The 57,671-nt window shown below is 68.2% G+C and carries 18 protein-coding genes (1 of these 18 running past the window's edge); 11 read left to right on the top strand and 7 right to left on the bottom strand.

Annotated elements, in window-relative coordinates; translation table 11 throughout:
* Window positions 1-47 carry the final stretch of a glycerate kinase gene (locus tag HU735_RS13880; RefSeq protein WP_186713953.1) on the top strand. Its footprint begins 1,093 nt before the window's first position, so 47 of the gene's 1,140 nt are visible here — the last part of the coding sequence; its start codon lies beyond the left edge, outside the window; it ends in the stop codon at window positions 45-47.
* Window positions 48-130: 83 nt separating this feature from the next.
* On the opposite strand, the gene HU735_RS13875 is transcribed toward HU735_RS13880, so the two are convergent.
* Together HU735_RS13875 and HU735_RS13870 are read right to left on the bottom strand one after the other, a co-directional pair.
* Window positions 131-1,021, bottom strand: coding sequence for a dihydrodipicolinate synthase family protein (locus HU735_RS13875; protein WP_186713952.1), 891 nt, complete (start codon window positions 1,019-1,021; stop codon window positions 131-133).
* Window positions 1,022-1,054: 33 nt separating this feature from the next.
* A complete protein-coding gene (locus tag HU735_RS13870) occupies window positions 1,055-1,837 on the bottom strand; it encodes an aldolase (RefSeq protein ID WP_186713951.1) in 783 nt (260 codons plus the stop codon).
* Window positions 1,838-1,991: 154 nt separating this feature from the next.
* On the opposite strand from HU735_RS13870, the gene HU735_RS13865 reads away from it, so the two are divergent.
* Together HU735_RS13865 and HU735_RS13860 are read left to right on the top strand one after the other, a co-directional pair.
* Window positions 1,992-2,534 (top strand): XRE family transcriptional regulator, encoded by a 543-nt coding sequence (locus HU735_RS13865; RefSeq protein ID WP_186713950.1) that lies wholly within the window; start codon window positions 1,992-1,994, stop codon window positions 2,532-2,534.
* A 10-nt stretch (window positions 2,535-2,544) separates the two neighbouring features.
* Complete coding sequence (locus tag HU735_RS13860; RefSeq protein WP_186713949.1) at window positions 2,545-3,321, top strand: AraC family transcriptional regulator; 777 nt, start codon at window positions 2,545-2,547, stop codon at window positions 3,319-3,321.
* A gap of 9 nt (window positions 3,322-3,330) precedes the next feature.
* Here the strand turns inward: HU735_RS13860 and HU735_RS13855 are convergent, their stop codons facing one another.
* A complete protein-coding gene (locus tag HU735_RS13855) occupies window positions 3,331-3,912 on the bottom strand; it encodes a LysE family translocator (RefSeq protein ID WP_186713948.1) in 582 nt (193 codons plus the stop codon).
* Window positions 3,913-4,172: 260 nt separating this feature from the next.
* Here HU735_RS13855 and HU735_RS13850 point away from each other — a divergent pair, with 260 nt between their 5' ends.
* Window positions 4,173-5,744 (top strand): TerC family protein, encoded by a 1,572-nt coding sequence (locus HU735_RS13850; RefSeq protein WP_186713947.1) that lies wholly within the window; start codon window positions 4,173-4,175, stop codon window positions 5,742-5,744.
* On the opposite strand, the gene rarD is transcribed toward HU735_RS13850, so the two are convergent.
* Together rarD and HU735_RS13840 are read right to left on the bottom strand one after the other, a co-directional pair.
* The gene (rarD, locus tag HU735_RS13845) at window positions 5,707-6,594 is read right to left on the bottom strand and encodes an EamA family transporter RarD (RefSeq protein ID WP_186713946.1); all 888 of its coding nucleotides are present in this window, start codon (window positions 6,592-6,594) and stop codon (window positions 5,707-5,709) included. The genes HU735_RS13850 and rarD overlap by 38 nt on opposite strands.
* 34 nt (window positions 6,595-6,628) lie before the next feature.
* The gene (locus HU735_RS13840) at window positions 6,629-8,224 is read right to left on the bottom strand and encodes an EAL domain-containing protein (RefSeq protein WP_186713945.1); all 1,596 of its coding nucleotides are present in this window, start codon (window positions 8,222-8,224) and stop codon (window positions 6,629-6,631) included.
* Between the two features lie 314 nt (window positions 8,225-8,538).
* Here HU735_RS13840 and hppD point away from each other — a divergent pair, with 314 nt between their 5' ends.
* The gene (gene hppD / locus HU735_RS13835) at window positions 8,539-9,615 is read left to right on the top strand and encodes a 4-hydroxyphenylpyruvate dioxygenase (RefSeq protein WP_050705816.1); all 1,077 of its coding nucleotides are present in this window, start codon (window positions 8,539-8,541) and stop codon (window positions 9,613-9,615) included.
* 94 nt (window positions 9,616-9,709) lie between these two features.
* Here the strand turns inward: hppD and HU735_RS13830 are convergent, their stop codons facing one another.
* The gene (locus HU735_RS13830) at window positions 9,710-10,396 is read right to left on the bottom strand and encodes a type 1 glutamine amidotransferase domain-containing protein (RefSeq protein ID WP_186713944.1); all 687 of its coding nucleotides are present in this window, start codon (window positions 10,394-10,396) and stop codon (window positions 9,710-9,712) included.
* 146 nt (window positions 10,397-10,542) lie between these two features.
* Between HU735_RS13830 and HU735_RS13825 the strand changes: the two genes are divergently transcribed.
* Both HU735_RS13825 and HU735_RS13820 read left to right on the top strand, forming a co-directional pair.
* Window positions 10,543-10,992 (top strand): nucleoside deaminase, encoded by a 450-nt coding sequence (locus HU735_RS13825; protein WP_186713943.1) that lies wholly within the window; start codon window positions 10,543-10,545, stop codon window positions 10,990-10,992.
* Window positions 10,982-13,045, top strand: coding sequence for an ATP-binding protein (locus HU735_RS13820; RefSeq protein WP_238349814.1), 2,064 nt, complete (start codon window positions 10,982-10,984; stop codon window positions 13,043-13,045). The genes HU735_RS13825 and HU735_RS13820 overlap by 11 nt, the downstream gene beginning before the upstream one ends.
* 9 nt (window positions 13,046-13,054) lie before the next feature.
* Here HU735_RS13820 and HU735_RS13815 read toward each other — a convergent pair whose 3' ends face one another.
* Complete coding sequence (locus tag HU735_RS13815; RefSeq protein ID WP_186713942.1) at window positions 13,055-14,110, bottom strand: HEAT repeat domain-containing protein; 1,056 nt, start codon at window positions 14,108-14,110, stop codon at window positions 13,055-13,057.
* 200 nt (window positions 14,111-14,310) lie between these two features.
* Here HU735_RS13815 and HU735_RS13810 point away from each other — a divergent pair, with 200 nt between their 5' ends.
* The 4 genes from HU735_RS13810 to HU735_RS13795 all read left to right on the top strand — a co-directional run bounded on the left by HU735_RS13810 (window position 14,311) and on the right by HU735_RS13795 (window position 57,523).
* Entirely contained in the window at window positions 14,311-39,762 is a 25,452-nt protein-coding gene (locus HU735_RS13810) for a non-ribosomal peptide synthase/polyketide synthase (RefSeq protein ID WP_186713941.1), read from the top strand.
* Window positions 39,759-54,284: a non-ribosomal peptide synthetase gene (locus HU735_RS13805; protein ID WP_186713940.1), complete on the top strand. Its 14,526-nt coding sequence runs from the start codon at window positions 39,759-39,761 to the stop codon at window positions 54,282-54,284. The genes HU735_RS13810 and HU735_RS13805 overlap by 4 nt, the downstream gene beginning before the upstream one ends.
* A gap of 78 nt (window positions 54,285-54,362) precedes the next feature.
* Entirely contained in the window at window positions 54,363-55,517 is a 1,155-nt protein-coding gene (gene macA / locus HU735_RS13800) for a macrolide transporter subunit MacA (protein ID WP_186713939.1), read from the top strand.
* A 2-nt stretch (window positions 55,518-55,519) separates the two neighbouring features.
* Window positions 55,520-57,523 carry a MacB family efflux pump subunit gene (locus tag HU735_RS13795; protein ID WP_186713938.1) on the top strand — a complete coding sequence of 668 codons (2,004 nt, stop codon included), beginning with the start codon at window positions 55,520-55,522 and terminating at the stop codon, window positions 57,521-57,523.
* Window positions 57,524-57,671: the final 148 nt, after the last annotated feature.

The raw sequence follows: 57,671 nt of genomic DNA, 5'->3' as shown, positions 1-57,671 counted from the left end.
GGGCAGGGGATGTGGCGCGGTTGTGGCAGGTGGCGCGCCAGCGCTGATCAGGACACCGTCCGGATCAGGCGGTGTTCTCAAGTGTGTAGATGACCTGTGGGAGTGGCCCCCCACAGGTCTGGTGACGATGTCAGCCCTGACGCAAGGCGTCGAGCAGCGCCTTCAGTTGGTCGCGGCCCTGGGCATCCAGCCCGAACACCGGCCGACGCGGTTCACCTACCGGTAACCCGGTCATCTCCAGGCCCGCCTTGATGGTCGCTGGCAAGCCCCCCTTGAGGATGAAGTCGAGCAACGGCAGCTGGCGGTAGAACAGCGCTTTGGCCTGCTCCAGTTCACCGTTCTGCACCGCCTGGTACAGCCGCAGGTTCAGTTCGGGAATCAGGTTGGGCGCCGCCGTGCACCAGCCCGCGGCACCCGCCACGAAGGCCTCCAGCGCCAGCGGGTTGCAGCCGTTGTAGAACGGCACCTGGCCCTCGCCGAGCAAGTGCAGCTTGTGCATGCGCTGGATGTCGCCGGTGCTCTCCTTGACCATGGTCACGTTGTCGACTTCGCGCACGATGCGCAGGATCAGCTCCACCGGCATGTCGGTGCCGCTGGTGGCCGGGTTGTTGTAGAGCATGATCGGCAGATCGATGGCCGCGCCGATGGCGCGGTAGTGCTGGACGATCTCGGCCTCGCTGAGCTTCCAGTAGGCCGCCGGCAGCACCATCACCGCGTCGGCGCCGTGTTGCTGGGCGAAGCGGGCGCGGCGCACGGCGCCGGCGGTGGTCAGGTCGGAGACGCTGACGATGCTCGGCACGCGTTTGCCAATGCGCTCCAGGCTGTACTGGGCGACCTGCTGCCATTCGCCGTCGCTCAGGTAGGCGCCTTCGCCGGTGCTGCCCAGCGGCGCGATGGCGTGGACGTCGCCGTCGATCAGGCGGTCGATGGAGCGGCCCAGGGCCGGCAGGTCAAGCTGTTCACCGTCCTGGGTGAACGGGGTGATGGTGTAGCCGATGATGCCGTGGAATCGAGTGGTCATGGTGTGTGGCTCCGCAAGCAAGGCAAGGTAGGGTCAGGCGAGGCAATCGGTGTGCTGGCGCAGGGCCTGCCGGGCGTAATAGTTGAAGGCGGCGCCGTGGCGCTTGGGCCGGTCGATCCAGTCGTGGGCGTCGCGGCCGAGCTCCGGGGCGATCGGCTTGATGGTGCCGGCGGCCATCGCCAGCAGTTGCAGGCGCGCGGCGCGCTCGATCAGTTGGGCGTAGACGCAGGCCTGCTCGATGCTGGTGCCGGTGGACAGCTGGCCGTGGTGCGAGAGCAGGATGGCGCGCTTGTCGCCCAGGGCGGCGCTGATGATCTCGCCTTCCTCGTTGCCCACCGGCACGCCCGGCCAGGCTTCGAGGAACGCGCAGTCCTCGTACAGCGGGCACAGGTCCATGTGCGAGACCTGCAGCGGCATTTCGAGCATCGACAGCGCGGCGACATGGGTGGGGTGGGTGTGGATGATGCAGTTGACGTCGGGGCGGGCGCGGTACACCCAGCTGTGGAAGCGGTTGGCGGGGTTGGGCATGCCCTGGCCTTCGAGCACTTCGAGGTCTTCGTTGACCAGCAGCAGGTTGCCGGCGGTGATTTCGTCGAAGCCCAGGCCCAGTTGCTGGGTGTAGAAGGTGCCCGGCTGCGGGCCGCGGGCGCTGATCTGCCCGGCCAGGCCCGAGTCGTGGCCGTGGTCGAAGAGAATTCGGCAGGTCAGGGCCAGCTTTTCGCGCACAGTCCACGTATTATCGGCAAGCGAGCCTTGCATCTGTGTCAGTGCCTTTTGCACCAGCTGGTCTTTGCTGAGGTTAAGGGTATTGGCCATGGGGAGCTTTCCTCTGTGGCGTGATGACGGATGTCAGGGCTGGCTCGCCCCCGAGCTTTGGACGGTGAGGGGGCGAGCCATCAGATGACACAAATAATCCTATATGACACAAAGTGTCATAAGCAAGTGCGTTTGTTCGGGAAACCCGCGTCACATGTCTATCCGACTGAAACTGCTGAGAAAGAAACTGGGCATCACCCTTGAGCAGCTGGCTGAGAAGTCCGGCATGACCAAGAGCTACCTGTCCAAGGTCGAGCGCGGCCTCAACACGCCGTCGATCGCCGCCGCGCTGAAGCTGGCACGGGCGCTGAACGTCAATGTCGAGGAGCTGTTCGACGGCGAGCACGACGGCCAGGCGCGCTACAGCCTGGTGCGTCGCGGCGAGCGCCAGGCGTTGGTAGGCGGCGGCGAGGGGCCGGGGTATGCGGTGCTGACCTCCCAGGTTGGCCAGCGCAGCCTGTTGCCGTTCCTGATCCAACCGCCGACCGCGTTCAGCGACCCGACTTTCAAGGAACACGAAGGCGAGGAGTTTTTGTTCGTCCACGAGGGGCAGGTGGAGGTGGACTTCATGAGCGAGCGGGTGCTGCTGGAGGCGGGTGACGCCCTGCATTTCAATGCCCAGACTCCGCACCGCCTGCGTTCGGTCGGCGAGCGCCAGGCGCAGTTACTGGTGGTGGTGCAGGGCGGCGAGGGGTGAGGGCGGGGCGATGATCGAGGTCTCGCGGTTCTGGCGTGATCCGGCATTGCCCTTCGTCGAGGCCCGGCGCGTGGGAGACGGCCGCCAGGTGTGCTACGCCGCCCATTCCCACGAGAGCTTCTCCATTGGCGTGATCACCGGCGGGCGCAGCACCTATCTGACCGGCAACGCCCGGCACGAGGTGGCGGCGGGAACCACGGTGTTGATGAACCCGGGCGTGGTGCACACCTGCAATCCGATCCAGGGCGAGCCCTGGTCGTACCTGATGCTGTTCGTCGACATGCCCTGGCTGCTGGCGCGTGGCTTCGCGCTGCCCTCGGCGACCTTGAGCTCATCGACGGTGCTGTACGGGCAGTTGCTGGCGCTGTTTGCCGGGCTGTTCGAGCCTGGCAACGAAGGTCGGGAGGCGCAGTTGGAGGCGTTCTTCAGGGGCTTGCCGCAGGTGCTGGAGGCCGACGCGAGCGACCAGCCCGCACGCCACCCACGCCTTGAGCTGGCCGCCGCGTTCATCCGCGCCCATCGCCTCGACCCGCTGACACTGGAGGACATCTGCGCCGCAGCGGGGCTGTCACGGGCCTACCTGATCCGCGCGTTCGGCAAGCGCTTCGGCCTGACGCCCCATGGCTACCTGCTCGACCAGCGGGTGCAGCACGCCCGGGCGCAACTGCGGGGCGGCAGGCCGATCGCCGAGGTGGCGCTGGAGGCGGGATTCGCCGACCAGGCGCACCTGCAGCGGGCCTTCAAGCGCCACCTGGCGACCACGCCGGGGCATTACCGCAATGGCTGAAAGGCAGGATCACACCATCAGGTACAATGCGCTCGCCACCAGCAACCCCGCCAGCACCCGATTCAACAGGCGCATACGCCACGGCTCACCCAGGTACTGACGGATCACGCTGCCAGCCCAGGCCCAGCTGGCCACGGAAAGGAAGCAGATCGGCCCGTAGATCCAGGTGAACTGCCACAGCAACTGCTGCTCGCCGCCGGTGTAGGCACCGATCCCGGCCACCGCCGCCAGCCAGGCCTTGGGGCTCAGCCACTGCATGGCCGCGCCGTGCCAGGCGCTGGGCGCTCGCCGGGTATCGTCGGCGCCCAGTCCGCCATCATCACTGGCCAGCTTCCAGGCCATGTACAGCAGAAACAGCACGCCACCCCCGTGCAGCAGCCGCCCCAGCAAGGGCCAGCGCAGCAATAGTTCATGCACGCCCAGTCCCACCAGCACCAGCAGCAGGCAGAAACCCAGGGTGGCGCCAGCCGCATGCCCGATGCTGGCCCGCAAGCCATGGCGTGCGCCGCTACCGAGGGCAACGATGTTGACCGGTCCGGGGGAGATGGAGGCGGCCAGGGCAAAGGCCGCCATGGACAATGTCAGGCTCATCGGAGGTTTCCATGTTGGAGGAGGGTGTGGCTATCCTGGCTAAAACCGTGACGGGCGTATTGAACAAAAATGCCCTGCCGCACCTGTTACAGCTTTTGTAATAGTTTTGCGCTATCAGAGAAATCTGCTTCGATTGTAGGATCGACATCCCTATTTTCAATCAAGGTCTATATGAGCACCTTCGCGGAGCCCCCCAGTCCCTGGCCGTCCCGGCCTTCCTTCCCCCGTCCTCGTGACGCCGCCCTCGTGAGTACCCGCTAATGGAATGGCTAGCCGACCCCACGGCCTGGCTGGGCCTGTTGACGCTTATCGTCCTCGAGCTGGTGCTGGGTATCGACAACCTGGTGTTCATCGCCATCCTCGCCGACAAGCTGCCCCCGCACCAGCGCGACCGCGCCCGGGTGATCGGCCTGTCGCTGGCGCTGATCATGCGCCTGGGCCTGTTGGCCAGTATCTCGTGGATGGTGACCCTGACCGCGCCGCTGATCGAGGTGTTCGGCAAGACCTTCTCCGGCCGTGACCTGATCATGCTGTTCGGTGGTGTGTTCCTGTTGTTCAAGGCCACCATGGAACTGCACGAACGCCTCGAGGGCCATGTCGCCCAGAGCGGCGGGGTGACCCGTCACGCGGCGTTCTGGCCGATCGTCGCGCAGATCGTGGTGCTCGACGCGGTGTTCTCGCTGGACGCGGTGATCACCGCCGTGGGCATGGTCGAGCAGCTGTCGGTGATGATGATCGCGGTGATCTTCTCCATCGGCATCATGATCGTCGCCAGCAAGCCGCTGACCCGCTTCGTCAACGCCCATCCGACGGTGATCATGCTGTGCCTGGGCTTCCTGATGATGATCGGCTTCAGCCTCACCGCCGAAGGCCTGGGTTTCCATATTCCCAAGGGCTACCTGTACGCGGCCATCGGCTTCTCGCTGCTGATCGAGCTGTTCAACCAGCTGGCCCGCGCTCGCCGCAAGCGCAGCCTGCATCAGCACAGGCCGCTGCGTGAGCGCACGGCCCACGCGGTGCTGCGCCTGATGGGCGGGCGCCGGGTCGAGGCCGACGAGGTGGGCGAGGAGATCGCCGACCTGGTGGCCGGTGGTGACGAGCAGGTGGTGTTCGACCGCCGCGAGCGGGTGATGATCAGTGGCGTGCTCAACCTGGCCGAGCGGCCGATCCGCACGGTGATGACGGTGCGGGCCAAGGTCGATGCCATCGACCTGTCGCAGCCGGCCGAGGCGATCACCCAGATGCTGGTCAACTCGTCGTACTCGCGCCTGCCGCTGATCCGCGACGGGCGCATCGAGGAACCGTTGGGCTACGTGCACAAGAAGGAGCTGCTCAAGGAGCTGCTGGGCGGCAACCAGCCGGCGTTGGAACATCTGGCGCGGGCGCCGTTGAACCTGCTGGAGAGCTTCAGCATCCTCAACGCCCTGGAGCAGATGCGCGCCCAGTCCACCCACATCGCCTTCGTGGTCAACGAGTTCGGTGACTTCACCGGGGTGTTGACCATGACCGACATCCTCGAGTCGATTGCCGGCGAGCTGCCGGACGCGAGCGAGGTGGAAGGGCCGGGCGTGGTAGAGGAGGCGGGCGGCTTCGTGGTCAGTGGCGCCCTGAACCTGGCCCAGGTCCAGGCGCGTACCGGCTTCGCCGCCCGTGCCACCGAGGACTACCAGACCCTGGCGGGCCTGGTGATGAGCCTGCTGGACCGCCTGCCGGTGGTAGGTGATCACCTGGCCTGGAACGGCTGGACCATGACCGTGGTGGCGGTGGAGGAGCGTCGGGTGCGCCAGGTGCGCCTTACACCGAACGTCGACGCTGACGCAGCAGGTGCTTGAAGCCTTCGAGCACCAGCACCAGCACGGCGGCCCAGATCGGCAGGTAGGTCAGCCACTGGTCGGGGCCGATGGTCTCGCCCAGCAGCAGGGCCACGCCGACCAGCAGCACCGGCTCGACGTAGCTGAGCAGGCCGAACAGGCTGAACGGCAACAGGCGGCTGGCCAGCACGTAGGCGATCAGGGCGCAGGCGCTGATCGCCCCGAGCAGCGGGATCAGCCCGTACAGGCCCGGGTGCTCGGCCAGGTCCGCCGCCGACAGCGGGCCCTGGATCACGAAGTACAGGGCCCACGGCAGCAGCAGGCACATGTCGCACCACAGGCCGCCCAGGTGGTCGGTGCGGCAACGCTTTCTGAGGACGAAGTAGATCGGGTAGCCGATCATCACCAGCAGGGTTTCCCAGGCGAAGCTGCCGTGCTGGTACAGCTCGTGGCCAACTCCGAGCACGGCGAAGCTCACCGCGACCTTCTGCAGGCGTGACAGGCGTTCGCCGTACACCAGCCGCCCGGTCAGCACCATGGCCAGCGGCAGCAGGAAGTAGCCCATCGACACTTCCAGGCTGCGCCCGTGCAGGGGCGCCCAGAGGAACAGCCACAACTGCACGCCCATCAGCCACGAGGTGCCGACCATGCCGAGCAGCAGCAACGGCGTGCGGCGTACCCGCCCGAGCAGCTCGCCGACCCGTTTCCAGTCCTTCGAGACCAGCATGAACAGCGTCAGGCAGGGCAGGGTCAGCAGGGTGCGCCAGCCGAAGATCTCCTCGCCGTCCAGGGGCTTGAGGAAGGAGGTATAGAAGTACATCACGGCGAACAGACAGGACGCCATGACCGACGAAAGAATGCCTTTTGACACGAATGCCTCGGAAAACGGGAAGTGAGCGGGCGGATCAGCCGCGCATGATCTCAGGGCCATTGCCCGGCGGCAACTGCGGGCTACCTGGCTGGGCGGCCAGGGCCAGCAGCAGTTCGTCGGCGGGCATCGGCCGGGCGAACAGGTAGCCCTGCTGGAAGTCCACTTCGTGGCGTGCCAGGTAGTCGCGCTGCACCTCGGTCTCCACGCCTTCGGCGACGATGCCCAGGCCCAGCTTGGCCGAGAGTTCGATGATGGTGTCGAGGATATGCTGGGACAGGGCGTCGCCGCCGATCATGGCGACGAAGCTCTGGTCGATCTTCAGGTAGTCGACCTGGAACTGGCGCAGGTAGTTGAGGCTGGACTGGCCGGTGCCGAAGTCGTCCAGGGCGATCATCACGCCCATGGCGTGCAGCTTTTCGAACAGTTCCAGGGTCACCGGGGTCGGCTCGATCAGCTTGCGCTCGGTCAGCTCCAGGGTCAGTACCACGCGCCCGGGCGGAAAGTGCTGGAGGAAGGTCTGGCAGTCGTCGAGCAGGCCCAGGTCGCGGCAGTGGTCGGCGGTGATGTTGATGCCGATATGGAAGCCATCCTCCAGCAGCGCGGCATGCGGGGCCAGGGCCTGTGCGGTATGCAGCATAAGGGCCCGGGTCATGGCGACGATCTGACCGCTGTGCTCGGCATAGGGAATGAACAGGTCCGGGCGCACCAACCCTTCGCGGGGATGCTGCCAGCGCATCAGCACTTCGACACCGGCCCAGCGGTAATCGCCCTTGCGTACCACCGGCTGGAAGTACGGCAGGAACTCGTCGGCATCCAGGGCCCGGTCCAGCTCGCCCCGCGATGAGCTGGCGCGGCGGATCTGCCAGCGGCAGGCGGCGCCGGCCGCCACGCCCAGTATCAGCAGCAGGCTCAGCAGGGCGGGGTAGCGCGAGCGCATCAATGCGGCCTGCCTGCCATCTTCGTAGCCGGCATGCACATCGAACGGATAACGGGTGGAGGCATACTGCGTGGCGGCGGTGGCCGCGAGCGGCGGCTTGCCGTCGTGAACCTGGCCATCGCTGCCCATCCAGTGATGGCCGACATGCACCCTCACCAGGTTGTCGGCGCCGATCAGGTGCAGCGCGGTGAGCAGGTGGCGGCCATCCACGGTGGTGATCGCACCCCGGTCGCCGCGGCCCTCCTGGCTGACCCGGTAGACCAGCAGGGCCTGTCCCGGGGTGACCGAGTTGCCGTTCATCAGCCACAGTTGGCCATTGGTGTAGTCCTTGGCATCCACTGGCTCGTCGAAGTCGCCGAACAGCGAGGTGCAGTACAGTCGGTCGTGGTCGAACAAGTTGGTCGAACGCACGAAGGCGTTGCGCGTCACCTCGATGCGCAGGGCCAGCTGCACCTCGTCGCAGGGCAACCCGGCCTTGGGCAGCAGGTGATGGGCGGCGCTGGACAGGCTGTCGAGGATCGCTTCGACATGGGCGCCCACTTCGCGGGCCGTGGCCTGGCTGCTGGCCTGCAGTTCCTGTTCGGTCTGCCAGCGCATCACCGCCAGCCCGCACAGCAGCGGCAGCACGCCGACACCCCAGGGCAGCAGGGCGCGCCAGCTCCAGCGGGCGGGGCGTTTGGCGGTCAGGGGCATGTGCGGGTGGACCTTCTGCGAGGCGACGGGATGCTGCTGAGAATAGCCGTTTGTCGGAACAACCTGCGAACTAAAGCGCGACAAACAAATTTACGCACTGTAGAATCTGGTTACGAATACAACAATAAGGTTCTCCGCCTCCCGGGGAATCAAGCCCGCCGAGAATGGGTCCATATGACATACCATGGGTTCAAGCTGATCATTGGTGACTTCCTGGCCCGCAGCGTGCGCGGGATCCCCTGCTCACCACCACGCCATCTCCACATCCAAAGCCTGTAATAAACCGTTTTTCGCTTATAGATGAGGACACCCACATGGCAGATATCTTCGACAACCCGATGGGCCTGGAAGGCTTCGAATTCATCGAGCTCGCCTCGCCGACCCCTGGCGTGCTGGAGCCGGTATTCCAGATTCTCGGTTTCACCAAGGTGGCCAGCCACCGCTCCAAGGATGTGCACCTGTATCGCCAGGGCGGCATCAACCTGATCCTCAACAACGAGCCCAAGAGCATCGCCTCGTACTTCGCCGCCGAGCACGGCCCGTCGGTGTGCGGCATGGCCTTCCGCGTGCGCAACGCCCATGAAGCCTACGCCCGCGCCCTGGAACTGGGCGCCCAGCCGGTGGAGATCGAAACCGGCCCTATGGAGCTGCGCCTGCCGGCGATCAAGGGTATCGGTGGCGCGCCGCTGTACCTGATCGACCGCTACGAAGAAGGCAGCTCGATCTACGATATCGACTTCAAGTTCATCGAAGGCGTGGACCGCAACCCGGTCGGAGCGGGCCTGAAGATCATCGATCACCTGACCCATAACGTCTATCGCGGACGCATGGCCTACTGGGCCAACTTCTATGAAAAACTATTTAACTTCCGCGAAATCCGTTATTTCGACATCAAGGGCGAGTACACCGGCCTGACCTCCAAGGCGATGACCGCGCCGGACGGCATGATCCGCATTCCGCTCAACGAGGAGTCGTCGAAAGGGGCCGGGCAGATCGAAGAATTCCTGATGCAGTTCAACGGCGAAGGCATCCAGCACGTGGCCTTCCTCACCGACGACCTGCTCAAGACCTGGGACGCGCTCAAGGGCCTGGGCATGCGCTTCATGACCCCGCCGCCGCAGACCTACTACGAGATGCTCGAGGAGCGCCTGCCAGGGCACGGCGAGCCGGTCGACCAGCTGCAGGCCCGCGGCATCCTGCTCGATGGCGCCTCGGCGCCGGGCGACAAGCGCTTGCTGCTGCAGATCTTCTCGGAAACCCTGCTGGGGCCGGTGTTCTTCGAGTTCATCCAGCGCAAAGGTGACGACGGCTTCGGCGAAGGCAACTTCAAGGCGCTGTTCGAGTCGATCGAGCGTGACCAGGTGCGTCGTGGCGTGCTGAACGTCGAGTAATACGACTTACCTGCAAGACCTATCGCGGGGCCAGCCCGCTCCCACGCCATGATGGGCGTGGGAGCGGGCTGGCCCCGCGATGCTTTTGTGGGAGCTACCGGTTGCGCAAGTAGCGAATCACCGCCTCGGCCACTCCGGCGGTGGAGGCCGGATTCTGCCCGGTGATCAGGCTGCCATCCTCCACCACGTAAGGCGCCCAGGGATCGTCCGCCTTGCTGTACTCGCCGCCGCGGGCGCCCAGCTCGTTTTCGGTCAGGAACGGCACCACTTCGTCCAGTTCCGCCAGTTTCTCCTCGGTGTTGGAGAACCCGGTCACCCTGCGTCCCTTGAGCAGCAGGCTGTTGTCGCTGAGCTTGATATTGAGCAGGCCCACCACGCCATGGCACACCGCGGCGACAGCGCCGCCGCGCTCATGGATGCGCCGCGCGAGTTCTTGCAGCGGCTGGTTGTCGGGGAAGTCCCACATCACGCCATGTCCGCCGGTGTAGTAGATCGCGCTGTACTGCTCGGCCTTGACCTGGCCGGGGCTCAAGGTGGCGCCCAGGCGGTTCATGAACGTCTTGTCGTCGTACCACTGCCAGTCCAGCTCCGGCGCCATGCGCAGGCTGTGCGGGTCGATGGGCACGTAGCCGCCCGCCGGGCTGACGTAATCGACGGCAAAGCCTGCCTGCTGCACCTTGTCGATGAAGTGCACGGCCTCACCCAGCCACAGTCCTGTGGCGCGCGAGATGGTGGGGTACTTGGCGGTATTGGTCAGCACGACCAGGAGCTTCTTGTTCATGTGTGCATGCCCGTCGAATCCATGGGAAAACGGTTGGCCAGCAGGAGCGAAAGCCTTATCAGCATAGCCCTCGCCACGCAATGCGCCACGGGCGGCGAACGCTGTGCTAGGCTGCTGCAAATTCGATGCATTACCGGGGAGAAACCATGGACAAGGGCACTTCCACTTTCCTGCAGGCCGCCATCGACGAGGCTCGCAAGGGGCTCGAGGAGGGCGGCATCCCGATCGGCTCGGTGCTGGTGCACGACGGCAAGATCATCGGCCGCGGCCATAATCGCCGGGTGCAGAACGGCAGCGCCATCCTGCATGGCGAGATGGACGCCCTGGAAAATGCCGGTAGACAGCCTGCCCGGGTGTACCAGGAATCCACTCTCTATACCACCTTGTCGCCTTGTGCCATGTGCAGCGGGGCTATCCTGCTGTATGGCATCAAGCATGTGGTCATTGGTGAGAACACCACGTTCCTGGGAGAGGAAAAACTGCTCGGCAGCCGGGGTGTACGCCTGGACGTACACGACGATGAGGCCTGCAAGGTGCTGATGCGCCGGTTCATCGAGGAAAAGCCCGAGCTGTGGGACGAAGATATTGGCCGCTGACCTGCATGCCGGCGAGGGCGAGATCCAGGTCATTCACCTGGCACCGCCTTCCTCCCCGCTGGCCACCATGGGCAAGCCCATCGCCGACTTCGACTGGTTCACGACCCCGCTGGGGCCGCTGACGTCCTGGCCGCCCGCCCTGCGTATCGCCGCCGACATGGTATTGCTGTCTCCGTTTCCCTGTGCGCTGGTCTGGGGCCCGGCGCTGACCGTGATTCACAACCAACCCTACCAGGCCCTGCTGGGCGGTGAGGGTGGCCATCAGGGGCAGTCCTTCGATGCACTCTGGGCGCAGAACTGGGAGGGCATGGGCGCGGCGGTGTTCAAGGTGCTGAAGGGGCAGGGCAGCCTGATCGAGGACGCGCCGTTGCCTGTCAATCGAGAGGGCTTCGCGGCGACGGCCTGGGTGACGGGTTGCTATTCACCTATCCGTAACGACCAGGGTGAGGTTGCCGGCTTCCTGCATGCCCTGATCGAGACCACCGCCAGTTTCGAGACCGGGCGTGAGTGGCGTGAACTGGCGCTGTCCTTCGAGGCGCGCCTGGAGCAGTACCTGAGCGATCCGCAACATACCTGGCAGCTGTCGCCCGACGTGATGCTGATGCTCGATGCCAACCTGCACGTGCGCTCGGCCAATCCTGCCTGGCATCGCTCGCTGGGCTGGGGCGAGGCGTCGCATCTGCAGGTGAAGTTGCCTGAACTGTTTCACCCCGCCGATCGCACCGAAGCCCAGCTTGCATTGAAGTCGCTGCTGCAGGGGCAGGGCATGACGGCATTCGATGCTCGGGTCAGGCACAACGAAGGGCACTATTGCTGGTTCCGCTGGACCGGGGTTGCCGATCCGGCATTGCCCGCGCTGGTGGGACGGGACATCACCGCTGACCGCCAGGCGGTCCAGCGCCTGGCCGAGGCGGCGGTGCGGGACGGCCAGCGCATGGAATCCGTGGTGAAGGTTGCGGGTGGCCTGGCGCATGAAATGAACAACGTGCTGTCCGGTGTCGGCAGTAGCCTAGAACTGCTCGAGCGGCGCCTGGCCCAGGGGCGGATGGAGCGTGTCGAGGAATATGTGCAGATGGCCCGCGAATGTGCCCAGCGCGCCATTGGCCTGACCCAGAACCTGCTGGCCTTCGCCCGTAGCCAGCCGCTGTCGCCCAACCCACTGAACATCAATCGCCTGCTGCAGGAGATGGAGCCGATGTTGCGCCAGACCCTCGGCGCCGAAATGCACCTGGATTGGCAACTGGATGTCGCGCCCTGGCTGTTGCAGGTCGACGCCGATCAGTTGCGCAACGCCCTCCTGCATCTTTGCAGCAATGCCCGGGATGCCTGTCTTGGCCAGGGCACCCTGACGATCAGGACCTCCAACGAGCGCTTGGCGTTGGCCAGCGAGGGGCCGGCCAGTCTACCGGCGGGCGACTACGTCACGTTGCAGATCGAGGACGATGGCCACGGCATGTCCCGGGAGGATGTGGCGAGGGCCTTCGAGCCGTTCTTCACCACCAAGCCGTTGGGACAGGGGGCGGGCCTGGGGCTGCCCATGGTGCATGGTTTCGTGCGCCAGTCGGGTGGGCAGGTGTGGATCGAATCGACCTTGGATCAAGGGACGCGGGTAGTACTGATGTTCCCGCGCCATTCGGGTGTGCTGCCCGAGAGCATCGCCCTGCAAGCGTTGCCGGTTCAGGCCCGGGGCGAGCGGCTGCTGTTGGTCGATGACGAAGTCAATCTGCGCGGCCTCATGAAAGAGGCGCTGGTCGAATGCGGCTTCGAGGTGTGCGATGTGGCCGATGCCAATGGCGCACTGGGCGAGTTCCGGCATCGCGGCCCGTTCGACCTGGTGATCACCGATATCGGTTTGCCGGGAGGCTTCAGTGGGCGCCAGGTGGCCAAGGCGCTGCGGCTGATGAAGCCGGAGCAGAAAATCCTGTTCATTACCGGCTTCACCAGCGACCCGGTCGAGCAGGCGTTGCTCGACGAGCCGGGCACGGCGTTGATGTTCAAGCCGTTCTCGTTGCAGACGCTGGTGGTCAAGATCCAGCGTATGTTGCAGGCCTGAAAGAAGGGCTCAGAGCCCCTGCTGCAGGTAGGGGTCGTCCGGGTTCTGCCGTTCCAGTTCGGCCAGCAGGACCTGGACATTCTGCAGTTGGCCGGTTTCCTTCCAGTACTCGATCAGCAACACCCGCGCCCGGCGGTTGGCGGGCTGGCGGTTGAGCACGGTTTCCAGCTGCTTCTGCGCGGCATCTATTTGCTCAAGCTGGTGCAGGGTGCCAGCCAGGGTGTAGCGATAATCGTTGTTTTCCGGCTCCAGTTCGACCGCGCGGGCCAGCGCCAGCAGGGCGTATTCCTGTTGCTCGTGACGGGTCAGCCACAGCCCCAGCTCGTATTGCAGGAACGCCGAGTCGGGGCGTAGCGCCAGGGCCTTGGCCAGCACTTCACGGGAGGCGTCGTGACGGCCTTGCTGCTCCAGCAGGCGCACCTGGGTGGCCAGGGCGTCCAGCCCCTCGGGCGCCACCGTCAGGCTGCGTTGCAGGGCCCTGGTGGCAGCGTCGTAGGCTTGCTCATGCATGTACAGCCGGGCCAGGTGCACCTGGGCCGCGGCGTCATCGGGCTGTTGCTCCAGGGTCTGCTCGTATTGCTCCAGGGCATCCTGCAAGGGGCCAAAGTACAGACCGATGGCGTCAGGGTCGAGGCCTAGCAGCGCGTCTACCGCGGCGAAACGCACGCTTTGCTCGTCATCCTCCAGCAGCGGGCCCAGCACCAGGCTGCGCTGGGCGGCCGGCAGCAGGCGGCGGATGCTGGCGATGGCGGCGCGGCGGACCAGCGGGTCGACGTGCTCCAGGTCTTGCTGGGCCAGCTTCAGTGCCTGTGGCGATGGGTAGTTGGGTAGCTCGACGTAGAGCGCGGCACGGCGGATCGGAGGCAGGTCGTCGCGTTGCAGCTGCTGGTAGAGCACCCGGGCGGCGCCCGGCAGGCCGTCGTGGGCCTGGCGCAGGGCCTTGGCGTAGCTGTGCGGCGGCAGGCTGGGCGCCGCGGGCTGCTGGTCACGCCACAGGTAGCCGATCGCGATGGGCAGTACCAGTACAAGCAGCAGGGCGATCAGGATCAGGTGGCGTCGTTGCATCTGGCGGTCCGGGGTGGCGGTACCGCAGAGCTTGGGGCAGGCGGGGGGCAATTGCAATGATGGGGGCTGACGGGGTGGCTCCCGGGCAGCGCAACGCCCCTGTCGAACACCTGTTGTCCCCCCTTCCCATGTCAGCCCACCCCCCCTCGATCCATTAGCGTTCCGAGCATTTCCGACTGGCTAAAGCAGGATGCTTACCAATGCTCTTCAGCGAACTCATGGCAGCGCTCTCCACCCGTGCGATCCGACTCCAGCGCGAGGAGGCCGACCTGATCGTCGAAGGCGATGAAGACACCCTCGATGACGCCCTGTGGGATGCATTGGCGGCCCACAAGCCGGCACTGCTGGAGATGCTCGCCGGCCTGGATCACGGCTGGTTGAGCCCGGCGTTGCGCATCACCCCCGACATGCTGCCCCTGGCCGGCCTCGACCAGGCGGCCATCGACCGCATTGTCGCCACGGTGCCCGGCGGCGCGGCCAACCTGCAGGACATCTACCCGCTGGCACCGCTGCAAGAGGGCATGCTCTACCACCACCTCACGGCGGCCGAGGGTGATCCCTACGTGCTGCAGGCGCAGTTGCGCTTTGCCGGCCCCGCGCGCCTGCAGGCGTTCGCCGAGGCGCTCGACTGGGTGATCCAACGCCACGACATCCTGCGCACCGCGCTGGCCTGGGAATACCTCGACCAGCCGCTGCAGGTGGTGTGGCGCAAGGCACCGCTGGTCTGCGAGGCCGTCGAACTGAACGACGACGGGGATGTGCTGGGCCGGTTGCGCGAATGCTTCGACACGCATCACTACCGCATGGACCTGGGCCAGGCGCCGCTGCTGCGCCTGGTACATGCCCAGTCCCGCGATGGCGAGGTTCTGGCCTTGCTGCTGTTCCATCACACCGTCATGGATCACACCGGGCTGGATATCGTACGCCGCGAGATCCAGGCCTACCTGGCGGGTGAGGGCGAGCGACTGCCGGCCCCGGTGCCGTTCCGCGACCTGCTGGCCAGAAGTCGGCAGGCCCAGGATGAACAGGCCCATGAGACCTTCTTCGGCGCCATGCTCGCCGATATCGACGAGCCGACCCTGGCCTTCGGCGTCCAGGAGGTGGCCGGCCAGGCCATGGAGGAAGCCAGGCTGACCCTGGCTCCGAGCCTCAGCCAGCGCCTGCGAGCCCAGGCCCGGCTGCTCGGCGTGAGCCCGGCGAGCATCATGCACTTGGGCCTGGCGCGCCTGCTGGGGGCGCTGTCCGGGCGGGAGTCGGTGGTGTTCGGCAGTGTGCTGCTAGGGCGCATGGCGGCGGGCGAGGGTGGCGAACAGGCCCTGGGGATGTTCATCAATACCTTGCCGCTGCGTGTCGACCTGCGCGGGCAGGGCGTGCGTGAGGCGCTGTTGGTCACCCATCGACAACTGACGGCGTTGCTCGGCCATGAGCAGGCGCCCCTGGCCCTGGCCCAGCGCTGCAGCGGCGTGCTGGCGCCGACGCCGCTGTTCAACAGCATGCTCAACTACCGCCACAGTGCGGCGGGCGATGCGGCCGAGGTGATCGCGGTGGCGCCGGGCATCGATGTGGTGGGGGCCGAGGAACGCACCAACTACCCGTTGAGCCTGGCCGTCGACGATCTGGGCGAGGACCTGCGCCTGTCGGTCCAGGCTCTTGCCGAGTGGGGCGCAGAGCGCTTGTGTGGGCAGTTGCGGCAAGTTTTTGAAGGGGTGGTGGAGGCACTCGAGCAGCAGCCCGAGCGGCCATTGCTGGACCTGCCGGTGCTGACGCTGGAGGAACGCCATCACCTGCTGGTGGACTGCAATGACACGGCGGTCGACCATGACCTGGACCTGCCGCTGCACGCCCTGTTCGAACACCAGGCGCAGCTGCGCCCCGAAGCCGTTGCGCTGGAGGCCGACAGCGAGCGACTGAGCTATCGCCAACTCGACGAGCAGGCCAACCGCCTGGCCCATCACCTGATCGAACTTGGGGTAAGACCCGACGACCGGGTGGCGATCTGTATCGAGCGGGGCGTGTCGATGGTGGTCGGCCTGCTGGCCATCCTCAAGGCGGGTGGCGCCTACGTGCCACTCGATCCGGGTTATCCTGCCGGGCGCATTCGTCATATGCTCGACGACAGCGCGCCACTGGCGGTGCTGGTCCACAGCGCTACTCGCGAGGTACTGGGCGAGGTGGCGGTACCGCAGGTCGACCTCGACCAGCCGACCTGGGAAGCCTTGCCGGCCACCCGCCCACGGGTGGCCGGGCTCACCCCACGGCACCTGGCCTATGTGATCTACACCTCTGGCTCCACCGGCACGCCCAAGGGGGTGATGGTCGAGCACCGCAGCGTGGTCAACCTGGTGCGCTGGGCCGCCGGGCTGTGCCCGACCCGCGCTGACGGCGCGCTGCTGCACAAGACGCCGATCAGTTTCGACGCCTCGGTGTGGGAGCTGTTCTGGCCGCTGGGCAGCGGCTTGCGCCTGGTGCTGGCGCGAGCGGACGGCCAGCGCGACGCGGATTATGTCGCGCGCAAGATCATCGAACGGCAGGTCAGCGTGGTGCAGTTCGTGCCAGCGCTGTTGCAGCAGTTCGTCGAGCAGTTGCGCAGTGCGCAGTGCACCAGCCTGACCGATATCGTCTGTGGCGGCGGCGAGCTGACCGAATCCCTGGCGCGCCAGGTGCGCGAGCGCTTGCCGCAGGTGCGCCTGCACAACGTCTACGGACCCACCGAAACCACGGTCGACTGCACTGTCTTCACCCTGGAGCCAGGACAACCTGTGCCCCACGGCGCGCTGCCGATCGGCCGGCCCATCGACAATACCCGCCTGTACGTCCTGGACGACGCCGACCAGCCACTGCCGTGGGGCGTGGCCGGGCACCTGCACATCGGTGGCGCAGGGGTGGCGCGGGGCTATCTGGGGCTGGCCGGGCAGCAGGCCGAGCGCTTTATCGACAGTCCGTTCGTCAAGGGTGAGCGCCTGTACCGCAGCGGGGATCTGGTGCGTCAGCACGCGGACGGGAACCTGGCGTTCCTTGGCCGCAACGACCACCAGGTCAAGCTGCGCGGCCTGCGTATCGAGCCGGGCGAGATTGAGGCCTGCCTGAACCGGCTGCCCGGCGTGCGCGAGGCGCTGGTGCTGGTTCACCAGCACCCGCACAGTGGCCCACGCCTGGTGGCCTACCACACTGGCCAGGCCCAGGTCGCGCAAGACCTGCGCGAGCATCTGCTGGGGCAACTGCCCGAGTATATGGTGCCGGCACTGTTCATCCACCTCGAGGCGATGCCGTTGACACCAAACGGCAAGGTCGACCGCAAGGCCCTGCCGGCGCCCGAAGCGCCGACGCGGCAGTACCAGGCACCCGAGGGGCCGGTCGAGACCGCCTTGGCGGCGATCTGGACGGATCTGCTGGGTGTCGAGGCGGTGGGGCGTGAGGACAACTTCTTCGAACTGGGCGGCCATTCGCTACTGGCGGTGCGTCTGGTCGAGCGCATGCGCCAGCAGGCGCTGCGAGCCGATGTGCGGGTGCTGTTCAGCCAGCCTACCCTGGCAGCGTTGGCCGCATCGGTGGGCGGGCATGCGGCCGTCGCCGTGCCGGCCAACCGCATCCCCGCCGGTTGCACGCGGATTACCCCCGACATGCTGCCTCTGGCCACCCTTGACCAGGACGCCATTGATGCGCTGGTACGGCAGATTCCCGGTGGCTTGGCCAATGTCCAGGACATCTACGGCCTGGCGCCGTTGCAGCAGGGCATTCTCTACCATCACCTGGCCAGCGAAGGCGCCGACCCCTACGTGGTGCAGGCGCGTTTCGCCTTTGCCGGTCAGGCCGAGCTGGACGCGTTCGTTGCGGCGCTGAACCAGGTCATCGCCCGCCACGACATCCTGCGCACCAGCCTGCACTGGCAGGGCCTGGTCGAGGCGGTACAGGTGGTGTGGCGCGAGGCGCCGCTGGTACCGAGCCCGGCGCTGGAGACACTGCGGCTCGACCTGGGGCAGGCGCCACTGTTGCGCCTGAGCAGCCAGGTCCAGGCCGGGCGCCTGGAGGCGAGCCTGCTGCTGCACCATATCCTCCTCGACCACACTGCCGTGGAGCAGCTGGTGGCCGAGATCGGTGCCTTGCTGCAAGGGCAGACGGCGCTGCCGGACAGCGTGCCGTACCGCAACTACGTGGCCCAGGCGCGATTGGGCGCCGACCCGCAGGCCGACGAGGCGCTGTTCCGCGAGCTGCTGGGCGATATCGATGAACCGACCGAGGTGTTCGGTTTGCGCGAAGCCCAGGTTGATACGGGCCTGGTCAGTGAAAGCCGCCAGCCGTTGGAGCCTGACCTGGGCGCACGCCTGCGTGGCCAGGCCAGGACGCTGGGCGTCAGCGTCGCCAGCCTGGTGCACCAGGCCTGGGGGCAGGTGCTGGCGCAGTTGTCCGGCCGCGAGGACGTGGTGTTCGGCACCGTGCTGCTCGGTCGCCTGCAGGGCGGCGAGGGCGCCGAACGGGCGCTGGGCATGTTCATCAACACCTTGCCGCTGAGGGTCAGCGTGGGGGCTGCGGGCGCAGCCGATGGCGTACGCCTGACCCACCAGCGCCTGGCGCGCCTGCTGGCCCACGAGCAGGCGTCCCTGGCCCTGGCCCAGCGTTGCAGTGGCGTGCCGGCGTCCCAGGCGTTGTTCACCAGCTTGTTGAACTATCGCCACAGTGCCGGTCAACCCGAACACGGTCCAGCCTGGGCGGGGATCGAGCTGCTGACCGCCCAAGAGCGCAGCAACTATCCGCTGGTGGTCAGCGTCGATGACTACGGTAATGAGTTCAGGCTGACGGTGCAGGCCGTGTCACCCGTGGACGGTGGCCGGGTCTGCCAGCTGCTGCGCATGGCGCTGTTGCAACTGGTCACGGCGTTGGAGCAGACGCCGATGAGCGCGCTGAACAGCCTCCATCGCCTGCCGGAAGCGGAGCGCGAGCGCGTGCTGCGGCAGTTCAACGCCACGGCGCGGGAGTATCCGCGTGAACTGGCCGTGCATCGGTTGTTCGAGGCCCAGGCCGTGAATTCGCCGGATGCGCTGGCGGTGGTCCAGGGTCAGCGTCGATGGACCTTCGCCGAGCTCGAGGCCCAGGCCAATCGCCTGGCCTATTTCCTGCTCGAACAGGGCGTGCGGGCTGGCGATCGCGTGGTCTTGCTGCTGCCACGTTCGTTCGATCTGCTGGCGGCCCAGCTGGCCGTCAGCAAATGCGCGGCAGTGTTCGTGCCGTTGGACGGCAACGCCCCGGCCGAGCGCCAGGAGTTCATGGTGGCCGACAGCCAGGCGCGGCTGGTGCTGACCCACAGCGACCAGCCGCAAGTGGAGGGCGCGCGTCGGGTCGAACTCGACCGCCTCGACCTGAGTGGCTACGCGGATGCGCCGCTGGGCCTGGCGGTGGACGCCGGCAGCACGGCGTACATCATGTACACCTCCGGCTCCACCGGTACACCGAAGGGCGTGCAGGTGCCGCACCGGGCCATCGTGCGGTTGGTGATCAACAACGGTTTCGCCGATTTCAATAGCCAGGACCGCGTGGCCTTTGCTTCCAACCCGGCGTTCGACGCCAGCACCCTGGAAGTCTGGGCGCCGTTGCTCAATGGCGGCGCAGTGGTGGTGATCGACCAGGACACGGTGCTGTCGCGCCAGGGCCTGCGCGAAGTGCTGCTGGAGCAGAGTGTCACCGTGCTGTGGCTGACCGCTGGCCTGTTCCATCAGTTCGCCGATGACCTGCTGCCGGCGTTCCGAGCGCTTCGCTACCTGATGGTCGGTGGCGATGTGCTGGACCCGGCGGTAATCGCCCGGGTACTGCGCGATGGCGCGCCGCAACACCTGCTCAATGGCTACGGCCCGACCGAGGCCACCACCTTCAGCACCACCCACGAAATCACCGAGGTGGGCGAGGGCAGCATCCCGATTGGCAAACCGATCGGCAACAGCCGCTGCTACGTGCTCGATGCCCGCCAGCAACTGCTGCCGGTAGGGGCGGTGGGCGAGTTGTACATCGCCGGTGACGGCGTGGCCCTGGGGTATCTGGGGCAGCCGGAGCTGACGGCTGAGCGCTTCCTGCCGGATCCGTTCAACGGCGGCACGATGTACCGCAGCGGCGACCTGGTGAGCTGGCAGGCCGACGGCACCCTGCGTTACCTGGGCCGTGCCGACCAGCAGATCAAGCTGCGTGGCTTCCGTATCGAGCTGGGCGAGATCGAGGCGCGCCTGGGCGAGTGCCCGGGTGTGCGCGATGCCGCCGTGATCGTGCGTGAGGATGTGCCGGGCGATAAGCGCTTGGTGGCCTATTTCACGGGCTATCAGGCGATCGCCGAGTTGCACCGGCAGCTGCAAGGCCACCTGCCGGACTACATGTTGCCGTCGGCCTATGTGCAACTGGACGCGCTGCCGCTGACCGCCAACGGCAAGCTCGACCGTCGCGCCTTGCCGCAGCCGGGCAGCGACGCGTTGGTCAGCCGTGCCTTCGAGGCGCCGCAAGGTGAAATCGAAACCGCGCTGGCCGCGATCTGGGCCGAGGTGCTCAAGGTCGAGCAGGTCGGTCGCCATGACCACTTCTTTGAACTGGGCGGCCACTCGCTGCTGGCGGTGAGCCTGATCGAGCGCATGCGCAAAGCCGGCCTGGATGCCGACGTGCGTGTACTGTTCGCCCAGCCGACCCTGGCCGCGCTGGCGGCGGCGGTGGGGTCCGGGCGTGAAGTGGCAGTGCCCGAGAACCGTGTGCCGCAAGGCGCGACGCAGATCACGCCAGACATGCTCAGCCTGATCGACCTGGACCAGGCCAGCATCGACCGTATCGTCGCCAGCGTGCCGGGTGGTGCCGCCAACGTGCAGGAAATCTACCCGCTGGCGCCGCTTCAGGAAGGCATTCTCTACCATCACCTCAGTGCCGAGCAGGGCGACCCATACCTGCTGCAGTCGCGCCTGGCCTTTGACAGCATCGGGCGTTTGCGTGCCTGGGCTGCGGCCTTGCAACAGGTCATCGACCGCCACGACATCCTGCGTACCTCGGTGGTCTGGGAGGGACTGGACGAGCCGGTGCAGGTGGTCTGGCGCCAGGCTCGCCTGGCGGTCAGCGAAGTCACCGGCCTGGGCGAAGAGGCGGTGATCGAGCAACTGCAGGCCCGTTTCGATGCCCGTCAGCAGCGTCTGGACCTGACCCGGGCGCCCTTGCTGCGCCTGGTCTATGCCGAGGATCCGCGCCAGGGCGAGTGGGTAGCCCTGTTGCAGTTCCACCACCTGACCCTCGACCACGCCGCCATGGCCGTGGTCGGCGAGGAGATGCAGGCGCTGCTGGACGGGCGTGGCGCCACGCTGCCCGCCGCGGTGCCGTATCGCAACTATGTCGCCCAGGTTTGCCTGGGCGACGATCAGGCCGGCCACGAGGCGTTCTTCCGCGCGCAACTGGGCGATATCGACGAGCCGACCCTACCGTATGGCCTGGCCGATGTGCAGGGTGATGGTGGGCGGGTCGAACATGCCGCGCTGATGCTACCGGCCACCCTGGCCCATGGCTTGCGTGAGCAAGCGCGGCAGCGCGGCGTCAGCGCCGCCAGCCTGGTGCACCTGGCCTGGGCTCGCGTGGTGGGTGTGCTGGCGGGGCGTCGCGACGTGGTATTCGGTACCGTGCTGATGGGCCGTCTGCAAGCGGGCGAGGGTGCCGACCGGGCCTTGGGCATGTTCATCAACACCCTGCCATTGCGGGTGGACACCGCGTTGCCGGTTGACCAGGCGCTGCGTGTCACCCACCAGCGGCTGTCGGCCCTGCTCGGACACGAGCACGCGCCCCTGGCGCTGGCCCAGCGTTGCAGCGGCGTGGCCTCTTCGGCGCCATTGTTCAGTGCCTTGCTCAACTACCGTCACAGTAGCGAGGGCGTCGCTCGCGACGGCGAGGGCATCTGGCAGGGCGTGCGCCTGCTGGGTGGCGAGGAGCGCAGCAACTACCCGCTGACCCTGAGCGTCGATGACCTGGGCGAAGGCTTCAGCCTGAGCGTGCTGACCGCTGAAGGGCTGCCGGCTTCGCAGATCGGCGGCTGGATGGTCAACACTCTCGGCCAGCTGTTGCAGGCTCTGGAACAGCGCCCCGGGCAAATGTTGGATGACCTGCCGATGTTGGATGACGAGGCTTCGCGCCAGGTGCTGGAGGACTTCAACGCCACAGCCGAGGCCTATCCGCAAGGTCAGACCGTGCACGTGCTGGTCGAGGCTCAAGCGCCCGAAGCATTGGCCGTTGTACAGGGTGAGCTGAACCTGAGCTACGGCGAGCTCAACCAGCGTGCCAACCGCCTGGCTCATCACCTGATCAAACGTGGCGTGATCCTGGGCGACCGCGTGGCACTGTGCCTGGAACGTGGCCCGCAACGGATGGTGGCGATGCTGGCCGTGCTCAAGGCCGGCGCGGCGTATGTGCCGGTCGATCCGGGTTATCCGGCGGAGCGGATTGCCTATCTGCTCAGCGACAGTGCGCCGGCGTTGGTGCTGGTCGAGTCGGCCACCGAAGCGTTGGTCGGTGATGCAGCCAAAGTCAGGCTGGATGGCGATGACTGGCTCGACCACGCGGCCAGCAATCCTGTGGTTGCAGGGCTGGACGAAAATCAGCTGGCCTATGTGATCTACACCTCCGGCTCCACCGGCCAGCCCAAGGGTGTAATGGTCGAACACCGCACCGTGGCCAACCTGATTCACTGGCATTGCCAGACTTTCGAGTTGGGCGAGGGCAGTCACACCTCCAGCGTCGCGGGCTTTGGCTTCGACGCCATGGCCTGGGAAGCCTGGCCGGCGCTGTGCACCGGAGCGGTGCTGCACCTGCCGTCGGCGTCTATCGGCGGCGAGCATGTCGATGAACTGCTCGACTGGTGGCTGGAGCAGCCGCTGCAAGTGAGCTTCCTGCCGACACCGGTCGCCGAGCAGGCGCTGCGCCGTGAACGCCAGCACCCGACCCTGCGCACGCTGCTGGTCGGCGGCGATCGCCTGCGCCAATTCGACCGCGATCCGGGCTTTGCGCTGGTCAACAACTATGGCCCGACCGAGACCACCGTGGTGGCGACGTCGGGGCAACTGCAACCGGGCGGCGCGCTGCACATCGGCAAGCCGACCGCCAACACCCGCGTCTATGTACTGGACGAGCAACGCCAGCCCGTGCCGGTGGGGGTAACCGGTGAGCTGTACATCGGTGGCGCCCAGGTCGCCCGAGGCTACTTCAACCGTCCTGAGCTGACTGCCGAACGCTTTGTCGACGATCCGTTCAACGGTGGCCGGATGTACCGTACCGGTGATCTGGTGCGTTGGAACGCCGACGGCACGCTGGATTACCAGGGCCGCAACGACGACCAGGTGAAGATCCGTGGCGTGCGGGTCGAGCTGGGCGAGATCGAGGCCGCGCTGAAGGCCCAGCCGGGCATTGCGGATGCCGTGGTGCTGGTGCGTGACGAGCGTCTGCTGGCCTGGTTCACCGAAATCGCCATGGTCGATCTCGACACCCTGCGCCAAGGCCTGCAAGCCAGCCTTCCGGGCCATTTGATACCGCAAGCCTTCGTCCGCCTGGACGAGCTGCCACTGACCAGCCACGGCAAGCTGGACCGCAAGGCCTTGCCGGAACCGGCCATACTCACTGGTCAGGCCTACGCGAGGCCGGAAGGCGCCGTGGAAACCACTATCGCGGCACTCTGGGCCGAGGTGCTGGGCGTTGCGCAGGTCGGTCGCCACGACAACTTCTTCGAACTCGGCGGCCACTCGTTGCTGGCGGTGAGCCTCACCGCGCGCCTGCGCCAGGCCGGCCTGCAGGCCGACGTGCGCACCCTGTTCGGCCAGCCGACCGTGGCGGCGTTGGCGGCGACCCTGGGCCATGGCCGCCAGGTCGAGGTCCCGGCCAACCGGATTCCGGCCGGCTGCACCCAGATCACCCCGGACATGCTGCCACTGGTGGAGCTTGAACCAGCCACCATCGAGCGCATCGTCGCCACGGTGCCGGGCGGCGCGGCCAACGTGCAGGACATCTACCCGCTGGCGCCGTTGCAGGAAGGCATTCTCTACCACCACCTCAGCTCGCCGGAGCATGATCCCTATGTGCTGCAGTCGCGCATGGCGTTCGACAGCCCGGCACGCCTGGAGGCGTTCGCCAGGGCCTTGCGCCAGGCCATCAGCCGTCATGACGTGCTGCGAACCGCCGTGCTCTGGGAAGGCCTGGCGCAACCGCTGCAGGTGGTCTGGCGCGAGGCGCCGCTGCTGGTCGCGCCGCTGGATGGGCAAGACCTGCAACGCCTCGACCTGGCCCAGGCGCCGCTGATCCGCCTGCTGTATAGCAGCGTTATCGGCAGTGAGCGCATCGAGGGGCTATTGCAGTTCCACCATATCGTTCTCGATCACACCGCCCTGGAGATCATCGGCGCTGAGCTGCTGGGCTACTTGCAGGGCAGTGCCGTGCCGGTACAGGCCCCGGTGCCTTACCGCAACTACGTGGCCCAGGCGCGGCTGGGCGTCAGCCAGGCCGAGCACGAGGCGTTCTTCCGTGCGCAGCTGGGCGATATCGACGAGCCGACGCTGCCCTACGGCCTGAGCGATGTGCAGGGCGACGGCCAGGCCATCGAGGAAGCCCAGCTGTGGCTGGACGAAACCCTGGCCGCGCGGCTGCGGCAACAGGCCCGGCAGCTGGGCATCAGCCCCGCCAGCCTGTTCCACCTGGCCTTTGCCCGCCTGCTGGCGGCCGTCAGCGGCACCGACCGTGTGGTGTTCGGCACCGTGCTGCTGGGCCGCCTGGAGGCCGGCGAGGGCGCCGAGCGGGCCCTGGGCATGTTCATCAACACCTTGCCGCTGCGCCTCGACCTTGCAGGCCTCGACCTGCAGGACGCCGTACGCCTGACCCAGCAGCGCCTGAGCGCCTTGCTGGTGCACGAGCATGCGTCGCTGGCCCTGGCCCAGCGTTGCAGTGGCGTGCCGGCCCCGGCGCCGCTGTTCAGCGCCATGCTCAACTACCGCCATGGCCAGGCGGCGAGCGCAGACCGGCGCCTGGAGTGGCAGGGCATCGAGTTCATCGATGGCCAGGAGCGCAGCAACTACCCGCTGAGCTTGAGCGTGGACGACATGGGGGAAGGCTTCCGTCTGGTGGCGATGACCCCGGCGAGCGTCGGTGCCCAGCGGATCTGCGGGCAATTACGGTATGTGCTGCTGGGCATGGTCGAAGGTCTGGAGGCTAAGCCACGGCAAGCGCTGCTGGCGCTGCCGGTATTGCCGGACGATGAGCGTGAGCATCTGTTGCAGACCTGCAATACCACGGCCCAGGCCGTCGATCTCGAACAGCCCGTCCAGGCGTTGTTCGAGCAGCAGGTGGCGCGCGATCCCGAGGCGGTTGCGGTGCAGTCGGACGACGGACAACTGAGCTATCGCCAGCTCAACGCCGAGGCCAACCGCCTGGCCCACCACCTGATCGCGCTGGGCGTGCAGCCCGACGACCGGGTGGCGATCTGTGTCGAGCGTGGCCTATCGCTGGTGGTCGGCCTGCTGGCCATCCTCAAGGCCGGCGGCGCCTATGTGCCGCTGGACCCGGATTACCCGGCAGAACGTATCGGCCATATGCTCGCCGACAGCCAGCCGCGAGCGCTGCTGGTGCAACGAGGCACGCGGACGCTGGTCGGCGAGACGGCGGTGCCGCAGGTCGATCTCGATCAACCGAGCTGGGGCGGGCAGCCGGACAGCGACCCACGGGTGCCTGGGCTGAACGGCGCGCACCTGGCCTATGTGATCTACACCTCCGGTTCCACCGGCCTGCCGAAGGGGGTGATGGTCGAGCACCGCAACCTGGCCAACCTGGTGCACTGGAGTGCCCGCCGGTTCCCGGCCGGTGGCGCGGTGTTGCACAAGACCCCGGTGAGCTTCGACGCCTCGGTGTGGGAGCTGTTCTGGCCGCTGTGCAGCGGCGTGCGACTGGTGTTGGCGCGCCCGGACGGTCAGCGCGACCCGCAGTACCTGGCCGGGCTGATCCGCCAGCAGCAGGTCGGCGTGGTGCAATTCGTGCCCGCGCTGTTGCAGCAGTTCCTCGACCAGGACGACAGTGCCGCCTGCGCCAGCCTCAGCGATATCGTCTGCGGCGGTGGCGAGCTGACCGAGGCCCTGGCCCGGCAGGTTCGCCAGCGCTTGCCGCAGGTGCGCCTGCATAACGTCTACGGCCCCACCGAGACCACGGTCGACTGCAGCGCCTGGACCCTGGAACCCGGACAGCTGATTCCATCCGGCACGTTGCCGATCGGCCAACCCATCGACAACACCCGCCTGTACGTCCTCGATGCCCACGACCAACCGGTACCCTGGGGCGTCGCCGGCCAGCTGCATATCGGCGGTGCCGGGGTGGCGCGTGGCTACCTGGGGTTGCCGGAGCAACAGGCCGAACGCTTCATCGCCAGTCCGTTCGTCGAAGGTGAGCGGCTGTACCGCAGCGGCGATCGGGTGCGCCAGGCCGCCGACGGCAGCCTGACCTTCCTCGGTCGCACCGACCACCAGATCAAGCTGCGCGGCCTGCGCATCGAGCCGGGCGAGATCGAGGCCTGCCTGAATCGCGTGGCCGGCGTGCGCGAGGCCCTGGTGCTGGTTCACCGGCATCCACACGGCGGTGATCGCCTGGTCGCCTATCACCGCGGCGAGCCGCAGCCGGCCGACGCGCTACGCCAGGCGTTGCTGGCGCGGTTGCCGGAGTACATGGTGCCAGCGCTGTTCATCCACCTCGACAGCTGGCCTTTGACCCCCAACGGCAAGCTTGACCGCCAGGCGCTGCCGTTGCCGGATGTGCAGGCGCGCCAGTATGAGGCGCCCCAAGGCTCAACCGAGGTGCTGCTGGCCGAGATCTGGTCGCAGCTGCTGAGCGTGGAGCGGGTAGGGCGGCACGACAACTTCTTCGAGCTGGGCGGCCATTCGCTGCTGGCCGTGACCCTGACCGCGCGCCTGCGCCAGGCCGGCCTGCAGGTGGATGTGCGCACCCTGTTCGGCCAGCCGAGCGTCGCCGCGCTGGCGGCCACCCTGGGCCAGGGCGGCGCGGTGACGGTACCGGCCAACCGGATTCCGGCGGGCTGCACCCATATCACCCCGGACATGCTGGCGCTGGTGAGCCTGGAGCCGGACGCCATCGAGCGCATCGTCGCCGCGGTGCCGGGTGGCGCGGCCAATGTCCAGGATATCTACCCCCTGGCGCCGTTGCAGGAAGGCATCCTCTACCTGCACTTGAGTGCCGTGGGCGCCGATCCCTACGCCTTGCGGGCACGGCTGCGCTTCGACAGTCCGGCGCGTCTGCGGGTGTTCGCCCAGGCCCTGGAGCAGGTCATCGCCCGCCATGACATCCTGCGCACCGCGGTGCTCTGGGACGGCCTGCCGCAGCCGGTGCAGGTGGTCTGGCGCCAGGCGCCGCTGCAACTGGCGCCGCTCGACGACACCCACCTGGCACGCCTGGACCTCGGCCAGGCGCCGCTGATCCGCCTGCTGCACCGCACCGAGCCGGGCAGTCAGCGGGTCGAGGCGGTGCTGCAGTTCCACCATATCGTGCTCGACCATATCGCCATGCAGGCGGTGCAGGCCGAGCTGCGCGGCTACCTGCTGGGGCAGAGCGAGCCATTGCCGGCCTCGGTGCCGTACCGCAACTATGTGGCACAGGCGCGCCTTGGCGTCAGCGAGGCCGAGCACGAGGCGTTCTTCCGCGCCCGTCTGGGCGACATCGACGAGCCGAGCCTGCCGTTCGGCTTGCGCGAGGTACAGGGCGAAGGCCAGGCCCTCGATGAGGCCGAGGTGGAATTCGACGGCGCCCGCTATGCTCGCCTGCGCGACCAGGCCCGCCAACTGGGGGTGAGCACCGCAAGCCTGGTGCACCTGGCCTGGGCACGCCTGCTGGCGGTGGCCTGCGGCAAGGACCGCGTGGTCTTCGGCACGGTGCTGCTGGGCCGCCTGCAGGGCGGCGAGGGCAGCGAGCGGGCACTGGGTATGTTCATCAACACCCTGCCGTTGCGGGTCGAGCTGGACGGGTTGGGCGTGCGCGACGGCGTGCTGGCCACCCACCGTGAGCTGTCGGCGCTGCTGGTCCATGAGCATGCCTCGCTGGCCCTGGCCCAGCGCTGCAGCCAGGTGGCCGCGCCGCTGCCGCTGTTCAGTGCCATGCTCAACTACCGCCAGAGCACCCGCGCCGCGCCGCAGCCACAGGCCTGGGAGGGGATCGAGACCCTGGGCAGCGAAGGGCGCACCAACTACCCGCTGAGCCTGAACGTCGATGACTTCGGCGACGGCCTGCGCCTGGGCGTGCAGGTGTCGGCCCAGGTGGGCGCGCAGCGGATCTGCGCACAGATGCTGCAGGTGCTCGACGGTCTGTTGCTGGCGCTTGAACAACATCCGCAGCAGCCACTGAACCGCTTGCCGGTGCTGAGTGCCGAGGAGCGGCGCCAAGTGCTGGTCGACTTCAACGACACACGGGTGGACTACGACCTCGATCAGACCCTGCACGGCATGATCGAGGCTCAAGTTAGACGCACGCCGACCGTTGTTGCGGTGAGGGCGCAAGAAGGTGAACTGACCTATCGCCAGCTCGACGAGCAGGCCAACCGCCTGGCCCATCACCTGATCGTGTTGGGGGTAAAACCTGACGATCGCGTGGCGATCTGCGTTGAACGCGGCCTGTCGATGGTGGTCGGCCTGCTGGCCATCCTCAAGGCCGGTGGCGCCTACGTGCCGGTCGACCCGGCCTACCCGGCCGAGCGCATCCGTCACATGCTCGATGACAGCGCACCGCTGGCGGTGCTGGTGCACGGTGCCACCCGCGACGTGCCGGAGACGAGTCGGGCACCGCTGATCGACCTCGACCGGCCGACCTGGCAGGCGCAGCCGGCGCATGCCCCGCAGGTGGTAGGGCTGACCCCGCGACACCTGGCCTATGTGATCTACACCTCTGGCTCCACCGGCCTGCCCAAGGGCGTGATGAACGAGCACGCCGGGGTGGTCAACCGCCTGCTGTGGATGCAGGACGCCTACCGGCTGGGCGCCGGTGACGTGGTGTTGCAGAAAACCCCGTTCAGCTTCGACGTCTCGGTGTGGGAGTTCCTCTGGCCGCTGCAGACCGGCGCCCGCCTGGTGATGGCGCGCCCTGGCGGGCATCGTGATCCCGAGTACCTGCGCGAGGTTATCCGTGAAGAGCACGTCAGCACCTTGCACTTCGTGCCGTCGATGCTCGATGTGTTCCTCGCCCATGGCGAAGTCCTGCCACATCAGCTAAAGCGTGTGCTATGCAGCGGCGAGGCCTTGCCCGGCAGCCTGGCAAGGCGTTTCCACGCACAGCTGCCGACGGTCGAGCTGCACAACCTGTACGGCCCGACCGAGGCGGCGGTGGATGTCAGCGCCTGGCACTGCGTGACGACACCGGACAACACGCCGATCGGCAAGCCGATCGCCAATACCGCGCTGTACGTACTGGATGCCCAGGGCCAGCCGGTACCGGTGGGCGTGGCCGGCGAGCTGTACATCGGTGGCGTGCAGGTGGCCCGCGGCTATCTCAACCGCGAGCAACTGACCGCCGAACGCTTCCTCGATGATCCGTTCTCGCTCAGGACCGGGGGGCGGATGTACCGCACCGGCGACCTGGCCCGCTACCTGGCCGATGGCAACCTGGAATACCTCGGGCGCAACGACGACCAGGTGAAGATCCGCGGCCTGCGCATCGAACTGGGCGAAATCCAGGCTTGCCTGACCCGTATCGAAGGGGTCAAGGAGGCGGTGGTGCTGGCCCGCGAGCAGCGCCTGGTGGCGTACTACACCGGCGCCCGGCAGGCGCCGGACACGCTGCGCGCGGCGCTGCTGGGCCAGTTGCCGGAGTTCATGGTGCCGGCTTCGTTCACCCACCTCGACGCGCTGCCGCTGAGCCCCAACGGCAAGCTCGACCGCAAGGCGCTGCCGCAGCCGGAAACCACGCAACAGGTCTACGAGGCGCCGCAAGGCGAGGTCGAGACCCTGCTGGCGCAGTTGTGGAGCGAACTGCTGAGCGTGGACCGGGTCGGTCGTCATGACAACTTCTTCGAGCTTGGCGGCCACTCGCTGCTGGCCGTGACCCTGACCGCGCGTATGCGCCAGGCCGGCCTGGCGGCGGATGTGCGGGTGCTGTTCGGCCAGCCGAGCCTGGCGGCGCTGGCGGCGGCGGTGGGCGGCGCGGTGACGCTGGAAGTGCCGGCCAACCGTATCCCGGCGGGCTGCACACGCCTCACCACCGACATGCTGCCGCTGGCGACGTTGGAACAAGCTGCGCTCGACAGCCTGGTGCAGAGAATTCCCGGCGGCGCGGCCAATATCCAGGACCTGTACGCCCTGGCGCCGTTGCAGCAGGGCATTCTCTACCACCACCTGGCCAGCGCCGAGGTCGACCCCTACGTACTTCAACTGAACTTCGCCTTTGCCGGCCAGGTCGAGCTGGACGCCTTCGTCGCGGCGCTGAACCAGGTCATCGCCCGCCACGACATCCTGCGCACCAGCGTGCACTGGCAGGGGCTCGACGAAGCGGTGCAGGTGGTCTGGCGCGAGGCGCGCCTGGACCTTGAGCCGGCACTGGAAAGCCCGCGCCTGGACCTGGGCCGCGCACCGTTGATGCACCTGAGCAGCCATGAGCAACAGGGCCGCTTGCAGGCGACCCTGCTGCTGCACCATATCCTTCTCGACCACGCCGCGATGGAACTGCTGGTGGCCGAGGTCGGCGATGCGCTGCTGGGGCGCATGCCCGAGGGCGACAGCGTGCCGTACCGCAACTATGTGGCCCAGGCGCGTCTGCGTGACGACAGCCAGGCGCAGGAGGTGTTGTTCCGCGAGTTGCTGGGCGATATCGACGAGCCGACCGAAGTGTTCGGCCTGCGCGGGGCGCTGGGCGACGGCAGCCACGTGCTCGACCACCGCGAGCGCCTGGACGAGCCGCTGGCCCTGCGCCTGCGTCAGCAGGCACGGTTGCTGGGCATCAGCGTCGCCAGCCTGGTGCACCAGGCCTGGGGGCAGGTGCTGGCGCAGCTGTCCGGACGCGAGGACGTGGTGTTCGGCACCGTGCTGCTCGGTCGCCTGCAGGGCGGCGAGGGCGCCGAGCGGGCGCTGGGCATGTTCATCAATACCTTGCCGCTGCGGGTCAGCGTAGGGGGGATGGATGTAGTCGACGGCGTGCGCCTGACCCACCAACGCCTGGCGCGTCTGCTGGCACACGAGCAGGCCTCCCTGGCCTTGGCCCAGCGCTGCAGCGGCGTGCCGGCCTCCCAGGCGTTGTTCACCAGTCTGCTCAACTACCGCCACAGCGCGGCCAGCGGGGCGCAGCGCGCACAGGCCTGGCAGGGCATCGAACTGCTGGCCGCCCATGAGCGCAGCAACTACCCGCTGGTGGTTAGCGTCGACGACCTGGGCGACGGTTTCATCCTGACCGTGCAGGCGGTGCCGCAAGTGGAGGGGGCACTGGTCTGCCAGCTGCTGCAGACGGCCTTGGCGCGGTTGGCCGATACCCTGGCGGACACGCCGGCGGCGCCGTTGAACCGTATCAACGCCTTGCCGGACGCCGAGCGCGAGCGCGTGGCGCGGCAGTTCAATGCGACCCGTCGCGACTATCCCCGCGACCTGCCCGTGCATGCCCTGTTCGAGGCGCAGGCCAAGGCCAGCCCGGATGCGCTGGCGGTGGCCCATGGCACGCGGCGTTGGAGCTACCAGGCGCTCGACCGGCAGGCCAGCCGGCTGGCCGGGTACCTGCTGGAGCAGGGCGTACAGGCGGGTGACCGGGTAGCCTTGCTGCTGCCTCGTTCGTTCGATCTGCTGGCGGCCCAGCTGGCCGTCAGCAAATGCGCGGCGGTGTTCGTGCCGCTGGACGGCAACGCCCCGGCCGAGCGCCAGGCATTCATGGTGGACGACAGCCAGGCGCGGCTGGTGCTGACCCACAGCGACCAGCCGCAAGTGGAGGGTGCGCGTCGGGTCGAACTCGACCGGCTCGACCTGGGCGGCTACGCGGATGCGCCGCTGGGCCTGGCGGTGGACGCCGGCAGCGCGGCGTACATCATGTACACCTCTGGCTCCACCGGTACACCGAAGGGCGTGCAGGTGCCGCACCGGGCCATCGTGCGCCTGGTGATCAACAACGGCTTTGCCGATTTCAACAGCCAGGACCGCGTTGCCTTCGCCTCCAATCCGGCGTTCGACGCCAGCACCCTGGAAGTCTGGGCGCCGTTGCTCAATGGCGGCGCTGTGGTAGTGATCGACCAGGACCAGGTGCTGTCGCGCCAGGACCTGCGCGAAGTGCTGCTGGAGCAGGGCGTCACCGTGCTGTGGCTGACCGCTGGCCTGTTCCATCAGTTCGCCGACGACCTGCTGCCGGCGTTCCGAGCGCTTCGCTACCTGATGGTCGGTGGCGATGTGCTGGACCCGGCGGTGATCGCCCGGGTACTGCGTGATGGTGCGCCGCAACACCTGCTCAATGGCTACGGCCCGACCGAGGCCACCACCTTCAGCACCACCCACGAAATCACCGAGGTGGGCGAGGGCAGCATCCCGATTGGCAAGCCGATCGGCAACAGCCGCTGCTATGTGCTCGATGCCCGCCAGCAGTTGCTGCCAGTGGGCGCGGTGGGCGAGTTGTACATTGCCGGTGACGGCGTGGCCCTGGGGTATCTGGGGCAGCCGGAACTGACGGCTGAGCGCTTCCTGCTGGATCCGTTCAACGGTGGCACGATGTACCGCAGCGGCGACCTGGTGAGCTGGCAGGCCGACGGTACCCTGCGTTACCTGGGCCGTGCCGACCAGCAGATCAAGCTGCGTGGCTTCCGTATCGAACTGGGCGAGATCGAGGCGCGCCTGGGCGAATGCCCGGGGGTTCGCGATGCCGCTGTGATCGTGCGCGAGGATGTGCCGGGCGATAAGCGCCTGGTCGCTTACTTCACCGGCCAGGCGCCGACCATCGGCGAGCTGCATGAGCGTCTGCAAGGCGTGCTGTCGGACTACATGCTGCCGTCGGCCTATGTGCTCCTGGATGCGCTACCGTTGACCGCCAACGGCAAGCTCGACCGCCGCGCCTTGCCGCAGCCGGGCAGTGAGGCGCTGGTCAGCCGTGCCTTCGAGGCGCCGCAAGGTGAAATCGAAACCGCGCTGGCCGCGATCTGGGCCGAGGTGCTCAAAGTCGAGCAAGTTGGTCGCCATGACCACTTCTTCGAACTGGGCGGCCACTCGCTGCTGGCGGTAAGCCTGATCGAGCGCATGCGCAAGGCCGGCCTGGATGCCGATGTGCGCGTACTGTTTGCCCAGCCGACCCTGGCGGCGCTGGCGGCTGCGGTGGGCTCGGGACGTGAGATCGAGGTGCCGTCCAACCGTGTCCCAAGCGATGCGATGCACATCACCCCGGACATGCTCAGTCTGATTGATCTCGACCAGGCCAGCATCGACCGAATCGTCGCCAGCGTGCCGGGTGGCGCCGCCAACGTGCAGGAAATCTACCCGCTGGCGCCCCTGCAGGAAGGCATCCTCTACCATCACCTCAGTGCCGAGCAGGGCGACCCATACCTGCTGCAGACCCGCCTGGCCTTCGACAGCCTGGATCGCTTGCAGGCCTGCGCCGAGGCCCTGCAACAGGTCATCGACCGCCACGACATCCTGCGCACCTCGGTGGTCTGGGAAGGACTGGGCGAGCCGGTGCAGGTGGTCTGGCGCGAGGCCCAGCTGGCAGTCAGTGACGTCACCGGGCTCGGCGAAGACGCGGTGATCGAGCGGTTGCACGCGCACTTCGATGCCCGCCTGCAGCGGCTGGACCTGACCCAGGCGCCGCTGCTGCGCCTGACCTACGCCCTGGACCCGGCCCTGCAACGGGTGGTGGCCGTCCTGCACTTCCACCACCTGGCCCTGGACCACACGGCGATGGAGGTGATCGTCCACGAACTGCAGGCGATCCTTTCCGGTCGCCAGCACCTGTTGAGCGCGCCCGTGCCGTACCGCACCTACGTGGCCCAGGTTCGCCTGGGCGCCGCCGAAGCGGGGCACGAGGCGTTCTTCCGCGACATGCTCGGCGATGTCGACGAGCCGACCTTGCCCATGGGCCTGGCCGATGTGCAGGGCGACGGGCGCGATATCGAGGAGTCGCGCCTGCCGCTGGATCCGGCCTTGTCGCGCCGGGTGCGCGAGCAGGCAAGGGCGCTTGGGGTCAGTGCCGCGAGCCTGATGCACCTGGCCTGGGCCCGCGTGGTGGGCGTGCTGGCGGGGCGCGGTGACGTGGTGTTCGGCACCGTGCTGATGGGCCGCCTGCAAGGCGGCGAGGGCGCCGACCGGGCGCTGGGGGTGTTCATCAACACCTTGCCGCTGCGCATCGACACCGCCAAGGGCGCCCGCGCCGCGGTGCAGGCCACCCACCAGCGGCTGTCGGCGCTGCTCGGGCATGAGCACGCGTCGCTGGCGTTGGCCCAGCGTTGCAGCGGCGTGCCGGCCTCGGCGCCGCTGTTCAGTGCCTTGCTCAACTACCGTCATAGCCCGACCGATACGGCCGGTGTGGATGCCGCAAGCTTCCAGGGCATGCATCAGCTCGGCGGTGAAGAGCGCAGCAACTACCCGCTGACCCTGAGCGTGGACGACCACGGGGAAGGCTTCAGCCTCAGCGTACTGGCCCTGCTGGGGATCGGTGCCGAGCGGGTCGCAGGTTGGATGACCGCTGCCGTGAGCCAGTTGATCCAGGCGTTGGAGCAAGGTGGCGCGGCGCAGGTCGACAGGCTGCCCATCCTCGACGGCACGCAGCGGCGCCAGGTGCTCGAAGGTTTCAATGCCACGGACATGGACTACCCACAAGGGCAGACCGTGCACGCGCTGGTCGAGGCTCAAGCGCCTGAAGCATTGGCCGTTGTACAGGGTGATCTGAGTCTGAGCTACGGCGAACTCAACGAGCGTGCCAACCGCCTGGCTCATCACCTGATCGAGCGTGGCGTGGTCCCGGGCGACCGTGTGGCACTGTGCCTGGAGCGTGGCCCGCAACGGCTGGTGGCGATGCTGGCGGTGCTCAAGGCCGGCGCGGCGTATGTGCCGGTCGATCCGGGTTATCCGTCGGAGCGGATTGCCTATCTGCTCAGTGACAGTGCGCCGGCGTTGGTGCTGGTCGAATCGGCCACCGAAGCGTTGGTCGGCGATGTAGCTACAGTATTGATGGATGGCGATGACTGGCTCGACCACGCGGCCAGCAATCCTGTGGTTGCAGGGCTGGACGAAAATCAGCTGGCTTATGTGATCTACACCTCCGGCTCCACCGGCCAGCCCAAGGGGGTGATGGTCGAGCACCGCACCCTGGCCAACCTGATCCACTGGCATTGCCAGGCCTTCGAGTTGGGCGCCGGCAGCCACACCTCCAGCGTCGCTGGCTTCGGCTTTGACGCCATGGCCTGGGAAGCCTGGCCGGCGCTGTGCACCGGAGCGGTGCTGCACCTGCCGCCGGCGTCCATCGGCGGCGAGCATGTCGATGAACTGCTCGACTGGTGGCTGGAGCAGCCGCTGCACGTGAGCTTCCTGCCGACACCGGTCGCCGAGCAGGCGCTGCGCCGCGAACGCCAGCACCCGACCCTGCGCACGCTGCTGGTCGGCGGCGACCGCCTGCGCCAGTTCGACCGCGATCCGGGCTTTGCGCTGGTCAACAACTATGGCCCGACCGAGACCACCGTGGTGGCGACGTCGGGGCAACTGCAACCGGGCGGCGCGCTGCACATCGGCAAGCCGACCGCCAACACCCGCGTCTATGTACTGGACGAGCAACGCCAGCCCGTGCCGGTGGGGGTAACCGGTGAGCTGTACATCGGTGGCGCGCAGGTCGCCCGAGGCTACTTCAACCGTCCCGAACTGACCGCCGAGCGCTTCCTCGACGATCCGTTCAACGGCGGCCGGATGTACCGCACAGGCGATCTGGTGCGCTGGAATGCCGACGGCACGCTGGACTACCAGGGCCGCAATGACGACCAGGTGAAGATCCGTGGCGTGCGGGTCGAGTTGGGCGAGATCGAAGCTGCGCTGAAGGCTCAGCCGGGTATCGCGGACGCCGTGGTGCTGGTGCGTGACGAGCGTCTGCTGGCCTGGTTCACCGAAACCGCCGTGGTCGATCTCGACACCTTGCGCCAAGGCTTGCAGGCCAGCCTTCCGGGCCATTTGATACCGCAAGCCATCGTCCGCCTGGAGGAGCTACCACTGACCAGCCACGGCAAGCTGGACCGCAAGGCGCTGCCGGACCCTGATCCTTCGGCCCTGGCACGCCAGGCCTATGTCGCCCCGATCGGCGCGACCGAGGAGGCCATGGCCGCGATCTGGGCTGAAGTCCTGGGCATCGAACAGGTCGGTCGCCACGACAACTTCTTCGAACTCGGTGGTCACTCGCTGCTGGCGGTGAGCCTCACCGCGCGCCTGCGCCAGGCCGGCCTGCAGGCCGATGTGCGCACCCTGTTCGGTCAGCCGACGGTAGCGGCGCTGGCGGCAACCCTGGGCCATGGCCGCCAGGTCGAGGTCCCGGCCAACCGGATCCCGGCCGGCTGCATCCAGATCACCCCGGACATGCTGCCGCTGGTGGAGCTGGAACCGGCCGCCATCGAGCGCATCGTCGCCACGGTGCCGGGCGGCGCGGCCAACGTGCAGGACATCTACCCGCTGGCGCCGTTGCAGGAGGGCATTCTCTACCACCACCTCAGCTCGCCGGAGCACGATCCCTATGTGCTGCAATCGCGCATGGCCTTCGCCAGCCGTGACCGGCTGCACGCCTTCGTCGATGCCCTGGGCAAGGTCATCGCCCGTCATGACGTGCTGCGTACTTCAGTACTGTGGGACGGCCTGCCGCAGGCATTGCAGGTAGTCTGGCGCCAGGCCGGGCTGGCGCTGTTCGAGGTGGCCGACGAGACTGCGGTGCCCCATGCCCTGGCCCTCGACCAGGCGCCACTGGTGCGCCTGTACCACTGGCCGGACGCGCAGGGCGCCGGACGGCAGGCCGTGCTGCAGTTCCACCATATCGTCCTCGACCATACCGCGCTGGATGTGCTCGGCCGGGAACTGGTCGGCTATCTGCAGGGCGCACCGGTGCCCGCCGAACAAGGCGCGCCGTACCGCAACTACGTGGCCCAGGCGCGGCTGGGCGTCAGCCAGGCCGAGCACGAGGCGTTCTTCCGCGAGCAGTTGGGCGATATCGACGAGCCGACCCTGCCGTTCGGCCTGGGTGATGTGCAGGTCGATGGCCTCGGCATCGAAGAGGCCCAGCTGTGGCTGGACGAAACCCTGGCCACCGGTCTGCGTCAGCAGGCCCGGCAGCTGGGTATCAGCGTCGCCAGCCTGTTCCACCTGGCCTATGCCCGCCTGCTGGCCGCCGCCAGTGGCCGTGACAGCGTGGTATTCGGGACCGTGCTGCTCGGTCGCCTGGAAGGCGGCGCGGGAGCGGACCAGGCGCTGGGCATGTTCATCAACACCTTGCCGCTGCGCCTGGACCTTGCAGGCACCAACCTGCAGGACGCCGTGCGCCTGACCCAGCAGCGCCTGAGCGCCTTGCTCGCCCACGAGCACGCCTCGTTGGCCCTGGCCCAGCGTTGCAGTGGCGTGCCGGCCCCGGCGCCGCTGTTCAGCGCCATGCTCAACTACCGCCACGGCAGCCAGGCGGACGAGGAGCAGCGCCAGGCCCTGCAAGGCATCGAGACCCTCGACAGCAACGAGCGCAGCAACTATCCGCTGAGCCTGAGCGTGGACGATATCGGCGAACGCTTCCGACTGGTTGCCCTGGCCCCGGCGGATGTTGGCGCCGCGCGTGTCTGCGAGCAGATGCGCCGGGTGCTGGAGGCCATGGCCGAGGCCTTGGCCCATCAGCCACGGCAAGCGCTGCTGCAACTGCCAGTGCTGTCGGCCGAGGAACGCGACCAGCTGGTGCACGACTTCAACCGCACGGCGCAGCCCCACCAGCTGAACCGGACCCTCCAGGAACTGTTCGAGGCCCAGGCCTTGCGTAGGCCTGAGGCCGTTGCGCTCAGCGCCGAGCAGGGTGAACTCAGCTATGAGCAGCTCAATGCCCAGGCCAACCGCCTGGCCCATCACCTGATCGCGCTGGGCGTGCAGCCCGACGATCGGGTGGCGATCTGTGTCGAGCGCGGCCTTTCGCTGGTGGTCGGCCTGCTGGCCATCCTCAAGGCCGGTGGCGCCTATGTGCCGCTCGACCCTGACTATCCGGCCGAACGGATCCGCCACATGCTGGTCGACAGCCAGCCACGGGCGGTCCTGGTGCAGACGGCTACCCGGGTGCTGATGGGGGATCTGCCACTGACGCAGGTCGATCTCGACCAGGCGGACTGGACCCGTCAGCCAAGCCACAACCCACAGGTGCCGGGCCTGACCGCCGCCAACCTGGCCTATGTGATCTACACCTCCGGCTCCACCGGGCTGCCCAAGGGGGTGATGGTCGAGCACCGCAACGTGGTCAACCTGGTGCACTGGAGCGCCGGGCTGTTCCCGGGTGAGGGTGCGTTGTTGCACAAGACCCCGGTGAGCTTCGACGCCTCGGTGTGGGAGCTGTTCTGGCCGCTGTGCAGCGGCGTGCGCCTGGTGCTGGCGCGCCCGGATGGCCAGCGCGACCCGCAGTACCTGGCCGAGCTGATCCGCCAGCAACAGGTCGGCGTGGTGCAGTTCGTGCCGGCGCTGCTGCAGCAGTTCCTCGAACACGACGCCAGCGCGGCCTGCGACAGCCTCAGCGATATCGTCTGCGGCGGTGGCGAGCTGACCGAGGCCCTGGTGCGCGAAGTGCGCGAGCGCCTGCCACGGGCAAGGCTGCACAACGTCTATGGGCCGACCGAGACCACGGTCGATTGCAGCGTCTGCACCTTGCACCCGCAGGATCCGCTGACGCCGGGCGCGCTGCCCATCGGTCGGCCAATCGACAACACCCGGCTGTACGTGCTCGATGGCCACGACCAGCCCGTGCCATTGGGCGTCGCCGGCCAGCTGCATATCGGCGGCGCCGGGGTGGCGCGTGGCTACCTGGGGTTGCCGGAGCAACAGGCCGAACGCTTCATCGTCAGCCCGTTCGCTGACGGCGAGCGCCTTTACCGCAGTGGCGATCGGGTGCGCCAGCGCCCTGACGGCAGCTTAGAGTTCCTCGGCCGCACCGACCACCAGATCAAGCTGCGCGGCCTGCGCATCGAGCCGGGCGAGATCGAGGCCTGTCTCGCCCGGGTGCCTGGGGTGCGTGAAGCTGTGGTGCTGGTGCACGACGCCCAGCCGGCCGGCCCACGCCTGGTGGCCTACGTCACCGGCGATGCGCCGCCCGCCGAGGCCCTGCGCGAGGCGCTGCTGGGGCAACTGCCCGAGTACATGGTACCGGCGCTGTTCATGGCCCTCGACGCCTTGCCGCTGACCCCCAACGGCAAGCTCGACCGCAAGGCGCTGCCGCAGCCGGACCTGCCGGCGCGGGCCTACGAGGCGCCGCTGGGCGACACCGAACAGCTGCTGGCGCGCATCTGGGGCGAGCTGCTGGGCGTGGAGCGGGTAGGGCGCCACGACAACTTCTTCGAACTGGGCGGCCACTCGCTGCTGGCCGTGACCCTCACCTCGCGCCTGCGCGAGGCGGGCCTGGAGGCCGACGTGCGCAGCCTGTTCGAACACCCGACGCTGGCAGGCTATGCCGCCATCACAGACAGAATGGAGATCGTCCTGTGAGCATCAACGAACTACTGGCGACCCTGGCCGCCAACAATGTCCAGCTGGCCCTCAAGGATGGCCAGCTGGTGGTCCAGGGCAATCGCCAGGCCCTGAGCGACGCCGCGCTGGTGGCGCGGCTGCGCGAGCACAAGCCGGCGCTGCTGGGGATGCTCGAGCGTGGCGAGTACGTGGCGGCTCGCCAGGGCAGCGTCGAGGTCCCGGAAAACCGCATCCCGGCTGGCTGCACACGGATCATTCCGGACATGCTCAGCCTGGTCGAACTCGACCAGGCCAGCATCGACCAACTGGTCGAAGGCGTGCCCGGCGGCGCGGCCAATGTGCAGGACATCTACCCGCTGGTGCCGTTGCAGCAGGGCATGCTGTTCCACCATGCCAGCGCCGGCGACCACGATCCCTACGTGATGCAGGCGCGCTTCGTGTTCGCCAGCAGCGCCCGGGTCGAGGCCTTCGCCCAGGCCCTGCAAGGGGTGATCGACCGTCACGACATACTGCGCACCTCGGTGCACTGGAAGGCACTCGAAACGCCGGTGCAGGTGGTCTGGCGCCAGGCCCGGCTGCAGGTCACCCAGCTTGCCGAGGGCCAGCTGCCGGACAGCGGCTTCGACCTGACCCAGGCACCGTTGATCCGCTTGCAATGCCAGGCGGCGCAGGCGGACGGGCAGGTCCATGCGACCCTGCAGTTCCACCACGTGGCCATGGACCACAGCGCCCTTGAGGTGGTGCGCCACGAAATGCTTGCCTTCCTGCTCGGCGAAAGCGCCCGGCTGGGCCGTCCGCTGCCGTTCCGCAATCATGTCGCCCAGGCCCTGCTGGGCGTCGGCGAGGCCGAGCACGAGGCGTTCTTCCGCGACATGCTCGGCGGCGTGGACGCGCCGACCCTGGCCTATGGCCTGGCCGATGTGCAGGGGGATGGCGCGGTGCTGAACGAGCACGCGCTGGACCTCGACCTGGCGCTGTGCCGCGAGCTGCGCGCCCAGGCCCGCAGCCAGGGGGTGAGCGTCGCCAGCCTGTTCCACCTGGCCTGGGCGCGGGTGCTGGGCGGCCTGACCGGGCGCGACCAGGTGGTGTTCGGCACCGTGCTGATGGGTCGCCTGCAAGGCGCCGAGGCCACCGACCGGGCGCTGGGCATCTTCATCAATACCTTGCCGCTGCGGGTGGACCTGGACGACGCCGACCTGGCCTGCGCGATCAAGGCCACCCACCAGCGCCTGAGCACGCTGATGCGCCATGAGCACGCGCCCCTGGCCCTGGCCCAGCGCTGCAGCGGCGTGGCGGCGCCGACACCGCTGTTCAATGCCTTGCTCAACTACCGCCACAGCGCGGCCTCGGGGTCCGAAGCGGTGCTGCGCGCCGGCTGGGCCGGGATCGAGATCGTGCACGCCGCCGAGGCCACCAACTACCCCTTGACGTTGAGCGTCGACGACTTCGGCGAAGCGTTCCGCCTTACCCTGCTGGCCAGCCCCGAGGTGCCGGCACGGCGCGTCTGTGCCTACCTGGAGCAGACCCTGCGCAGCCTGCTCGCGGCGACGCCCACCGCTGCAATCAGGGCGCTGTCGATGGTGCCTGCCGACGAGCGTGAGGAGCTGCTGGAAACCTTCAACCAGACCCCGGGCATCGAACAGCCGCACGGTCCGTTGCATCGGCGTATCGAGGCCGTGGCCCAGGCCCATCCCCACGCCCTGGCCGCCACTGCCAATGACCAGTCGCTGACTTATCAGCAACTGAACCAGCGCGCCAATGCCCTGGCTCACCACCTGATCGGCCTGGGCGTGCGCCTCGACGACCGCGTGGCAGTGTTCGCCCGCCGTGGCCTGGACACGCTGATTGGCCTGGTCGCGGTGCTCAAGGCCGGCGCCGGCTACGTGCCGGTGGACCCGGCCCACCCGGACGAGCGGGTGCGCTACCTGCTCGACGACAGCGCGCCAGTGGCCGTGCTGACCCAACAAGCGTTGCGGGGCCGCCTGGATGGGATCACGGTGCCCGTGCTGGCGCTCGATCAGGCTGACTGGGCGCAGCGGCTGGATGATCCAGACGTCGCCGACCTGGGACCGGAACATCTGGCCTACGTGATCTACACCTCGGGCTCCACCGGGCAGCCCAAGGGGGTGATGGTCGAGCACCGCACCTTGAACAACCTGGTGGACTGGCACTGTCGGGCCTTCGACCTGTGCCTGGGCCGGCACACTTCGAGCCTGGCCGGCTTCGGCTTCGACGCCATGGCCTGGGAGGTCTGGCCGGCGTTGTGCGCCGGGGCCACCCTGCACCTGGCGCCCGCCGGCGAGGGCCATGAGGACCTCGATGCGTTGCTGGCCTGGTGGCGCGACCAACCGCTGGATGTCGGCTTCCTGCCGACGCCGGTGGCCGAATACGCCTTCAGCCATCAGCTCGGGCACCCGACCCTGCGTACCCTGCTGATCGGCGGCGATCGCCTGCGCCAGTTCAACCGCACCCAGACCTTCGCCGTGGTCAACAACTACGGCCCGACCGAGACCACCGTGGTGGCCAGCTCCGGGGTGGTGGAGGCGGGGGGCGCGCTGCACATCGGCGGTCCCGTGGACAATGCCCGCCTGTATGTGCTCGACGCCGGGTTGCAGCCCGTGCCATTGGGCGTGGCGGGCGAGCTGTACATTGGCGGCGCCGGGGTCGCCCGTGGCTACCTTGGCCGCCCGCAGCTGACTGCCGAGCGCTTCCTCGACGATCCGTTCGCGGCCACGCCGGGCGCGCGCATGTACCGTACCGGCGACCTGGTGCGCTGGCTGGCCGACGGCACCCTCGATTACCTGGGGCGCAACGACGACCAGGTGAAGATTCGCGGGGTGCGTATCGAGCTGGGCGAAATCGAGAACCGGCTGAACAGCCTGCCGGGCATCGGCGAGGCCGTGGTGGTGGCCCGCGAAGACCAGCCGGGCCAGCCGCGCCTGGTGGCCTACTTCACCGCGCAAGCCGGACTCGAGGCACCCTTGCCCGAGCACCTGCGCACGCAACTGCTTGCCCATTTGCCGGAGTACATGGTGCCGGTGGCCTTCGTCGCCCTGGAGGCGCTGCCGCTGACCGCCAACGGCAAGCTCGACCGCCGCGGCTTGCCGGCGCCGGAGCGTTCGGCGCTGTTCGAGCGTGGCTATGTGGCCCCCGAGGGCGAACTGGAAAGCGCCCTGGCCCAGCTGTGGGCCGAACTGCTGCAGGTGGAGCGGGTTGGCCGGCATGACCATTTCTTCGCCCTGGGTGGCCATTCGCTGCTGGCCATGCGCATGGTGTCCCAGGTGCGCCTGCGGCTCGGCGTCGAGCTGACCCTGGCCGAGTTGTTCGCCAATCCCGAGCTGGCCGCCGTGGCCCAGGTGCTGGCGAGCGCCGGGCACAGTGCGCTGCCGGCCATCGTCGCGGTGTCCCGCGAGCAGCCCCTGCCGTTGTCGTTCGCCCAGCAGCGCCTGTGGTTCCTGGCCCAGCTGGAGGGCGGCAGCCAGGCCTACAACGTGCCGCTGGCCCTGGGCCTGCGTGGTTCGCTGGATGCCGACGCGCTGGAACGCGCCTTGCTGTGCATCGTCGCGCGCCATGAGGGCCTGCGCAGCCGCTTCGTGCCCGCAGGCGACAGCGCCGAGGTGCACATCGCCGACAGACCGCAACCGGGCTGGCTGCGGCGCCTGAGCCTGTCGCCCGATGAACTGGCCGCGCACCTGCAGGCCGAGGCCACCGCCCCGTTCGACCTGGTCGAGGGACCACTGTTGCGCGCCAGCCTGCTGCGCCTGGAGGATCAGCACCATGTGCTGCTGCTGACCCTGCACCATATCGTCGCCGACGGCTGGTCCCTCGGCGTGCTGACCCGTGAGCTGGGCGCGCTGTACCCGGCCATGTGCCAGGGCCTGGACGATCCGTTGCCGACCCTGGGGATCCAGTACGGCGACTATGCCGTGTGGCAGCGGCGCTGGCTGGCCGGCGAGCAGTTGCAACGCCAGGCCGACTACTGGCGCCAGGCCCTGGATGGCGCGCCGACCCTGCTGAGCTTGCCGAGTGATCGGCCACGGCCGCCACGCCAGGACTTCAGCGGCGCCAGCCTGGCGCTGCAGCTGGATGCGCGTCTCGGTGCCGGCCTGCGGGCCCTGGCCCAGCGGCATCAGGCAACACTGTACATGGTGCTGCTCAGTGCCTGGGCTGCGACCCTGGCACGGCTGTCCGGCCAGAGTGAGGTCGTGGTGGGCTGTCCGGTGGCCGGGCGCGGCCATGCCGAGCTGGAGCCGCTGGTGGGGCTGTTCGTCAACACCCTGGCGCTGCGCATCGACACGTCGGGCGCGCCGAGCAGCGAGCGCCTGCTGGCCCAGGTGAAGGCACGCCTGCTCGACGCCCAGGCGCATCAGGACCTGCCGTTCGAACAGGTGGTGGAGATCGTCCGCCCGGCGCGCAGCCTCGGCCATACGCCGTTGTTCCAGACCACCCTCAACTGGCTGGCCACCGAGGGCGCCGCGCCGAGCCTGGCGGGGTTGCACCTGGAGGGCGTGGCCCAGGCCAACCAGGTGGCCAAGTTCGACCTGTCGCTGAGCATGGGCGAGCAGGGCGAGGCGCTGGTCGGCAGCCTCGAGTACGCCACGGCGTTGTTCGATGAAAGCACCGTGCGCTGTTTCGCCGGTTACTTCGAGCGCCTGCTGCGCGGCATGGTCGCCAACGACCAGGCGCCCCTGGCCGAGGTCGAACTGGTCGGTGACGTCGAACGTCGGCGCCTGCTGCATACCTTCAACGGCAGCGCGCGGGCATTCCCGCTCGACCAGACCCTGCCGACCCTGATCGAGGCACAGGCGGCCCGTGCCCCGCAGGCGCTGGCCGCCGTGGCTGGCGATGCACGCCTGAGCTACGGCGAGCTGAACCAGCGCGCCAACGCCCTGGCCCATCACTTGATCGAACGGGGCGTGGGGCCGGACGACCGGGTCGCGGTGGTCGCCCGGCGCGGCCTGGATACCCTGGTGGCGCTGCTGGCGGTGCTCAAGGCCGGTGGTGCCTATGTGCCGGTTGACCCGGCGCATCCGGATGAGCGCCTGCGCTACCTGCTCGAGGACAGCGCCCCCGTGGTGGTCCTGGCCCAGCAGGCGTTGCTGGCACGCCTGGACGGGTTGGCCGTGCCTGTGCTGGCCCTGGACCGGACGGACTGGCCGGCGCGCACGGACAATCCCGAGCTGCCCGGCCTGCTGGCCAGCCACCTGGCCTACGTGATCTACACCTCCGGTTCCACCGGGCAGCCCAAGGGCGTGATGGTCGAGCACCGTACCCTGGCCAACCTGGTGCACTGGCACTGCAAGGCCTTCGAGCTGGGCGCCGGCGAGCACACCGCCAGCGTCGCCGGCTTTGGCTTCGATGCCATGGCCTGGGAGGTGTGGCCGGCCCTGTGCGCCGGCGCGGTACTGCACCTGCCACCGGCCGAGCTGGGCAACGAGCAGCTCGACGGCCTGTTGGCCTGGTGGCTGGAGCAACCACTGAAGGTGGCCTTCCTGCCGACGCCGGTTGCCGAATATGCGTTCACCCAGGGGCTGCGCCATCCAACCCTGCGCACCCTGCTGATCGGTGGCGACCGTCTGCGCCAGTTCAGCAGCGACCCGGGCTGCGTGGTGGTCAACAACTACGGTCCCACCGAGGCGACGGTGGTCGCCAGCTCCGGGCTGGTGCTGCCGGGCGGGGCGCTGGACATCGGCCGGCCGATCGCCAATGCCCGGATCTACCTGCTGGACGAGGCGCGGCAACTGGTACCGTGCGGCGTGACCGGCGAGCTCTACGTGGGCGGTGCCGGGGTGGCGCGGGGCTATCTGAACCGCGCGCAACTGACGGCCGAGCGCTTCCTCGACGACCCGTTCAGCGAGCAGCCCGGCGCACGCATGTACCGCACTGGTGACCTGGCCCGCTGGAACGCCGACGGCACCCTGGACTACCTGGGTCGCAACGACGACCAGGTGAAGGTGCGCGGCCTGCGCATCGAGCTAGGGGAGATCGAGGCGCAACTGCTGGCCTTGCCCGGCGTCGCCGAAGCGCTGGTGCTGGCCCGCGAGGACCAGCCCGGCCAGCCGCGCCTGGTGGCCTACTACATCTCCGGCCCTGAGGCGCAGCCGGTCGGCGCCCTGCGCGCCGCCCTGCAACAGCGTCTGCCGGCTTACATGGTACCTGCCGCGCTGGTGCGCCTGGATGCCTGGCCATTGACCGCCAACGGCAAGGTTGATCGTCGGGCGCTGCCGTTGCCCGAGCGCGAGGCGTCGGCCAGCCAGGCCCACGAGGCCGCCGAAGGCGCCCTGGAAACGGCCCTGGCCGAGCTCTGGTGCGAGCTGCTGCAGCTGGAACGGGTAGGGCGCCAGGACCGCTTCTTCGAACTGGGCGGCCATTCGCTGCTGGCCATGCGCATGGTCGGTCAGGTGCGGGCGCGCCTGGGGCGCGAGCTGTCGCTGGGCGAGCTGTTCGGCGATGACCGTCTGCTGGCGGTGGCGGCGACCCTGGCTGAGCGCGGCGGTGAGGTGCTGCCGGCCATCGAGCCGACGCCCCGTGGCCAGTCCCTGCCGCTGTCGTTCGCCCAGCAGCGCTTGTGGTTCCTGGCGCAGATGGACGATGCCAGCGCCGCCTACCATATTCCCCTGGGCCTGGCCTTGCGCGGGCCACTGGACCGCGCGGCGCTGGAGCAGGCGTTGGCGCGCATTGTCGAGCGTCACGAGAGCCTGCGCAGCCACTTCACCCAGGAAGGCGCCGAGGCGCGGGTGCGGGTGGCCCCAGGGCGCGGCGGCTTCGCCCTGGCCTGGCACGATTTGCGCGGCGCCGCGCAGCAGTTGCCCGAACTGATGCAGGCCGAAGCGCTGCTGCCGTTCGACCTGGCGCACCAGTTGCCGGTGCGCGGCCGCCTGCTGTGCCTGGCGGTGGAGCATCATGTGCTGCTGCTGACCTTGCACCATATCGTCGCCGACGGCTGGTCGATGGGTGTGTTCACCCAGGAGCTGGCAGCGCTGTACCAGGCCTTCAGCGAAGGGGGCGACGATCCGCTGCCGGCGCTGGCGATCCAGTACGGCGACTACGCCCTGTGGCAGCGCCGCTGGCTGGCCGGCGACGCGCTGCAGCGCCAGGGCGAATACTGGCAACAGGCCCTGGCTGGCGCGCCGGTGCTGCTGACCCTGCCTACCGACCGGCCGCGGCCGGCCCGCCAGGACTATCAGGGTGAGCGGGTCGAGATACGTTTGGACCGGCGTCTGAGCGAAGACCTCAGGGCGCTGTGCCTGCGCCATGGCGTCACCCCGTTCATGCTGTTCGGCGCCGCCTGGGCGGTGCTGCTGGCGCGCCTGTCCGGCCAGGCCGAGGTGGTGATCGGCACGCCGGTGGCCAACCGTCGGCAGGCCGAGGTCGAAGGGCTGATCGGGTTGTTCGTCAACTCCCTGGCCCTGCGCATCGATACCGCCGGACTGCCCGATGTCGGCGCGCTGCTGGCCCGGGTCAAGGCCTGCGTCAGCCAGGCCCAGGACCATCAGGACCTGCCGTTCGAACAGGTGGTGGAACTGCTGCACCCGCCGCGCAGCCTGGCCCATACCCCGCTGTACCAGGTGTCGCTGGCCTGGAACGGCGCCCCGGGCGAGACCTTGCAGCTGGGCGACCTGCAACTGGAGGCGCTGGGCGGCGCGCAGATCTTCGCCAAGTTCGACCTGACCCTGAGCCTGGGCGAGACCGCCGACGGCTACGGCGGCGCCCTGGAGTTCGCCACGGCACTGTTTGACCGGGCGACCATCGAACGCCATGTCGGCTATCTGGAGCAACTGCTGTGGGCGATGGCCGGCAGCGACCAGGCGGTGCCGGCGAAGGTCGAACTGCTGGGCGCCGCCGAGCGTCGCCAGGAACTGGTGACCTGCAATGCCAGCGAGCTGGTGGGTGGCCTGCAGCAACCGCTGCAGGCGTTGTTCGAGGCGCAGGTGGCGCGTATGCCGCAGGCGTTGGCGGTGCAGGCCGAGGACGGCCAGATGAGCTACCGGCAACTGAACGAGGCGGCCAACCGCCTGGCCCATCAACTGATCGCCCAGGGCGTGGTCGCCGACAGCCGGGTCGCGGTGTGCCTGGCCCGTGGGCCGCAGCTGCTGGTCGGGCTGCTGGCGGTGCTCAAGGCCGGCGGCGCCTACGTGCCGCTGGACCCGGGCTACCCCGACGAGCGCCTGGCCTACATGCTTGCCGACAGCGCGCCGCTGGCGTTGCTGGTGGATGCCGGCAGCCGCGGGCGCTTTGTCGACAGCGCGGTACCGCGCCTGGACCTCGACCAGCCGGCCTGGGCCGGCCAGTCGCCGGACAATCCACAGGTCCCGGGGCTGGGTGCCCGCCACCTGGCCTACGTGATCTACACCTCCGGCTCCACCGGCACGCCGAAAGGGGTGATGGTCGAGCACCGTAGCCTGTGCAACCTGGTGCACTGGAGCTCGCGGCTGATCGCCCCGACCGTCGAGGGCGCGCTGCTGCACAAGACCCCGGTGAGCTTCGACGCCTCGGTGTGGGAATTGTTCTGGCCGCTGTGCGCCGGCCTGCGCCTGGTGCTGGCGCGTCCGGACGGCCAGCGCGATCCGGCCTACCTGGCGGCGCTGATCCAGCGCCAGCGGGTCAGCGTGGTGCAATTCGTGCCGGCGCTGCTGCAGCAATTCCTCGCCCTTGAGGCCAGCGCGGCCTGCGACAGCCTCACCGATATCGTCTGTGGTGGCGGTGAGCTGACCACGACGTTGCTGCACCAGGTGCGCGAGCGCCTGCCGCAGGTGCGGCTGCACAACGTCTATGGCCCGACCGAGGCCACCGTCGATTGCAGTGTCTGGACCCTGGAGCCCGGGCAGCCGCTGCCTGAAAGCGCGCCACCGATCGGCCGGCCGATCGCCAATACCCGGCTGTACGTGCTCGATCGCAACGGCCTGCCGGTGCCCCGTGGCGTGGTGGGCGAGCTGCACATCGGCGGCGTCGGCGTGGCCCGTGGCTACCTGGGCCTGGCGGAACTGGACGCCGAGCGCTTTGGCGACAGCCCGTTCGTGGTCGGCGAGCGGCTGTACCGCAGCGGCGACCTGGTGCGCCGTCGCGCCGACGGCGAGCTGGAGTTCCTCGGCCGCGACGACTTCCAGGTCAAGCTGCATGGCCTGCGCATCGAACTGGGCGAGATCGAGGCCTGCCTGGCCAGTCATCCCGCCATTCGTGAAGTGGCGGTGCTGCTGCGTGGCGAGCGGTTGGTCGCCTGGTTCACCGCCCACGACGACGCGCCCGGGATCGAGGCGTTGCGCCGGCATGCCCTGGCGCAGCTGCCGGACTACATGGTGCCGTCGGCCTATGTGGCGATGCCGGCCATGCCGCTGACCGCCAACGGCAAGCTCGACCGCCAGGCGCTGCCCGAGCCCGGCGCCGAAGCCGTGCTCAGCCGTGCCTACGAGGCGCCGCAAGGGGAAGCCGAAACCCATCTGGCGGCGCTGTGGGCCGAGTTGCTGAACGTGCCGAGGGTAGGGCGCCAGGACCACTTCTTCGAACTGGGTGGCCACTCGCTGCTGGCGGTGACCCTGATTGCCCGCCTGCGCGCCGAGGGCCTGGAGGCGGATATCCGCGTGCTGTTCGCCGAGCCGACCCTGGCCGCCCTGGCCGCGACCCTGGGCCAGCATGGCGGGAGCCGGGTGCCGGTCAACCGTATTGGCGCCGACTGCCGACGCATCACACCGGACCTGCTGGCGTTGGTGTCGCTGGAGCAGGCGGCCATCGACCGCATCGTCGCCCAGGTCCCGGGCGGCGCCGCCAACGTGCAGGACATCTACCCGCTGGGGCCGTTGCAGGCGGGGATTCTCTACCACCACCTGGCCAGCGAGGGTGACGATCCGTACCTGTTGCAGGCGCGTTTCGCCGTGGCCGACCGCGCGCGGCTGGAGGCGCTGCAGCGGGCCTTGCACCAGGTGATCGCCCGTCACGATATCCTGCGCTCCTCGCTGTACTGGGACGGCCTCGCCGAGCCCGTACAGGTGGTGTGGCGCCAGGCATCGCTGCCGGTACAGGAGGTGACGCCGGAGGCGCCGCAGGTCCTGCGCCTGGACCTGACCCGCGCCCCCATGCTGCGCTTGCTGCACAGCCAGGACCCGGCCAGCGGGCGCATCACCGCGACCCTGCTGTTCCACCACCTGGTCATGGACCACGTGGCCCAGGATGTGCTGCGTGCCGAACTGCAGGCCTGCCTGCTCGGCGAGCAGCGCCAGTTGCCCGCGCCGGTGCCGTACCGCAACTACATCGCCCAGGTGCTGCAGGGCGCGGGCGAGGCCGAGCACGAGGCGTTCTTCCGCGAACAGCTGGGCGACATCGACGAGCCGACCTTGCCCTATGGCCCGCATCCGCTGGCTCATCAGGGCGCCGAGGCCGAAGCCCGGATACTGCTGGACGACGGGCTGGCGCGACACCTGCGCGAGCAGGCGCGATTGCTGGGTGTCGGTGCGGCCAGCCTGATGCACCTGGCCTGGGGGATGGTGCTGGGGCAGTTGTCGGGGCGCGACAGCGTGGTGTTCGGCACCGTGCTGCTCGGTCGCCTGCAGGGTGGCGAAGGCGTGGAGCGCGCCTTGGGCGTGTTCATCAACACCTTGCCGCTGCGTCTGGAGGTGGGCCGCCTGCCGGTGCGCGAGGCGCTGCTCGACACCCACCGCCGGCTCACCGGGCTGCTGGTGCACGAGCATGCGCAACTGGCCCTGGCCCAGCGCTGCAGCGCGCTGCCGCCCGGCGCGCCGCTGTTCAGCGCCTTGCTCAACTACCGCCACAGTGCCACGGCCCTGGTCCGTGACAGTGCAGCCGGCCGTGCCTGGGAAGGCATTGAGCTGCTGCATGCCGAGGAACGCAGCAACTACCCGCTGGCCTTGAGCATCGACGACCTGGGCGAAGGCTTCGGCCTGACCGCGCAGTGTGCGCCGGGCCTGGATGCGCGGCGCCTGTGCGGGTATCTGCAGCAGGCCCTGGAAAACCTGGTCGAGGCCCTGACCGAGGATCCCGAACGAGGCCTGGAACGGCTGGATATCGTGCCGGCCGGGGAGCGCCAGCGGTTGCTGGTGGGCTTTAACGCCACGCAACGTGATTACCCGCGCGAGTTGCCGGTGCAGCGCCTGTTCGAGCAGCAGGTGGCGCGGCACCCGCTGGCGCTGGCGGCGCGCCATGATGAACGCCAGCTCACCTATGGCGAGCTCAACGAGCAAGCCAACCGCCTGGCCCACTGGCTGATCGGCGAGGGCGTGGCGGCAGGTGACCCGGTGGCGATCCTGCTGCCGCGTTCGTTGCCCTTGCTGGTGGCGCAGCTGGCCGTGCTCAAGTGCGCGGCCATCTACGTGCCGTTGGACATCAACGCCCCGGTCGAACGCCAGGCGTTCATGGTCCAGGACTGCCAGGCCGTGGCGCTGCTGACCCTTGGCAGCCTGGCGGCGGAATGCGAGGCGCGGCGCATCGACCTGGACTGCCTGGCCCTCGACGACCAGCCGGCGCACAACCCGAACCTCGCGCAGGACGCCGACACGGTGGCCTATGTGATGTACACCTCCGGCTCCACCGGTACGCCGAAGGGCGTGCGAGTCACCCACCGCGGCATTACCCGGCTGGTGCTGAACAACGGCTATGCCGACTTCGATGCCAGCGACCGGTTCGCCTTCGTCTCCAACCCGGCGTTCGATGCCGCCACCCTGGATGTCTGGGGCGGCCTGCTCAACGGTGGCCAGGTGCTGGTGATCGATCACCAGACCCTGGTCGAGCCGGCGCAGTTCGCCACCGCGTTGCGCCAGGGCGGTGCCAGCGTGATGTTCGTCACCACGGCGCTGTTCAACCAGTACGTGCAGCTGATCCCCGAGGCCCTGGCCGGGCTGCGGGTGCTGCTGTGCGGCGGCGAGCGCGGCGAGCCCGCCAGCTTCCGGGCGTTGCTGGCGCGGGCGCCGAACCTGCGCCTGGTGCACTGCTACGGGCCCACCGAGACCACCACCTTTGCCACCGCCTGCACCGTGCGGGCCTTGGCCGACGACGCCGAGCATGTGCCGATCGGCGGCCCGATCGGCAACACCACGGCCTATGTCCTTGATGCGCACGGGCGCCTGTTGCCCGAAGGCGTGACCGGCGAGCTGTACATTGGCGGCGACGGCGTCGCCCTGGGCTACCTGAATCGCCCGCAACTGACGGCCGAGCGTTTCCTCGACGACCCGTTCGGCACTGGGCCCGGCGCGAGGTTGTACCGCACCGGCGACCTGGCCCGCTGGCGTGATGACGGCCAGCTGGAATGCCTGGGACGCACCGACGACCAAGTGAAGATCCGTGGTTTCCGTATCGAGCTGGGCGAGATCGAGCAGCACCTGGCCCAGTGCCCGGGCGTGGACGAAGTCGTGGTCATGGCCCTGCGCCTGGAGCAGGGACCGCTGCGCCTGGTGGCTTGGTACACCCGCACCGACACGGCCCTCGACGGCGTGGCGTTGCGCGGTTTCCTGCGCGAACGGCTGCCGGAGTACATGTTGCCGGCGGCGTTCGTCGCGCTCGAGGCGTTGCCGTTGACCAACAATGGCAAGGTCGACCGCCGGGCGCTGCCGCTGCCGGGCGCGCAGGACCTGGCCGTGGCGGTGTTCGAGGCCGCTGCAACACCGGTGGAGCAGGCGTTGGCCGCGCTGTGGGCGCAGGTGCTGGAGGTCGAGCGGGTCGGGCGGCATGACAGCTTCTTCGAACTGGGCGGGCATTCGCTGTCGGCGATCCGCCTGGTGGGCGAGATGCGCCAGGCCGGCCTCTACACGACCCTGGCGGAGCTGTTCCAGCACCCGACCATCGCCACCCTGGCAGCGCGCCTGGGCGAGGGTGCGGACGAGGACGAAGGCCTGGTCACGGTGCGCGCCGCAGGCAGCCAGCCTGCATTGTTCCTGATCCACGAGTTCAGTGGCCTGGACCTGTACTTCCCGGTCCTGGGGCGGCATATCGAAGGTGATTTCCCCGTCTACGGCCTGGCTGGCGTCGCCCCCGGGGAAGCGCAGCTGAACACCATGGAGTGCCTGGCGGCACGCCTGGCAGGGCGGATCCGCGCCGTGCAGCCGCACGGGCCGTATCGGCTGGCCGGCTGGTCGTTCGGCGGCGTGCTGGCCTACGAGGTGGCCGCGCAGTTGCTGGGCGCGGACGAGCCGGTGGCCTTCGTCGGCCTGATCGACACCTACGTGCCGCGCCTGAGCGACCAGGGCAAGGCGCGCTGGCAAGGGCCGCACCTGCTGCAAGCGCAGCTGTTGCTGCATTGCCGGGTGCACTGGCAGGCCCAGGGCGAGGCGGGAGCCGCGCAGTTGGCCGAGATCGAGGCATTGCAGCCCGGAGCGCTGGCGTTCGACGCGCTGCTAGCCCACTGCCGCGAGCGCCAGCTCCTGGTGCCCGGCCTGGTTCAGGCCAGCGACGGGCAATTGCGCCACTTCTTCGAGCGTCACCTGGCCCATGGGCATGCCCTGGCCCACTACCGGCTGGCACCGTTGCCGGTGCCGCTGCACCTGTTCGTGGCCGAGCAGCGCAGCGCCGGCATCGTCACCGACAGCCCGACCCTGGGCTGGGCCGAGGCCTTGCCGGGGCAGGCGTTGCAGTGCCTGAGCGTGCCGGGCGATCACCAGAGCATGGTGCAGGATCCGCAAGCGGCGGTGCTGGGCCAGGCTATCGCACAGGCGTTGCAGGCCTCCGCCGGCGGCGTTGCGCCGACGCACCAGCCGCTGCTGGCGATCCAGAGCGGTACGCCGTCCCATGTCCCGGTGTTCTGCGTGCCGGGGGCCGGTGACAGCGTGACCAGCTTTATCGGCCTGGCCGAGGCGCTGGGGCCGGATTGGCCGGTGCATGGCTTGCAGGCCCGGGGCCTGGCCGTGGGTGAGGTGCCGCACAGCGCCGTGGAGGCCGCCGCCGACTGCCATGTCCGGGCCATCGAGGCGCTGTACCCCGAAGGCCCGTTGAACCTGGTCGGGCATTCGTTCGGTGGCTGGGTGGCCCATGCCATGGCGCTACGCCTGCAGGTCAAGGGGCGCGAAGTGCGCTCCCTGACCCTGATCGACAGCGAGGCGCCGGGCGCGGGGGGCAGTTGCGGCAAGCCGTACACCTTTACCCAGGCCCTGCAGCGGCTGATCGAGTCGTTGCAGCTGTCCACCGGCAAGTCGTTGGGCATCGAACCTGCGGCCTTTGCCGAAACCGACGATCAGGAGCAACTGCGCCAGTTGCACGCGGCCATGGTGCGGGTCGGCTTGATGCCGTCGCGTTCCTCGGCGCAGGCGCTCGAGGGCGTGGTGCGGACCTTCGCCACGGCCCTGCGCACGGTGTACCGTCCCGACGGCGGGTTCAACGGCCTGGCGCGGCTGGTGCTGGTGGCTGACCCGAGCCTGGACCTCGCCGGCAACCAGCGCGAGCAGCAGGTCATGGAGGAGGGCTGGCGCGATTGGCTGCCGCAACTGGAGGTATGGCAGGGGCCGGGCAACCACTTCAGCATCCTCAAGGTGCCGGATGTGTTCAGCCTGGCGGCGTGGTGGCATGACGGGCAGGCCCTGTATCACGGCAGGGTGAAGCAGTAACACCGTCGTGGGGGGGGGGGGGGGGGGGGGCCATGCCCGCGCCCACGGGACCTCATCGGATTCTGGAAGAACGGTTTTATGGAAAAGACGAAGTTTCGCAAGATCACCCTTGGGGTCGCCGCGGCCCTGGTCGCCGGCATCGTGCTGTACGCGGTGCAGGCCCCGGCCAAGCCGCCGCAGTACATCACCGCCACGGTCGAACGTGGTGACATCGAGAACGCAGTGCTGGCCACCGGCACCCTGGAGGGCATACGCCAGGTGGACGTCGGTGCCCAGGTTTCCGGGCAGCTCAAGTCGCTGAAGGTCAAGCTCGGCGACAAGGTCAGCGAGGGCCAGTGGCTGGCCGAGATCGACCCGCTGGTGCCGCAGAACACCCTGCGCCAGGCCGAGGTCGACGAGGAGAAGCTGCAGGCCGAGCGGCGCTCGGTGCAGGCCAAGCTCAAGCAGGCCAAGCGGGTCTACGAGCGGTACGAGGTGCTGCAGGACGACGAGTCGATCTCGCGCCAGGATTTCGAGAGTGCCGAGTCCGAGTTCGAGGTGCAGCAGGCCAACCTGCGCTCGCTGGACGCGCAGATCAAGAGCGCCCGGGTACAGATCGACACCGCCAGGGTCAACCTCGGCTATACCCGCATCGTCGCGCCGATCAATGGCCATGTGGTGGGCATCGTCACCCAGGAAGGCCAGACGGTGATCTCCAACCAGTTGGCGCCGGTGATCCTCAAGCTGGCCGACCTCGACACCATGACCATCAAGGCCCAGGTGTCCGAGGCCGACGTGATCCATATCAGCCCCGGCCAGCAGGTGTACTTCACCATCCTCGGCGACGACCAGCGCTACTACGCCAAGCTGCGCGGCACGGAGCCGGCGCCGCAGAACTACCTGGAAAGCAGCGACAAGAACAGCGGCGCGGCCAAGCAGGCCAGTGCGGTGTTCTACAACGCACTGTTCGAGGTACCCAACCCCGAGCACCGCCTGCGCATCTCGATGACCGCCCAGGTGCGCATCGTCCTCGACACCGCCCAGGGCGTGCTCACCGTGCCGGTGGCGGCGCTGGGGCCGCGCGACGCCGACGGCAGCTTTGCGGTGCGGGTGATCGACGGCAAGGGCTTCGCCCAGGTGCGCAAGATCCAGGCGGGAATCAACAACAACGTCAAGGTGCAGGTCAAGGACGGCCTGGCCGAAGGCGACCGGGTGGTGATCGGCGAACCGGTGTCGGGCGAGGCGGGGGCGTGAGCATGAACATGACCGTCGAGCTTTCACCGCACCTGGCGCGGCCTGCTGACCAGCAGCAACCGCTGCTGCGCCTGCAAGGGGTCAGCCGCAGCTTCATGGCCGGCGACCGCGAGTTCCTGGCGCTCAAGGGCATCGACCTGCAGATCCATGCCGGTGAGCTGGTGGCGATCATCGGCGCCTCGGGCTCGGGCAAGTCGACCCTGATGAACATCCTCGGCTGCCTGGACCATGCCAGCGCCGGCAGCTACCAGGTCAGCGGCCAGGAAACCCACGACCTGGACGACGATGCCTTGGCCGCGCTGCGCCGCGACCATTTCGGCTTCATCTTCCAGCGCTACCATCTGTTGCCGCACCTGGATGCCCTGCGCAACGTGGAAATCCCTGCGGTGTATGCCGGCGTGCCCCAGGCCGGACGCCATGCCCGCGCCCGTGAACTACTGGGCCGTTTGGGCCTGGGCACTCATCTGGCCCACCGGCCGAGCCAGCTGTCCGGTGGCCAGCAGCAGCGGGTAAGTATCTGCCGGGCGCTGATGAACGGCGGCGAAGTGATCCTCGCCGACGAACCTACCGGCGCCCTCGACACCGCCAGCGGCAAGGAGGTGATGAACATCCTGCTGGAGCTGCACGCTGCCGGGCACACGGTAATCCTGGTGACCCACGACCCCAAGGTCGCCGCCCATGCCGAGCGGATCATCGAGGTCAGCGACGGACAGATCGTCAGCGACCGCCGCACCCGGCCCGAGGCGCCCGCGCCGGTCGCCGGGGCCGCCCCGGTCGGCGAACAGGCGCCGCGGCGGCTGGTGGCCAGCCTGGGATTGTTTCGCGAGGCGTTCAAGATGGCCTGGATCGCCCTGGTCTCGCACCGCATGCGCACTTTGCTGACCATGCTCGGGATCATCATCGGCATCACCTCGGTGGTGTCGATCTCGGCCATCGGCGAAGGCGCCAAGGGCTACGTGCTCAAGGACATCCAGGCGATCGGCAGCAACACCATCGACATCTATTCGGGCACCAGTTTCGGCGACAGCCGGGCCAAGGCCATCGAGACCTTGATGCCGGCGGATGTGACGGCGCTCAACGCGCTCTACTACGTCGACAGCGCCACCCCGGTGATCGGCCAGAGCTCGCTGGTGCGCTACCGCAACATCGACGCCGACGTGCAGCTCAACGGCGTCAGCGAGCAGTACTTCCAGGTGCGCAACATTCCGCTGGCCTCGGGGATCGTGTTCAGCGCCGACGACGCCCGGCGCCAGGCGCAGGTGGTGGTGATCGACCACAACACGCGCAAGCGCCTGTTCGGCGACGGGGTCAATCCGCTGGGGCAGGTGATCCTGGTCGGCAAGCTGCCGTGCACGGTGATCGGCGTGACCGCCGAGAACAAGAACCTGTTTGTCGCCGGCAACACCCTGAACGTGTGGATGCCCTACGAGACCGCCGCCGGGCGCGTGCTCGGCCAGCGCCATCTGGACAGCATCAGTGTGCGGATCAAGGATGGCATGCCGAGCAAGCGGGTCGAGGAGGAGGTCAACAAGCTGATGCTGCAGCGCCATGGCACCAAGGACTTCTTCACCAACAACCTCGACAGCATCATGCAGACCGTGCAGAAGACCAGCCGCTCGCTGACCCTGCTGTTGTCGCTGATCGCGGTGATTTCGCTGGTGGTGGGGGGGATCGGGGTGATGAACATCATGCTGGTGTCGGTCACCGAGCGGACCCGGGAGATTGGCATTCGCATGGCAGTGGGGGCGCGGCAGTCCGACATCCGCCAGCAGTTTCTGGTGGAGGCGGTGATGGTCTGTCTGATTGGCGGGGTGATCGGGATTGGGTTGTCCTATGGGATCGGGTATTTGTTTGCTTTGTTCGTCAAGCAGTGGGAGATGGTGTTTTCGTTGGGGTCGGTTGTTACGGCGTTTGTTTGTTCTACGTTGATTGGGATTGTGTTTGGGTTTGTGCCGGCTCGGAATGCAGCGCGGTTGGATCCTATTGAGGCGCTGGCTCGGGATTAAAATGTTTTGGGTTGGGTTGGGTTGGGTTGGTGTTGGTGTTGGTGTTGGTGTTGGTGTTGGAAGTTGTATGTGCATTCATTTGCGATGTCGACGCTTATTCACCTTTCCGCCCTTACGGCGGGTTACTTTGGTCTTGGCCAAAGTAACC

This window comes from Pseudomonas sp. BW16M2, assembly GCF_014268865.1.
GTDB lineage: Bacteria > Pseudomonadota > Gammaproteobacteria > Pseudomonadales > Pseudomonadaceae > Aquipseudomonas > Aquipseudomonas peradeniyensis.
This window is presented reverse-complemented; position numbering and strand designations above follow the sequence as displayed.

What these genes read in the sequence shown, in the direction of transcription:
- HU735_RS13875 (WP_186713952.1), bottom strand. Translation starts at nt 1,021, where the DNA reads ATGACCACTCGATTCCACGGCATCATCGGCTACACCATCACCCCGTTC.
- HU735_RS13865 (WP_186713950.1), top strand. Translation starts at nt 1,992, where the DNA reads ATGTCTATCCGACTGAAACTGCTGAGAAAGAAACTGGGCATCACCCTT.
- HU735_RS13860 (WP_186713949.1), top strand. Translation starts at nt 2,545, where the DNA reads ATGATCGAGGTCTCGCGGTTCTGGCGTGATCCGGCATTGCCCTTCGTC.
- HU735_RS13850 (WP_186713947.1), top strand. Translation starts at nt 4,173, where the DNA reads ATGGAATGGCTAGCCGACCCCACGGCCTGGCTGGGCCTGTTGACGCTT.
- HU735_RS13830 (WP_186713944.1), bottom strand. Translation starts at nt 10,396, where the DNA reads ATGAACAAGAAGCTCCTGGTCGTGCTGACCAATACCGCCAAGTACCCC.
- hppD (WP_050705816.1), top strand. Translation starts at nt 8,539, where the DNA reads ATGGCAGATATCTTCGACAACCCGATGGGCCTGGAAGGCTTCGAATTC.
- macA (WP_186713939.1), top strand. Translation starts at nt 54,363, where the DNA reads ATGGAAAAGACGAAGTTTCGCAAGATCACCCTTGGGGTCGCCGCGGCC.
- HU735_RS13795 (WP_186713938.1), top strand. Translation starts at nt 55,520, where the DNA reads ATGAACATGACCGTCGAGCTTTCACCGCACCTGGCGCGGCCTGCTGAC.
- HU735_RS13825 (WP_186713943.1), top strand. Translation starts at nt 10,543, where the DNA reads ATGGACAAGGGCACTTCCACTTTCCTGCAGGCCGCCATCGACGAGGCT.
- HU735_RS13870 (WP_186713951.1), bottom strand. Translation starts at nt 1,837, where the DNA reads ATGGCCAATACCCTTAACCTCAGCAAAGACCAGCTGGTGCAAAAGGCA.
- HU735_RS13815 (WP_186713942.1), bottom strand. Translation starts at nt 14,110, where the DNA reads ATGCAACGACGCCACCTGATCCTGATCGCCCTGCTGCTTGTACTGGTA.
- HU735_RS13810 (WP_186713941.1), top strand. Translation starts at nt 14,311, where the DNA reads ATGCTCTTCAGCGAACTCATGGCAGCGCTCTCCACCCGTGCGATCCGA.
- HU735_RS13855 (WP_186713948.1), bottom strand. Translation starts at nt 3,912, where the DNA reads ATGAGCCTGACATTGTCCATGGCGGCCTTTGCCCTGGCCGCCTCCATC.
- HU735_RS13840 (WP_186713945.1), bottom strand. Translation starts at nt 8,224, where the DNA reads ATGCCCCTGACCGCCAAACGCCCCGCCCGCTGGAGCTGGCGCGCCCTG.